Here is a 55,509-nt window from a genome sequence, read left to right on the forward strand (position 1 = left end):
CCTTCTCTTCTCATCGTTTCGATCAATACCGAAAGGTGCAATACACCACGACCAAAAACAAGAAATTTATCTGCACTGTCAGTTTCGTTTACACGAAGTGCCAGGTTTTTTTCAAGTTCTTTCATCAGGCGGTCTTTTATGTGCCTTGAAGTCACGAATTTTCCGTCTTTTCCGAAGAAAGGGGAATCGTTAATAGTGAACAACATACTCATGGTAGGTTCATCTATCGCAATAGTCTTTAATCCTTCTGGATTTTCAATATCGGCAACAGTATCTCCAATCTCAAAACCTTCCAATCCCACGATCGCACAAATATCTCCTGCCTGTACTTCTTCAATTTTTCTTCTTCCCAGACCTTCAAAAGTATGAAGTTCCTTTATTTTTGTTTTTTTGATGCTTCCGTCACGTTTTACAAGTGCAACCTGCATTCCTTCTTTCAAAATCCCTCGTTGAAGACGCCCAATAGCGATCCTTCCGGTAAAGGAAGAAAAGTCAAGGGATGTGATCAACATTTGAGGAGATCCTTCTTCGATTTTTGGCGCAGGAATATGTGCTATTACCATATCAAGCAATGGCTCAATATTTTTGGTTTCGTTTCTCCAGTCATCGCTCATCCAGTTGTTCTTTGCAGAACCATAAACGGTTGGGAAATCCAATTGCCACTCTTCAGCACCAAGTTCGAACATAAGGTCAAAGACCTTTTCGTGAACTTCTTCGGGAGTACAATTCTCCTTGTCCACTTTATTTATTACAACACAAGGCTTCAATCCAAGATCGATCGCTTTTTGCAGTACGAACCTTGTTTGAGGCATTGGGCCTTCAAAGGCATCTACCAAAAGTAAAACCCCGTCTGCCATATTCAATACCCGCTCTACTTCCCCACCAAAATCGGCGTGACCAGGAGTATCGATAATATTAATTTTTGTGTCTTTGTAAACAACCGAAACGTTTTTGGAGGTGATGGTAATTCCACGTTCCCGCTCCAGGTCGTTGTTATCAAGGATAAGATCCCCGGTATTTTCGTTTTCCCTGAAAAGTTGACAATGGTACATAATTTTATCTACCAGAGTAGTTTTTCCGTGGTCAACGTGTGCGATAATCGCAATGTTTTTAATAGATGTCATATAAACGCCTGATTTTTAAGGCTGCAAAGGTACGTTTATTTTTTTCGAAAAAAACAGCCTCATGCTGAATTCTTTTCAATTTATTATTCAACATACAATTTTGACTATCAGTTAATTATCTTGTTGCAAACCTTAACTCTTTTAAAACCAATAAACTTAGGTGGTCTCCTGCCTTATATTGTTTTTCTTAGATGTCAATAAGAATAAAGAACTGCAAAATCTGAATAGCTGTTCATTTTAAATAAAAACCCACAGAATTTAAAGCAGAGAATCGGCAGAAATTGTAAAAAAAGTATCTTTGTTCTAAATTTTGTACTATGAACTTGAAAAATATTCCACAGTTAAAACATACAGATTCCAACAACTTTTTCCTGCTAGCAGGACCCTGCGCCATTGAAGGTGAAGACATGGCCCTGCGCATTGCCGAAAGAGTGGTGGAGATTACCGACAAACTGGAAATTCCCTACATTTTCAAAGGCTCCTTTAAAAAAGCAAACAGAAGCCGCATTGACAGCTTCAGCGGGATTGGTGATGAAAAAGCCTTAAAAATCCTTCGGAAGGTTTCTGAAAATTTTCAAATTCCTACCGTAACAGACATCCATGAAGTAAGCGACGCAAAATTAGCTGCAGAATATGTGGATGTACTGCAAATTCCGGCGTTCTTAGTGCGTCAAACAGATTTGGTGGTGGCCGCTGCTGAAACCGGAAAAGTAGTGAATCTCAAAAAAGGTCAGTTTATGAGTCCGGAGAGTATGAAACATGCGGTCCGGAAGGTGGAAGAATGCAACAATGAGCAGGTGATGGTTACTGACCGCGGAACAATGTTCGGGTATCAGGATATGATCGTGGATTTCAGGGGAATTCCTACAATGAGAGAATTTGCACCGACTGTTCTGGACGTGACCCACTCACTACAGCAGCCCAATCAAAGCAGCGGAGTAACTGGAGGCCGGCCCGATATGATCGAGACCATCGCCCGCGCCGGAATTGCCACAGGAGCAGACGGAATTTTCATTGAAACCCACTTTGATCTTTCAGTAGCAAAAAGTGATGCAGCAAATATGCTGGACCTAAAATATCTTGAAAGATTACTGACGAATTTAACCGCCATCAGAAAGACGATTAACTCGTTTTAAGTATATATTGTCAAATATAAAAAGAACTCACAGGTTTTTAAAATTTGTGCGTTCTCATCAAAAAGAAACCCCGACATTCTACAATGCCGGGGTTATTTTTATTGTGAAAGTTTCTTCAGTAATTTACCCACACTTGGAGTAACCACAGCTTTTGCATTCAAGACATCCTTCAGAGAAATGGATTCCTTCAGGATCTCCACATTCCTCACATTTTTTATCGGCTGCGGGTGTTCCGTTGGGAACAAACTGCTTCAAAGCACGAACCACACCGGCCTTCCAGGTGTTGATGTTTTCATCCAGAAGGTTCAGGTTGTTGATCAAATCTACAACGTAAGGTATCGGCATTCCGTGGCGAAGCACTCCAGAAATCAGCTTAGCATAGTTCCAGTATTCTTCGTTAAAGGATCTTGAAAGTCCTTCTATCGTCACTTTATATCCGTGTTTATCACTAAACTGGAAATCGTAACGTGACCTTCCATCTTCATCCTTATTTTTAAGCACCCATCCATCGGCTACCCAGTTTGGAAGATTGAATACGTCTTCCATCTTTCCGGTAAAGATTTCGTAAGGACGGTTGTGCAATAGTCCAACAACAGCAATCCATCTTTCTTTTTCGTTATTGAAACGAACAATTTTAGCTTCCAGTTTCTTCGGACGCTTCGGAGCAAAAGTTTCAGCAAAAACAGATTCCTGAATAGCTTCTTTCTTCTCTTTTTTATCTTTTTTATCATCAGAAGAAACAAGGATTCCGCTACGTGATCCATCACGATAAACAGTAATTCCTTTTAGACCCTGTCTCCATGATTCAATGTAAATATCACTCACTTTCTCCTCACTCACATCACTCGCTAAATTGATGGTGGAACTGATGGAGTGGGTAGTATATTTCTGAACAAGGGCCTGCATTTCTACCCTTTTTTGCCAGTTAATTTCTGAAGCTGTTGCGCCTGCATACGGGCTTTCTTCAATAGCTTCTTTTCCGGCGGCTGCCATCCAGGTTTTAACTTTTGGATGGTATACTGTGAATTCTTCAAAAGCATCTCCCGTATCATCGACAAATGCCACTTTTGCATTCTTTTCTGATGGATTTACTTTTCTTCTTCTCTTGTAAGCAAGCATAAAAACCGGCTCAATTCCCGAGGAAGTTTGTGCAAGCATACTTAAACTTCCTGTTGGAGCTACTGTACTTATGGAAATGTTCCTTCTCCCGTGCTGCATCATTCTACCGTAGATCTCCGGAAATTCATTCTTCAGCATTTGCACAAAATCAGATTTTTCTTCAATGGCAGGATCAAAAACTTTAAAAGGCTCACGGGTGATCGCCATATCGATACTACTGTCAAACTCACCTTTCAGTTTAGTTTGCATGATCTTATCGATTTCGGTCAAAGCTTCATCGGTGTCAAGCTTGATTCCCAAAGCAGCAACAGCATCGGCAAGGGCTGTGAAACCTAAACCTGTACGTCTTCCGTTCTTACCATTTTCAGCAAGTAATTTCCAGGTATCAATTTCATTCTGTTTGATAAAATCGGGTTCCTTATCATTGGAGATTTTAGCAAGGATACGCTCTACTGCTTCCAGTTCGAGGTCTACTAAATCATCCATTAAACGCTGGGTTTCATAGATCACTTTATAGAATTTCTCGTGGTTGAACGTAGCATTTTCGGTAAAAGGCTCATCCACAAAACTGTAAAGGTTTACCGCAATCAATCGGCAGGAATCTCCTCCTTGCATGGCAATTTCTGAACAAGGGTTTGTTGAACTGTTTTTGAATCCCGGGTAAAAAGAAGATGTTGAATACGTATGCTGCTTATCCCAGAAGATCAAGCCAGGTTCGGCTGTATTGTGTGCACATCTAATTACCGTTTCCCATAGTTCTTTTGCACGAACGGTTTTAGTGTATTTTGGCTCCGGACTTTCAATTGGCCAGCGAAGTGTAAAGTCTGAATCCTCAACAACAGCCTTCATAAATTCATCTGAAAGTCGTACAGAAATATTAGCTCCGGTTACCTTTTTAAGATCCTGTTTTACAGTGATGAAATCCTCCACATCGGGATGAGCAATATCAATAGTAAGCATTAAGGCACCTCTTCTTCCATTCTGGGCAACTTCACGGGTGGTGTTAGAGAAGCGGTCCATAAAGGAAACGGCTCCGGTTGTAGTTCCCGCAGCATTGGAAACCAACGCATCTTTTGGACGCAACCCAGACAGGTCCACTCCTACCCCACAACGTCTTTTGAACAGCTGCACCAGTTGTTGATCTGTATAAAGGATTCCGCCGTAAGAATCGTGCACTGGTGGAACCACCACACAATTGGAAAGGGATGCAATCATTTGTTCATTCCCAAGAGCGGCCATGACACTTCCCTGCGGAATGCTGTATTTAAAGTCTTTGAAAAGTTCAAAAATGCGCTCCTCGGTTAAAGGTTCCCTGGTTCGTCCATATCCCGAAAGGTTTTCTATTCCCGAAGATCTGTCGGAGTATTTTGCTTCCACTCTGGCAAATTCTTTTGCCATTCTATGGTGCATATCGTTGGGCGTCAATTCAAGGTAATTACCTTCCCGGTCCTTGATCGCGTATTTATTGATCCAGGTGGTGGCAGCAAGTTCGTCATTATTGAAGTATTTTAAAGATTCCTTCAACACTTCATCATAGGTATACGTCTGGGTACTAAATAGTTCTTCAACCATGGCAGCTAATTATTTTATTTAAAGAAAGAAATGTAAAGTTATTTGAATAGTTGATTTTTCAACAGCCAATTGGGAAGTTGTTATCAACTACTCACTGTTGAAAAAATTATTAAAGAAAGTTGTGAAATTGGCACCTTCAGATTTTGCGGCTGCTCAAACGAATTATTCAAATTTTTCTTCGGTAAATATACGATGAAAAACTTAAAATTTTAACACTTTTTCATCTTCCGAAGGATTTTATCCTGCTACAAACTAAAATAATTTTACTGAAAAATCTATTCCTTTTTCAGCACTAGTTTTACCAGAACCGGAAAATGATCTGAAGGATATTTCTCCTCATTGGATTCTGTAAGCACTGCATAATTTAGCACTTCAACCTTTTCATTTACAAAGATATAATCGAATCTCCCTATGGGCTCCTCATCGAATTCATAGGCATTAAAAGTCTCTTCAGGACCCGGGGTCACCTTCCCGGATATCTTTCTGCTGTCGTTGAGAATTTTCGCCAGATATTGAACTGGAAGGTCTTCAGGTTCAAGGTTAAAATCCCCCATGAGGATTACAGGATCATTCCCTGTATTAACGGCAACAATTTGCTTTATGATAAGTTCGGCACTCTCTTTCACAGCCTGTTTTCCCTGATGATCAAAATGGGTATTAAAGACCCAGCATTTTTCACCGGTGATCGTATGTTTTAAAAATCCGTAAGTGCAGATACGTTTATAGGACGCATCCCATCCTATAGAAGGCTCTAAGGGCGTTTTTGACAACCAGAAGGTCGCCTGCCCCGAGACTTCAAAAAGCTCTTTTCTATAAAAAATAGCGTTAAACAGCCCTTTTTCACCTCCCTCTCTTCCTGTTCCAAAGTAGCTGAAATCTTCAAGCTGTTCCTCCAAAAACTGCAATTGTGACTGCCGTGCTTCCTGCACCCCAAGAATGTCGGGATTGTAAGACGAGATCAAATCCTTAAGGTGGTCTTTTCGTTTAGACCAGGAATTCTCTCCATCCTCTTCGGTAGCATATTTAATGTTGTAGGACATTACCTGAAGGCTATTCTCCCCGGCCATAGAACACTATCTTTAATACTATTTATTACTTCTGAGAATAATCTAAAACCTATTGTAGTTCAAGGGTTACGAACACCGGTAAATGATCTGATGGATATTTAAGATCTTTTGAATCACTTAAAACCGCGTATTTAAGCACCTTAAAGCCTTCATTTATAAAAATGTAATCAATACGGTCTGTTACCGGTTCATCAAAGTGGTATCCATTAAAAGTACCTTCCGGACCAAAAACCACTTTTTCAGCTACGTTTTTGCTGTCATTCATTTGTTCAGACAAAAACTGAATGGGTTTTGTCTCCGGCTCCAGGTTTAGATCTCCCATGAGGATCACGGGAAAATCTTTAATGTTTATCTCTTCGATTTTATCTATTATTAATTCCGCACTCTCCTCTCTGGCCTGCTCCCCAATATGATCAAAATGTGTATTAAAAACATAAAACTTTTCCCCGGAATCTTTCTTTTGAAAAAGTGCCCAGGTACAGATCCTGGGGAGGGCCGCATCCCAGCCTTTTACAGGTTTATCTGGTGTTTCAGAAAGCCAGAAGGTGTCTTCTTCCAGCACCTCATACTCCTTAGATTTATAAAAAATAGCACTGAACTCTCCTTTATCAGCTCCGTCCTCACGTCCTACGCCTACATATTTGTAATTTTCCATACTGCCCTCAAAATGTTCCAGCTGCTCCAAAACAGCCTCCTGGACTCCAAAAATTTCAGGTTCATAAAACTTCAGTTGAGCTGTTAGATGAGCCTTTCTCTTGGACCATGAATTCTCTCCATCATTTTCATTTGCATACTTAATGTTGTATGACATGACTTCCATTTGGGCAGTGGCTGCACCGGGCACACACACGAATATTAGTAAAACGACAATGCTTTTTAAAATTTTCATCCTTTTAGTATTGATTCACGTATTCCTGTAAATATTCAAAACGTTTAGTAAGTTTACCATCTTTAGTCATTCTTGCCCGCTCCAGGATGCCGTCTTTATCATTATTGAAAAAAGCCGGAATAACATTTTTCAAAAACATTTCTCCAAAACCTTCACTGGCATCTTTGGGTAATTCGCAAGGCAGGTTGTCTACTGCCATTACCATGATGGCATCTTTTTCTTTAAAATCAACTTCGGAATGGTTTGTTGGGTTGTAGCCGTAGAAAGGCTCAGCTATAGTAGATGGTCGTATGGTACTTGCAATTGGGCCATTGATGTCGCAGGAAATATCTGCCACATACTTGATCCTGAAATCGGGATCTTTCATATCTTCAGCAGAATAAAAAACCGGAGCCCCTTGTCCATAGAAATGTCCTGCGATGAAAAAATCTGTTTCCCGGGCAAAGCGCATAAAATTTCCATCATATTTTTCGGGACTGCTGAAAAATTCCTTTTTTGAAGCCTCCCTGCCGGCTTTACGCCGGTTATAATCCAGTACATCTACACAACAGTATACCGGCTCTTCAAACCCTTCCTGCAAATATTCCTTAAGACTTACTTTTCTAATGTTTAAATGATCAAGTAATTCCTTAGCGCCCCGGGCAACCTTACCGCTGCCGGTGAGCAGGATCTTTATGGGCGGCACTTCAATTCCGTCAAGTTGGTGCAGCATAGCATCAAGATCAGACAAGCTTTCTGCTTTCGGAAGGTCAAAAATTCCTTCCTTCAAACCAATGCCCCTAAAGCCGTTGTAGGTCCCTACCAAACCCGCATATCTTCCGAAGCCAATGAGTCGGGTTCCGTTTTTCTTCACAATCACTTCGTGATCGTACAGCTCAATATTCTTTTGGAGAACTTCCCTCAAAAGATCGCGGTTGTAAGGTTGTTTTTTAATGGTATGTGAAAAGAAAAAATATTTTTTATCTGGGATCAAAGCCGGAACAGGGACTTCCTTCACTCCCAGGAGCACGTTACAGTCTGACAAATCTTCAGACACTTCAAAACCAGCTTCCCGGTAGGCATCATCAGGAAAGATCCTGATCTTTGAACTTTCTACCTTAAAATGTGCTTCCGGAAATTTAGTTACAGTTTCTTTTAGTTTTTGAGGAGAAAAAACCACTCTTCTGTCTGGCGGAGTTTTTCTCTCTTTAATGATTCCGAATTTTATCATTTTTGGTACAGGTTTTGCTTTTTATTGGGTGTTCTTCAAAGATATAAATTTTAAACTGTATCTTTGTCACCTTCCTGAAGCTTCAATGCACATTTCGATGCTTTTACCTGAAGTTTTGGCGAAGATATTTCCGAAACATTTATGGCACAAATTCTGCAATAATGTTTTTTAAGTTCTTTACATAATGGGGTCGACTTGGTTTTGACAGCGAGTCTAACTGAGTTGTAAGCACGTCGAGCGCTGGGATACAGCTCGTAAATCTCATATTTCACACTTTTTTAAACGGCGAGAATAACTACGCCTTGGCTGCATAATCCGAATCATAGTAGGATTGCTTAGTCCCTGCAAGGCAGGGAGCCAAGATGTCTCGTGGAAGCCTTGATTTACGGCGTCCACAACAGAGGCACCGATAAAGTAAATATAGGAACCGCAGGGCCTTGATGCGGTTTCGAAATCTAATTGAGGATACGTGTAAAGTTGGTGGTTTTCGGCCGGCTTTGCATCGACAATCAAGTGAAAACTAAACGTGTAGAAAGCAATTGAGTTGCTTGTTTGGACGAGGGTTCGAACCCCTCCGACTCCACTTTTTGAGTATCAAACTCGATCAAAAACCCCGGAATCCTAGGATTTACGGGGTTTTTCATTTTTAACGATATCATTTAATATCATTTAATTCCATCTGAAACGAGACCAATACGGTGACCCCCTTAAGTGACCAAAAAAGGGGTCTCGCCAAGCCTTTAAATTACTGTTTTTCAATTCTTTATATAAAGTTAAAGTTTTAAATCGTATACTCTTTTTAGCTACTTTGGGTGACCTATCGAGACCTAAAATTTTTAAAGCTTATGAAAACTGATTTTCACACCCACTTTCACCTCCTCGCGAAAAAGAAAAATAAACGCGGACTTGCACCTATTTACTTGAGACTTACCGTTGACAGAAAAAGAATGGAATACAGTATTTCACGTAGAATCCAACCCGAATATTGGAACGGTAAAATGGAAAAAGTCATGGGTAACAATACAAATGAGAAAGAGATCAATACCCACATCAATAATATTCGTCATAAGCTGAATAAAATTCATCAGATATTGTCTGATAACGAAGAACCTATTACGGCTTCCAGAATGATCCAGGAATTAAAAGGTGAAAACAAACCGAAGCCCAAGATGACCCTGGAAGTATTTAAAGAACATAATGAACAGATGGATCGTCTCTCGGGTAAAAGTATTTCTAAGAGTACATCAAAGAGATACTGGACTTGCTATAATCATTTGGAACAATTCATCAACGAAGAGTATAAGGCAGATGATTACCCGATAAATGATGTCAATCACCAATTCATCTCCAAATTAGAATATTTTCTCAAGACTAAACGGGAATGCAATCACAACTCCGCATTGAAATATGTCAACAACTTTAAAAAAATTGTGCGGATAGCACTGGCCAACCAGTGGATGGACCGGGATCCTTTCTACAATTACAAAGTCCAGTTCGAAACCGTGGAACGTGAATTCTTAAATGAGGAGGAAGTTCAACAACTAATAAATAAAGACCTTCACCTGGACCGATTAAAACTGGTGAGGGACATGTTTGTTTTTAGCTGTTATACGGGTCTGGCCTATTCTGATGTAAAAAAGTTAAGTGAGGCTGATATTACTACAGGAATCGATGGCGGTAAATGGATTAGGACAAGGAGAACCAAAACAAAGACCCTTAGCAGCATTCCTATATTACCTGTTGCTGAAGAAATTCTGGATAGGTATAAAGATCATCCTGAAGTAAAAGGAGGAGATTATATTTTACCGGTTTTAAGCAATCAAAAATCAAATGCATTTTTGAAAGAGATAGCAGTTATGTGCGGGATAAGGAAACCTCTCACCACTCACCTGGCGCGGCATACCTTTGCAACTACTATTACTTTGACAAATGGCGTACCTATCGAATCTGTGAGTAAAATGCTTGGACATAAAGATTTAAGGACTACTCAGCATTATGCAAAAATCGTCGACCGAAAAATAAGTGATGATATGAAGGCTTTAAAAATAAAACTGGCAGAAAAAGAAGCGGAAACACCTACAGATGAAAAAAAAAGAAGGTTTAAAAATCAAATTTAAAATTTAGAAAATATTCTGAAAGAGCAATCAAAAAAATGGATGGGGGTCTGTAAATTCAACTCTTTCTGAATAGAATTATTTATTAATCTCATTCAGAAAGAGTTTATTTACACCCTCATGATGGTGAACCGCCGTATACGAGCCCCGTATTAACGGTGGTGTGAGAGGCGCACTCCGTCCGTTACTGGCAGAGCCGTCAACTCGATTGGATGCCCGTGCTTTTTATTCTTTTGTGCATTGGGCAGCCCTACTCTTTGGCAAGGTTCTGGCTTGTGCGGCTGCGTTGAGCTACTTGCCTATGTGTATGGATGCCCACGTCAAGTTTTCTTAGTATTAATTACTCCTTTTAATTCTTTTTTATCAAAATAATAAGCCCCACTAATTTCTAACCGTTCTGGGTAGTCCGCTCCGAATGATCGTCCGCCTATTATTTGTTTTTCTCCCAATACCGTCCAAACAATCTTTAAATTGTTCTCCTTTAAAAACTTCAAAAAAGAAGGTTTTCGAACAAGCAAGTAAGATTTTGAATTATGATAAACATTAGGAGCAAAACATTGCACCACTTTGGAGTTGTCCATAAACTCTCCTTCCCTTTCACTATATTTTAAATCCATACCCTTATGAATTACAGTACTTGGTTTTAAAAAGCTAATCGTTTCCTCTTTCGACTTGTCAAATTCTTCCTCCCATAAAAAGCCTTGTGCAGTTACATTGACTTCAGCTACATATTTCCCTGATTCTTTGTCGTGGACTTCTTTCCATTCAGACCCTCCATAATATTCAGTCATAAAATAATCCTGAGCAGGTGACCAATAATATTCTCTGCTGAACATTTCATATCTGTCACCGCTTTCAGGCATCCAACGCCCCATGAATTCCTGTTCAATAGCCCAATCTTTAAATGAATTGAATTCATCATTTTTGATTAGATAACTTCTAATATGACACCAAAGTTCTTTATGCGGTTGGTCCCATTTTTCTTCACCAATTTTTTTTGGTTCTGACCAAGAGGGGTAACCCTCCAAAACCAACCATTCTTCTCCCTTATCATCTTTTATCTGGATGATTTCTTCCATATTGGGTAAGACACTTGAATCATTTACCCATTTTTCATTTGTACAATCCCAGTTAAATATATTTTTGTTAACCCACCAAAATTCTTGTTGCAGTTCATCATCATAACTTCCTGTTTCACTAATTAGCATTGTCGGGTCAATATCTCTAACATAAGGATCCCATGGCCCCTGATATGGATTTTCTTTCTTATTTCCCCATCTTTCTTGTTTAATGAAATTATCACATAGAAGTGCCATATATTCGTAATATGCTATCCATTGATATTTCTTTCCTATTCGTTCGTTAGAAGAAGCCTTTCTTCCGTTAGAATGATTTTTTTTATCAAACGAAAGGTGCAGATCTGGATTCCATCAATTAATGACCTTTGAAAAGATTAATCTTTGTGCAATCCTTAAATCAAAATATTCCCCCGTGTTAATAATTTTGAAATTATGATCTAAAAATGGTTCTATTTCTTGCTCATATTGAAATAAAAACTCAGGTGTTAATAATTTTTTAAATTTAATTCTTATCTCGTCTAACTCTTCTTCCGTCTTTCGACCAACGGCAATTTTAATCTCAATCCCATCTCCAAACTTAAAATCGTCATCAGGTTCTTTCGTTATTATCGGATCAAGACAATTCAATAATTCCAGTTGCTCAGAGCCTAATTTATTCTTGAACTCTTCAAAAATCTGTTCTCTATCAATGGGTGTTTCACCTATTTTGCAACCGGACCAATCTGAGGCACCACTATTAGTTCCTATTGTATACCTCGCAAAGTCTTCAAATCCCATTACTGAGTGCCAAATATCCCAATATTTATCATTATCATATTTTTCCTCTAGTTCTTCACGAGAAGGAATTTCTCCTGGCCAAACACTTTGATATGGAGGTCGAACCTCTGATAACTCGAAACTTAATTCTATACCAAGGTAATTCGCATATTCAATTGCTCCTCTTGCGTAATCTCTTAATAATATGTGTGGAATTACACCTGTTGGATCGCTAAAAATTGTTTTAAAAATGTATTCACTTAGCTTAGCTATTTTCTCTTTTTGGTCAGTTCTTAAGGTACATCCGTATGCAACAGCGAATAACCGTTCATAAACATATGGGTCGTTAACTCCTTCAAATATTTTCAAGAGTTTTAGTAACACATCTATTCTATTTTGAAGTAAAGAAACCAATGCTTTTGTGGAACAATCCCTGAGCTTTCTATTTGTAGAAGTATGAAACCATGCCAACGTGATACTAGAAAGCAAAACCGATTCATCAGAAATGTGCGATTTGTCCGTCTGATTCCAAGCCCAATCTATAAGACGTTTTACTGATGATTCATCATCATATTTGAATTTGAGCAATTGAGTCCAATTTGCATCTCGGTCAGCGAGAGAGAATTTTATTAAGTGATTATGTAGAGAATGAGCATTAAAAAAATGGTTTGGTATTCCTGTAACCGCAAGAATAATTTCCCAGAAATAATCATGCGTGCCTTGGTAGGAAAACACATGTTCATTCACATATTTTTTTGACTCTTCATTAATGGTTTGGACCTTTCTCCAAAGTAAACTTTCGACAAAGGACTCGACAACAGGATATTTATCCTTAAGATCAGGAATAAGAGTATAAAACTCATTTCCATTTTTCTCAGGAACCTGAATAGAAAAAGCTTCAATTAGTCCTTTATATCTATAAATCGCATTTTCATCTTTTACATAATTACGGAGTTTCCCACCTTCTTTGAACTCATGCTCTAATTCAGAACACTGCTCGAGCAAATATTGAACAGTTAGGTGGTCTTCAAATCGCTCATACGCTAAATAAACTCCTTCTTCATAATCATTCCCTTCTTTCCAAAAACGGTTTTTTGATAGAACACCTTCTGTGATTAATGTAGGTATCATGATTTGGTTATTTAGAAAAATTTGGGTCTACTAAATTAATGCGAGTTATTGATCGCTCCTTGAGAACGATCAAGCTTCAAATCGTAAAAAATCACAGTTAATATTGCTCCCAGGATATATTAAACCCCTACATATAATACATGTTCCGGGAGCAATTATTTTAGGGACGACTATGACTATCCAGAGTTTCTTCAAAACTAAATTTTTTGTTAAACCAAACGGAACTCGCTTAGTAATCGTACGGAATCTGGAAGTAAACGTAAAACATATTCACCTAAGCAATTGATTACCAGTAAATTCATAAATATCCCACAGTCGCTATGAGTACCCATCTTTCAGGAATACCTTTAAAATAAAATATCGCCTCGCCATACTTATCTTTTTCCCTCAACACCCTACCATCAAGGAAGTACAATTTTCTGCCGAAGCGATCTTTAGTTCTTATAGTCTGGCCATCGAAGAAATATAATTTTTCTCCGTACCTGTTCTTATGCCGTACCTCGTTTCGGGAAATATGATATAATTTATCTCCATACCTGTCCTTTCGACGAATTGTGACCCCATCCCAGTGGTAGAGTTTTTCACCATATCGGTCCTCATTCTTAATGCTCCTGTCTTCTACAAAAAGCACTTTTTTGCCGTAACGGTTTTCCAGATGGATAGGTTGGCTCAGTGAAATGCCAGAGATCATAAACAGAAGCGAAAAAAGAATCGACTTTTTCATATCTTCCTTTTCCTCGATTCAAATTCTCTTCGGTAGAACCGATACCTGTCGATAAGCGGTAATTGATATACCTCAACGTTGTTCGTTCTTGTCATAAGCACCCCCTCCAGGAATTGCTTATCTTTCGGATTCAGGACGCAGAGGAAAATTTTCCTTTCCGGTTTCTCTTCTGTAAACCTCAGTACCGGAAGAAGGTTTTTCCGAATTTCCTCGCTCCGCAATGCCACTACAAACTGTTTTTCTCCTGCCGAACCTTCCGAAGTGACGGTGAGATAATCCATCCCATATGCTGTTCCAAAGTCGAGAGAGCAGCCATTGTTCAGCAATATTTCCACAACAAATTCTGTAAAAGCTACAGGCCGGTTATAAAAATCTTCGAGTGTCATACCTTTTTCTGTTTAGCCAAAACTATCGATCCAAAGCGCCAAAACTTGTCGTCAGAAGGAAATCTTTTTCTTTTTAGTTGAAAATTTTATTTTCTATTCTGCTGATTGATTTATATAAATTAAGTCGCTATCAGCTTTCTACATGTGCAAATGGAGCTGTAACCCCTGAAAAAACCTGTCGGCCCTTCTGAATCTGATACTCACACTACGTACTTTAGAAGAAAAAATCCTACTTTTAGATAATAGCTCCAGGTGCTGCCGAATAAATTTTCAGCACTAGGTCTCTATAGAATATTTATTTGCTCATCCGAAAAATACTCACCCTGCTTTTACGGCTCCATTGTGGGGCGATTTCAGGGAATTGTGCCGGTAATTGAATTTGAAAGAATGATTGTTATAGGTAAAAAATAAGAAATCAGGAGGTGCATTTGATCTATTTTAGGAACCTGGCACAACAGATCAGCAGGAAACACAGGTCTCAAATGGGGCATTGTCAGCACTGAATCGAATTACAAGGCCTCAAATCAGCCCCAGGTCACCGAAAGGAACAGTAACAAATTAATTGATGATCTTATAAGGGAAATGCATCAGGTGAATTTTTTCGTATAATGGATTGCGAAAAAAAATTGTTTCATTTCCGAAATCTACTTTCTGAACATGATAACACAAAAGACAATTAATTCAATAGCACACCCTGAATAATACCAAAATCCATTGTTGGTTACTGCGTACACAGCAATTTCAGAACTAAAAGCACTGCCTATTACCGAAATAGGAGAAATGAAACTATGCCACACCCCTGAAAAGAAACCATATTCATATTCTGTTGGACCTGCAGGAGCACAAGATGTCAGGCAAAGAACCAGAAATAGAAATAGAACTATTGTAATCAGTCTTTTAGATTTCATATTTATTTTTTTAGGGATAATATCCAGTAAAATTGTAAATTATAAGAGTTGGTTTTATTGGTTCTGATAGTTGAACTGGCTGGATAAATTAGACCGGGGCAGGCTGACTCCTTAGCACATCTGCATCATCCAGTTCTTGATACAGTTCTGGAGCAGGTATTCCAGAATTACTTTTTATTCGATTTTGCTTTTTGTGGTGAGGACCACTAAAAGGTAACAAATCGCAGGTCACCATATATATATCAGAACATTAGCTAGATATCCCGGGATCATTTAGCTCTTGAAAGTATTTTTTTTACCTTTTGTTCAATTCCCATATCTGCTTTAGCTGCAGCACTTTTAGCTAATGCTATGCTTATTCGATGGTTAGTGACATTGTCAGTATTCGACAGCCAATCTTCTATCCTCGTTTTTCCTTTAGACTGATTAATGGTTCGTAAAGTCACGGTCACATTCTCCGCGCAATTTACCACCTCTGCAATTTCAGAATTTGTTAAGCGGTCGCGATAAGCCATAAAAACCGCTTTTGAAGAACGAATGTGCTCATAATCATAGTGGTCACCACCGCGTAAGGTTTCTCCTGTGTAGCAATCGGTATAAAGTGTTTTTCCGTCACCACCTCTGGCCAGTGCTTCTTGATGCATTTGTGCCTTTACTTTAGTAAATAGTAAATTTATTTCTGTGCGGTGGTACGGGCGGTTCGGGTCTAACATGGTATAATATAATCTGGAATTTTTCTACATCCCCAGGCTTTGCTTATATCTTCTCCACTTCCAAAAACGTGGTACTCAGCAGACCTTGAGGTTTTAAATCTATTCCGTAAATTATTATTAAGGCATTATTTACATCAGTGCCTTCATCATAGTCCAACGGATTTGCAGCAAAAGACGAATCCTGCACAGTCATTCCTTTGTCAATCAAAAGATTGCCATTCACGAATTTCCTTTTGGTGGTTATTTTGTATAATGCCATAGCATTTCTTTTTTTGCAGGAATTTTCCCAATGACGCTAATCTTATTTTAAAAATTCCGGCCAACGTCCATATCCCTCACCACATTTCTCTACCCTTCATTGTTTTATAACACGGCTTTATAGCATTTCATTCGAGAGTAGCTGATAGTAAGGCCATCGCTGTACTTGATTTCCTTCAAAACTAAATTTTTTGTTAAAGAGAAGAGACCTGGTTTAGTAAACGTGTGGAAATCGGAAGTAAACGTGAAAAATTATGAATGGCAGTGATTTTTTATTCATCCTTTTTGATTAGATTTAAAACACTGTATTTCATCCGATTACATGTTCTAATTCTCCCCCATAGAACATAGTTAATTCGCTTATAGATCTTAGAACCTGCATAACCTTCTAAACCATATTATATGAAAAATTCATTTCTTACCGGCACCTTATCATTAATTCTGGCGATCATGTTATGCTCCTGTAGCAATGACAATGAAATTTTAAATGAGACAAACAATGGGAAAACTTCTATTTCCTTTGCTGCTGTACTCAATGATCTTACTTCCAGCCGTGAAGCAGTAAAACAACAACTGGGAAATATCCCGCAGTGTAGCCAGAATGCTCCGGCCTTTGTAGAAGTATTTGTAACTCATCAAGAAGTACCCGTAGCAGGGACATCCCAGCAACCATTAAGATTAGTAGTAAAACAGGATGACCAGGGAATTTATTTCACTGAAGAAACTCTGGAACTGGAACTTCTACCGGGTATTTATACCTTAGAATATTTCCGGGTTCTAAATGAGGATCTTGAGGTTGTTTGGATAGCTCCAAGGGAAGAAGGTGAAGAGGTGAATTTTTCCGGCCTCGTAGATTCTTCGTTACCCCTTGAGATTGATCTGCGAGCAGGAACAAAGAAATATGTAAATGTGGATGTACTTTGCTATGATAACCGGCTGGTTAATTACTACGGTTATCTCTTCTTTGACTTACAGACCAGCGAGGCGATAAAGTTCTGTATTTTCGGCAATTATTGTGATGAGAATGGACGGCATATAGAGGCAGTAAGCTATAGTGTAAATGTATGGAGCTTCAGTGGAGATGATGCTGCCCCTAAAGGAACTCTGCTTTACGAGAACCTTCAAAACGGAATTTGGATCTCAGATGATTTTGAAAATGGAATATCTGAAATTGGATCGGAACCCATTTGCATAGCACTACCCGATACTGCTGGACAGGATCAATATTATTTCGAGATTACCGTGTTGGACGGTGTGGGCTCGAGTGCTCCCAACTCATTAATAAGACGCGGCGTTATAACAGATGAGGACGTTAGATCCCTTTACAACGGAAATAATTATGTTGATTATTACCATTTCCGGGAAGGGAATTGTAATTTAGAAGATTCTCCAAACCTTTTTGAAGAGGTAACGGACCTGCCTTCCGTGGTAGAGCCAATCTCTTTATAAGAAGGATATGATCTTTTGAAGATCTCAAAAACAACAAAATAATAATTGCCCCGGAAAAACTTTATACCCCCCCTTATAATGTATGATCCGGAGCAATTTTTGAATAGATACAACAGTACCTTTTCTTTATCTGTCGTCAAAAATAAGGCTTAAGTAACAGGCAATAAAATTCGTTTAGTAGACGTATGAAATGTGAAAGTAACCGTTAGACCTATAGTTTTATGAGGATAGAAGTACCCTTATTTTTTGCAGAAGTTATTTTTACGGCTTTTTCAATGTTGTAACAAAGCACGGTTAAGCGCTCTTTTACCAAAGAAACTCCTTTGAATTCGCACCGATTTACAGGTTGAGCCCCTGGAAAATCCAATCCAGTTGTATTGGATTTGCATTCTAAAACACCTTTTGAAAACAAATTAATGCGTATTCGTTATTCCCCACATAAATATTAAGATTTTTTTCACATATTTGTCGAAATTATCAAGCCCCTCCCCTACAGGCTATCAACAACATACCATGTTAAAAAAATTTTGTTGCCTGGCTCTTTGCCTGGTTTTGTTTGCTTGTTCTAAAGAAGAGGAAGGAAACGCTGTACCCTCCGGGTTTGAACTGGAAGATTTAACCTTTAACGGTACAGCAGCAAGTATTAGCTGGTCAACGGCTAAGGATGCCGATGAGGATGATATTTATTACAATGTGTACCTGAATTCCGAACTCATTGAAGGACCAATAACAAAAAATCACATGTCAACCACCGTCAAGTATAACCAAGACTATGAAGGTACTATCATCGCCACAGATAAAAACGGCGGTACATCTGAGCTCAAGTTCGATTTTAGAAGTCCAACCAGTAAAATTGCATTAGTTACAGATTTCCAAAGTGCCCATGTAGTGGCCATTGACCTTCATACTCATCAAAGGCTTTGGACGGCTCGTACCGAGGAACGTGTAAACAGCATTCAAAACGGTCTCGTGTTTTTAGGCTTTGAGAATCTCATCGCACGCAACATAATAACAGGAGAGAAGGTTTGGGAAGCACAACCGGTAGTGAACGATTATTATACAGGCTATCGTGATATTCTTGCAGATGACAAATTTTTGTTTGCAAAAGCACAGGAAGGAAGTTTAATTTGTGTTGACCTTGAACGCCAGGAAAAACAGTGGGAAGTACATCTTTCTGGAAGTATTTCCAGGTTCTCTATGGATAAAGATCACCTTTACGCAACGCAACGTGGAACCGATGATCTTATTAAAATCAGCAAAGTTTCGGGAGAGACAGCATGGGGTTTTGAATTAGATCGTCCCGTTGGTAGTCTTGCACCTCAAATTGAGCATGCTCCTCTGATTTATAATGGGAACATATTTTTCCAGGACAATAACGGTCGCTTCTATTCTGTGAACAAGGATACCGGAAAAAAGAATTATAGCTTGTACAACCGAAAAAACTCCCAAACGACTCCTGTTGCTTTTAATCAAAATATAATTTTCACAGCAGGAGACGAAATTATTTCTGTAAAAGCAGATACCGGAGAAATTACCTGGAAGAATAGTGTAGATATGTACTCCCAATCCTCTCCATTTATTGAGAATGGAAGGATCTACGTAGGAGCAGGAGATAAACTTTTTTGTTTTGATGCTGCCACAGGCCTACACTTGTGGGACACCTCCCTGGGAGGGGAAATTTGGTCCTCTCCCGTTGTGTATGATGGCAAGGTTTATATAAGTTCTCACACTGCGAGATTGCACTGCATCAACGCGGCAACCGGTGAAATTGAATGGAAAGAAGGAAATGTGGAATTCTCCGTCACCTCTCCTACCCTCGTAATTGGGGAAACCGAGAAAATAATCTATTCCTCAGATCATGGCATGCACCTTTAATTTATACACTCCAGCAATGAAAAAATTATGTTTGTTTCTTCTTTCTGTCCTGGCCCTCTCCTGCAGTAAAGAAGAAAAACCCCGGGAATTAAGCAGTAAAAATCTCATTTCTTCATTTATCCTGAACATAGATGATGAACAACTTGAGGGGAAAATAGATCAACAAGAAAACACTATTAGCTTTTCGACCGAAGGGAAAGATGTTTCCTCTTTAAAACCCACTATAGAATATTCTGAAAATGCAAGAATTGCTCCATCCCCTAATCAGGCTCAGGATTTCAGGGAAAAGGTTTCCTATACAGTTTATGCAGAAGATGGTTCACCCAATGTTTACCGCGTCCTTGTGAGTAACCGGTCTATTTCTTCAGATAATGAGATCAACAGCTTAACCTTTGAAGTTGACGGTGAAACCATCCAAGCCAGTATTGACAGAAATACAGGAATAGTTCGTGCCGATGTGCCTTTTACAGAAATCAACGATCTTACGCCGACAATTTCCCTTCCCGATCATGCTTCTATTGACCCTCCTTTAGGAAAGGCATTAGATTTTACAGCACCGGTAACTTATACAGTGACCGCAGAAAATGGGGATAGCCGTACTTATGTAGTACAGGTAAATGAGCCAAAAATAGAAAGGGTTATTGGCAGGTATTTCCCAGATAACCAAAAATTTTATGTTGGTGCAGAAGCCGGAATTATGGGAAGGTTTTTAATGAATGAGGGAGTGAACCCCACTGTATATCTTTTCGACGGATCAAAGAAATATCACCTGGAAAATTTGGAGTATCATTTTTCCTATACCGATACATCTTCCGGGATAGATTATTACGCTGTTACCTTTGTAATTCCCGATGACACCCCAACAAATATGTACACAGTAATACTTGAGAAACAAGGTTATAAAGTGGAATTTGGTGGTTTTGATGTAAAGTTTGAAAATGCTCCCAATCCACAATCCCTAAGCCAGGAAATATTTGAGAGGGAGGACGTACTTAAAATCTACGGAGAGCATCTAACTGATGGGATAATTATACCATCTAACGGTAGTGATTATATACTGTATAATTATGCTAATAGTTCCAAAGTAAAAATATGGGTGAATGAAGACGGAACAGAAATGAATTTTGAAGCCGATTATAATTACCATCGCCTGTACCCTTCCTATTATGGTCGTGAGCCCCAGGAGAAGAAGATCACCTTTTTTGACCCCGAAACCTCGCGTATTGGCAGAAGCATTAAAACCATGTTTAAATGATGAGATTGAACTGACAGCGATTTCACAATATCTATCCTCTTTCTTTCCTAATATCAAAACGACAAAAAAAAGCACCTGTTGGGAAGAAGTAAAAATTTATTATTGAAAAAAATTTCTTCGGAACCGACCCCACCTTTATAATAAACTTATGGCAAGAATTCTACCTATAATTTTTATCTTTCTCATCACTTTTACCTCATATGCACAAAATAATTGGGAACTTCTAAACCCCACCCCTTCCCCCGAAACAGGTAAGGATGTTCTTTTTGTTTCCACCAGTAAAGGTTTTATAATAACGGCAAAAGAGCTTTTAATTACTGAGGATGCCGGCGTGACCTGGACCAAAAAAATGGAACTACAGGGGGCAGCAGACATTGATTTCCTTGAGAATACTGGTTTCATAGTAGGAACTGGAGGATATGTGGTTACTTCAAAAAATGGTGGGGAGACCTGGACAAGAGTTTCTACAGGTTCTTCAGATAATTTTAATTCCGTACAGATCATTGAAAATAAGACCATCATTCTTTCTGGTACGAAAACTATTGTAAGATCTGATGATGGTGGAGCCACATGGAAATCTCATAACATAGGAGGTAATTATGCCATTACTAAAACCTTCTTTACAGGAGCTCTAACAGGACACGCGGTATGTAAGGGTGGTTTTATTCTTAAAACAGTTGATGGAGGGCAAAATTGGAAGATTACGGAGAAGACTAGCATCTACCCCAATGATTTCTTTACCGTTTATTTTGTCAATGAAAAAGTTGGCTTTGCCACCAAACAACACAGTACAATATTAAAGACTATAGATGGAGGGGAAACCTGGAAGGAAACTAGGAATACTACAGATGCCTTTTATTCTCTTTTCTTTTTGGATGAAAAAACAGGTTTTGCTACCGGAGATAACGGGGTAATCTTCAAAACCAGTGACGGAGGCGACACCTGGGAATGGATCAGCTTTCAGAATGGGCGCTATGATCAAACCAGTATGTTTGGAATCTATTTCCATAATAGCACAGAGGGTTACGTAGTAGGGCAACGGGGAAGGATCCTCAAGACTAAAGATGGTGGCAGCTCGTGGGATCAATATTCACCTTTTTATGATGATGTATCTGAATTTCAGCTTATAACAAGTGATATTGCCTATGCTTCAATCTGGTCTAAACTCTTTAAAACAAGGGACGGCGGAAAAACCTGGCAGGATATGGGAAGTCCCGTAGAAGGAGTCGGATTAAGTAAATTCGAATTTCTTAATGAAAACATAGGTTATGCTATAGTGGGAAATTCCAATTATTATTATGCTGTTTATAAAACTACGAACGGGGGTCAATCCTGGGTACAAACCAACAGTGGAGAAGATATTATGAGGGACAACCTGTACTCCATGGATTTTATTGATGAAAAAACGGGCTTCGTCAGTGGCGGGTACAATCAAAAAGGTGTATTCAAAACCACGAATGGAGGAAACAGCTGGATTATTGTGGAAGGCAATAGTTTTGGCGAAATGCAGTTTATAGATGAAAAAACAGGCTATGCCAGAGAAGTAGGTTACTACGGAAAAAGGATCTATAAAACCACAGATGCAGGGGAAAACTGGGAGGAGATATTCGAAACTGAAGAATCGCTTACGAGTATGTATTTTGTAGATAAGAAAATAGGTTACCTGGCAGGGGAACGCGGGGTAATTTACAAAACCACAGACGGTGGGTTATCCTGGAGAAAATTAGAGGTGCCTTACCAGGACTACATGCAGATAAAGTTTTATTCGGCTAATGTAGGTTACACAGTGGACGATGATGGAGGTTTATGGAAGACCATTAATGGAGGATCCAGCTGGCAAAAAAATGCTGCTTTTTACAAGATGAATTCCATAGACATATCAGATGATAAACAAATATACCTTTCTGGAACTCACGGGAAAATTTTAAAAAGTAAAGTATCTTTTGATCCCTTTAGCTTATTAGCCGGCCCTGCAGAAGAAATTTCGAACAACAGCGCATGGTTAATAGGCAATGCCAGTGCCAACGTAGGAAATATAAAAAATATCCAGTTTGAATACGGCACCAATAATAATTTTGATAAAATAATTTCAACTTCTGTTCTTGTTGCAGAAAATGAATCTGCCACTCTGGCTGTGGAAGCCAATGATCTGCTTCCAGCTACTAAATATCAATACAGGATTAGAGGGACCGTTGGGAACAGCAATGTATATAGCCAGATCATGGAGTTCACTACAAAGGCTGACTATGAGTTGAATTTATATTCTCCCTATGTTGAGGTTATGAATTCTGTGACATTTAGTGCGGATATCATAGCGAATAAAGCAGAAATTTCTAAAATAGAATTCCAGTATGGTACCGAAGACAATCCATTTGCAGAAAGTATTTCTGCGTCACCAGTATCCGTAAGTCCCAATAATCCAAGAAATGTACAGGCGAAAGTTAACGAACTGGAAGCGGACACAAAATACCAGGTAAGGATCAAGGCGATACACGAAGGAAAAGTGATTTATAGTCATGTAAGGGAATTTAAAACACAGGCAGAATATAGGATAAACCTTCATGCTCCACATATTACAGATAACAATGTTTCCTTATCGGCTAACGTTACTGCCTATCTTGAAGACCTTGAAAATCTTGCTTTTGAATATGGAACACGCGAATTTGAAAATGAAATAGCCGCAACACCTGATGTGGTTTCAATATGGTATTCGGAATTTGTTTCTTCAACGCTCACCGATCTCAACCCTGAACAAACCTATTATTTCAGGTTACGTGGTACCATGGGCAAAAAAATTGTTTACAGTTCCATTGGAGTTTTTAATACCTCAAAAGAATCTATTGTGGTGCCTGATGGAGCACAAATGAAAGAAGACCATACTGTCATTGCTAAAGGACTAATAAATCCTGGTGGAAAATACCTTACCAATATCCGGTTTGAATATGGAGAAAACGACAAGTTTAATATGTCCGTCAGTTCAAATCCTTCAGAAATAAGTGGAAATACCACAACTTCGGTTAAAGCTACATTGCTAAACCTCGCTCCCGGCAGTTCTTATTCTTACCGGATAAAAGCTGTAGAAGGTCAAAAAGAAATAATTTCTGAAGAATTTAAGTTCGTTACAGAAGAAGGAGTTCAACTAAGTCAGGATATTTTGAGTATGCAGGTGACTGACGAAACCTGTACCGGAAAAAACAACGGTGCTCTCATAATTACAGCTGAAGAAGAACATAATTTCACAGCAACTATCAATGGCGAAGAATATAATTTCACATCTCAATTAAAGCTGGAAAATCTCAGTCCCGGACAATATACGGCCTGTATAACAGCCGCCGCTGCTCCGGAATTCTATCAGTGCTTCGAATTCACAATTTCAGGAGGAATTTCTCTCATCGGTAATGCACAGGTTAAACGAAATGCCGTTGGCCATTCCACCCATATTCATATGGAAGAGGGCACAGCTCCTTTTTTTGTAAGCATTAATGGATCTGTCGTCGGGGAATATGATTCTCCGGATTTCTCTGTAAATGTTCGGCAGGGGGATAAATTGGAAATTGCCTCACAAGCTGCTTGTGAAGGAAAATTAATCTTAGAGGTTGATCTGGACGAAAGCCTTACCGCTTACCCAAATCCCGCATCCTCATTCCTTCATATTCTTATTCCATATTCTGAGGAAAAAACAACACAAGTAGATATCTATAATAATTCGGGAAGTTTAATGTCTTCCAAAGAATACAGCATTTCCAATAATGTGGTTTCCCTCCCACTAGAGGATCTGGTTAGCGGGATCTACTTTGCAGTAGTTAGATTACATTCTCCAAAAACAATCAAATTTTCCAAAAAATGAAAAAAATAAATCTGCTCTGTCTTTGTGCTATCCTGTTTCTGTCCTGTAGTACAGAAGACCAGCCTTCATCTGAAAACAGTAACAAAGCGCCCTCCCAACCTCAGCTTCAAGCTCCGGAAAATGATCTTTTTTGTACAACGGATGTACAAATCTTTGAATGGAAAGAAGTAAATGATCCGGAAGAAGATGAAGTTATTTACATCCTGGAAATTTCTACAACTGAGGATTTCAAGCAACTATTCTTTTCAGACGAAACCGGGGACATTTCCACTACGGTTTCGCTGGAAAAAGGAAAAAGTTATTATTGGAGGGTAACAGCAAAAGATATTAATGGGAACAAGAGTCCTTTTTCTGGTATAAGAAGACTTTATACGGAAGGGGAAGCATCTTCAAATTACTTGCCTGGAGCTCCCTCCCTTATTGCTCCGGAAGAAGCAGCTACTGTTACGGGGATTTCTGTAAAACTTGAATGGGAAGCAGAAGACCTGGATGGGGATGAACTAACCTACGATCTATATTTCGGAAAAACCACCGATCTAGAATTGATTGCCGAAAATGTTCATACCTCCTTTTATGAAGTAGAAATTGAGGCAAACAATAGCTACTACTGGAAAGTAGTTGTGAAAGATGAACATAATGCGAAAACCACAGGAAAAACCTGGTCCTTCCATTTGAAATAAGTTTTTTTAAGGTTACAATTAAAAACCTGCTCATTTGAAATCATTTCATACCAGAATATACTTTAAAGTACCTCAAGAGTTAAAATTTGTTAAAGCGAGACCAATCCGGTGACCAATTTTTTTCAACCTCTGGAAAGACTTGAAAACACTGGAAATCTGAAAAAACGGTCGTTCCCTCCGACTCCACTTTATAGCCCCGAAACACCAGTGTTTATGGGGCTTTTTTGTATTAAGGTGATAAACAGGATTACAATTCCTTATACTTGAAACGGTTGATTATCCAAAAAATAATACGCCATTAGATTTGAGTGAAGAGACTATCATCTTATTGAAAAAAGTTTAGATGGAATCCATTAATTATATAAAGGAAAATTGTATGGAATATATAAATCTCTTCCTTACTTACAGATTCAATATAAGTATAGAAGTCATGTAACTTCTCACGTTATTAAAGTTAAGCCACCTCAATGTTTTGAGCGAGTTTCAGATAAATTAAAACTTGAAGAAAATCCTGACTTTTTTCACCTCAATTCAATTGCAATTCTTTTCCTTTATTTGCGAACTATTATAAGCAAGTTAACATTACAGTCAAACACTGGAGTTATTATGCTCGATAAAATGAATCTCTCGAGTTTAAAAGAGATTTTAATAGAAAATAATATTTGGGAATAAATAGGAATAAATACCTAAAGCAAAAGGAAGAAAACAAAATATCTATTGTGGATCTTAATTCTAGCTTACTTAAAAATTTAGAGAACTATCTCAACCCTGACCCGAAAGCTTCTCCCCGAATGGTGGTTATTTATCTTATCCTCGTACAAACTATTTAAAATCTTAAAATTTCAGAATCTATAGTTATTAGGGTTTTTGCAAGACTAGAATCACTCTGGAAGTGTCTGATTCTAGTGGGTTCTCAAGTAGGAATTTTCACACTCCCGATTTCGGTATCTATAGAAAAATTTAATTTTCCATTTTCTTTAGGATCAATTAAATTTAAGCAGTGTTAGTTGATATATCGACTACTATTTTAATGTAAACAAAATCAAACGATAGTAGATCAGGTATAAATATCAGACCATTTGATCTATTTCATAAAAAATCCAGGCGCATAAATAAACTTCCGAACTTCGATAGGTTCCAAATCTGGATTGGCGCCTTTTTCTCCGGCAACCAACGCTCCTACTGCACAGGCATAATCTAGAGCCGTTTGAGGTTTTTCTCCTTGCAGAAGATTGGCTAAAAGAGCTGCCATAAAAGAATCTCCAGCCCCTACAGTGTCCTTAACTTTGACTTTAAAGCCACTATTGTAAAATAATTGTCTATCTCGCCACAAAACTGCTCCATGCCTTCCTTTAGTGATGCAGATTGTTTTTGCAGAAGTACGTGTCGCAATAAAATGGAGGTTCTGTTCAAGAGAATTGTATGGCGAATCTAACATTTCTGCTATCTCGAACAATTCATCATCATTAAATTTTATAAAATCAGCATTTTGAAGCAGGTCCAGTAGTAATTCTTTTTTGTAATGTGGAGGCCGGAGATTGAAATCCAAGACTCTGTATTTAGCTTTCTTCAGAAGTTCAAATAAAGTGTTCCGACTAACTTCATCCCGGCAAACAAGACTTCCGAAAATAAAAATATCCGCATTTTCCACAACCTTAAATTGTTCCTCTTGTAGTTCAATTTTATCCCACGCAGAAGGATAAGCAATTTCATAACTTGCAGAACCACTTTGAGATAAAGTTACCTTTACCACACCTGTTGGATACCTGCTGTCCCTATTTACATTTGAGGTGTCGACTTTATTACGCTCCAAGTAGGAAATAATCTCCTCACCCTTGGGATCAGCTCCAGTTTTACTTATCATACTCGTCTGCACACCCAGGCTGCTAAGCCGGGAAGCAACGTTCAAAGGTGCTCCGCCTATTCTTTCCTCATCCGGAAATACATCGTAAAGTATTTCTCCAAAACAAACTGCTTTTAAATTTGCCATTCTTTTATACTGATTTTTTCTTCTGATAGAACTTTAAAGTCCTGACTTAATCTTTTGAGACTGGTAGAATACTTAAAGAACGAACAAACTCTTCTCCAGAATTTGATCGAATCTTAAAATCATCAAATGGAGTATTAGGAAATATAAGGAATGTAATCACCCTCTCTCCTCCATTTACAAAAACCTCCACTGAAGATTTATCTACCCAAATTTCCAATTCTAACTCATTGCTTTCCGGTAAAATGTATGGAACGACTAGATCGTTATTATTCATATTTTTAAAATTATAACCAGCATCACTTCTGTCTATAAGAATTTCTGAAGTAGTCTTATCAAAATGAATTGACACTCCGCTCGTCCCATTTCCCCAGAAAAGCTCTACTGACTTTTCTTCAGACAAATCTAATGTAGTGCGTATTTGAAAAGTCCCGCTTTTTAGAACCGGATTATCCTGTATTTCTACTTCAGAAGCATTAAATTCGACATTATGAGAAGCCAAAACGGAACTAATCTCTTCAGCAGGCTTACTTAGAAGCAGATCACCGGAATCGGATAATTCAAGGGTTCGTGGCAAAGTCATTGCACTTCTCCACGCTGTTGTAGGAACATCCTGCGCATACTCCCAATTGCTCATCCATCCAATAAATAAATTTCTGTCATTCGGTTCATTACTCCAGGTTACGCCAGCATAATTGTCGGTGCCATAATCGAGCCATTTAGTTTCTGTCTGACTTGTTTGAAAAGTTTCGCCATCAAAAGCACCAAGGAAATACTGAGTCCCGGAACCTCCATTAGGTGCTCCCGGATTAATACTTACCAGTAGTGCCCATTGCTCTTGTCCATTTTCATTTCGCACAGTAAAAAGGTCCGGACATTCCCAAACCCCTCCATGGGCTCCCATGCCATGACCAAAACTCTGGAGATACTTCCACTCCTTAAGATCAGGTGAGGAATAAAACAGAATTTCCTGCCCTGCAGCGACAACCATTACCCATTGTTGCGTTTCCTCGTGCCAGATCACTTTCGGATCCCTGAAATCATCTTTATCTTCGTTGATCAAAACTGGATTCTCTCCATACTTTTCCCAGCTACGTCCCATATCATTGCTATATGCAAGGCTCTGGTATTGTTCTTTCGTCTCTGGATTCTGATGTGTAAATATTGCTACCAGCACATCTTCATTTCCCGTTTTGAACCCGGCAGTATTATGCTCATCTACAACTGCACTGCCGGAAAATATGTTTCCAAGATCATCAGGATACAACGCCACCGGAAGTTCCTCCCAGTTTACAAGGTCTTCACTAACGGCATGCCCCCAGTGCATAGGCCCCCAAACATTGTCGTCTGGATTGTACTGAAAGAATAAATGATATTCACCTTTGTAATACACCATTCCGTTGGGATCATTCATCCAATTCTTTTCCGGCGTGAAGTGGTAGGTAGGCCTATAATTACTATCTCCCACTATAATCACTGAAGGCTCATTTTCTTCATATTCCTTAGTACAGCCCAAAAGGATTAATGAAAGCACAATAAGTAAATATTTATTTTTCCTGATCATATCCTGATTTTTAAAATTATTGCACTTTTAAGTAATCCAATGCATTTTTTGTAATAGCTTCAATGTTTTCCTGAAACGTGTTTTCTCCATTGTTTTGGTTCCATTCAAAAGATCCAAGACCAATTCCAACTGCGGTACCTTTATACTCTTCATTTGGCAAGGTTTCAAAAATTCCCATCATAAAATAATCTGCAATGCCGTCCCAGGTGCCCAGCATATTTATTTGACTTTCTTCACTTATAGCCGTATAGGCAGCTTCATCTGCATTTCCATAACCATAGTAAGCCGGAAGATCAACAAATACATAATTATGATCTTCTTTCCATCCGGGGCCAAGAAGTGGGATTACTTTCCGACCATCAACATTGGTAGAATTTAGTCCTTCATAAATAGGATGGGAACTTTTATCGTGAGCCCGGCCAATGTTAATATTAACGCCCCATGTGTCTGGGTTGTCAAATCCTCCTCCGGCACCTATAGCTGTCCCGAAATTAGGGTCCATACGGCCAATGGTCCAGAGATACTGCACTGCATGAGTATTCAAAAGTAGACCACCTCCATTTCTATGGAATTCAGCAATAGCAGATACTACCTTTTCGGCTGTAGCCTCAGCAGGAAGGGTTGCGTTATCCGTGTCATTATCATAATGCCACCAAAGCACTCTAAACTCACTTAAGTCAAGCCCTTCTTCAATATCTGAAAACTGGATATATTCAGCATCAGGATAGTTCTCAAAAAGCCAGTTTGCGGAAGCGATTTCATCATCATCACTGATAGAGGCAACATTTGGTGCAATCCCCAGGTAGCCTATTTTGGTTGCGCCCACAGTGAAGTTTAGATATTTGGAAGGCGATGAATTTCCATCTGCATCCATAGCGTTGAGTTGAAAGCGATAAGTACTGTAGGTATCATTTTCAAAAGTATAGGAAGTGGCATCTGCCGGGAGGGTTATCTCCTGCGAATCAATTTTTAGACGAATACCGGAAATGTTTTCTTGCGGCAAGGTCCAGCTTAAGTTTACATTTGTCCCATCCTGCACCCCTCGAAAGTTGGTTACGGCCTGAGGTCCTTCCCGGTACATGTTTACTGTCTCTCCTAAAGAATAATTTCCTTCATCATCCTGAAGCTTCACGGTGAAGAAGTAATCTGTATTTACATCTATAATTCCGTATTCAAAAGAGTTGACAGGAGCATTTATATTTTCGACCCCATTGTTGTAATTGATCCTGGTGCTAAGGTTTCCTTCGTAGGTTGGATTGCTCCAGGTAACAACAGCAGTATCCCCAACCAATTCTACCTGTAGATTATCGACTGAAGGTATTACCGGTGCTGCCGCAGATTCAATTTCCCGATCATAGGAACATGAAATAAAAGCTCCAAAAAATACCGCTAATAATGCAAAGCCTTTTAATTTATTAAAGTTGATCATAATTTGGTGTTTTAGTAGCCTGTATTTTGTAAATATACATCCTGACTGAAGTTTATCTGAGCCTGTGGGATGGGTAAATATTCTTCCCGGCCTTCATCAAAAGAAGCTCCCTCATAATAGGATATTTCCTCCGCCTCTTCATCGTAATATCTGTTAAGAGTTTCTCCTGCGATTCCCCATCTTACAAGGTCAAAGAAGCGATTTCCTTCCATTGCAAGTTCTAACCTCCGTTCCCAACGCAATGCCTCGCGGGCTACATCCTGCGTCCAGTTGACATTTTGACCGTTTATGTAAGGACTTACTCCTGTATTAGTAGCGTAAGAGGAAATTAAGGAAGTACTCTGATCTGCTCTTTCCCGCACTTCGTTTATCAAAGGAAGAGCTTCATTGTGACGTCCCAGTTCAATTAAAGCTTCCGCCCTCATCAACAGCACATCAGCATAGCGGATCTCGATTCTATTTTTAGAATTTCCATAAAAAGGATCGATATTGACAAGGAATTCTGAATCTGCAGTTACATTTTCCTTTAAAGAAGCAGTATATCCATAGGTACTTGGAGACCTAACCCAATCTTCCTGATAAATATCCTCTTCATCATATTTCCAGGGTAGACCCGGAATTGCTACAGTATGATATAATCGAGGATCTACGTCATAAGCTTTTAAATTATTGAAATCTATGTTTGAATCATTATAATCGGAAAACAGAGGTAATCCTTCTTCATTAACTTTATAGGCATTTACTAAATTTTGACTGGGTTTATGGAAATCGCAACATCCAATTCCTTGTGGAGTTGCCAATACATCTGAATAATTTAATCTTCCATGAAGTGTACCGTCGTTGTTCGAGAATTGAATTGAGAATACTGCTTCCGGTCCATTTTCAAAACTCCCCGGCAAAAAATTATAAGCAAAATCCACTTCAAGTTGATGTTGTCCAATAACATGATCTGTTGCATCTAAAACCTGCTGTAATCTTTGTTGATTTACACTTACAACATTATGGTCTTCGTCCTGTTCAAAAGCCTGGTACAGCCGTGTTTTCGCCAGGTATGCATACGCTGCTGTTTCATCTGCCCTTCCAACTTCAGGTTGAGAAAGGGGAAGACCCTGCGCTGCTGCTTCGAAATCACCGGCAATGGCATTCCATAAATCATCATTACTTAAAGCACGATTTGAATAATTCCCGTATTCTTCCACAGGAATGTCTTCTGTGATATAAGGAACGTATTTATACATGATTTTAAGCATAAAATAAAAGTGTCCTCTTAAAAATCTCATTTCTGATATCCTTGTTTGCTTTTCTGGAAATTCAGCCTCATCTATCTGATTAAGGGCAGCCAATGCTTTGTTTACTCGTGAAATAGCAATAAAGCTGTTGTACCAGAAAGCATCCAGTTCGCCAAAATCCGTTCTTATGTTCTCAGAAACTTCAAAGAAGTGAAAAACCTGGATATCATTTGTTCCACTTCCACCTTTGTAGGCATCATCAGATCGTACATTTCCATAGGGCCAAAGACTAAAAGGTATATCATAATGATCATTACCCAATGCTGCATAAGCTGCTGTAACAAAACCATCTACATTCTCAGGAGTTGTCAATTGTTCTTCAGAAAGAACCGCATATGGATCTTCTTCCAGAAAATCTGAACATGCAGCGAGTAAAGTTAGAAGAACTATACCTAGTATATATTTTATTTTCTTCATAATAAAGCGTTTATTGTTATTAGAGTGATAGGTTTAATCCCAGAGTTACTGTAAGTGGCTGAGGATAACCCCATCCCGCATTTTCAGGATCTACTCCCGTAAAATCAGAAGAAGTTATCATTAGTAGATTTTGACCGCTGACATAAAATCTTGCATTTGTAAAATTCATCCTTTCCAGAAGTTCTTCTGAAAGGCTATATCCAACCTGAAGATTTCTCAATTTCAGATATCGGCCATTCTCCACGTAGTAAGTTGAAAAGCGGGATTCGGCATTACTGTCGATTGTGGTTAGAGCCGGAACAGATGTATTCACGTTTTCTGGAGACCAAGCATCGAGAAGACGGGTTCCTTTGTTGGATCCCACATCATCCACACTCCAGAAATCTGTCTGGAATTTTCGGTCATTGATCACATCTACATTTCCAACTCCCTGCCAGAAAGAGGTGAAGTCAAAATTTTTATAGCCAAGGGTAATATTAAAACCATAGCTAAAATTGGGATGTGGTATTCCAATCCATGTGCGATCATCATCAGTAATTACACCATCGCCATCCAAATCTCTGTAACGCATCCGACCTAAACCTTTCCCCTCTTGTTCTGCAGAATTCATTACCTCCTCCTCACTGGTGAATAAACCATCGGTAACATAACCATACATTGAGTTTATAGGTCTTCCAAGGATATTATCTTCACCTCCATCTCCACCATAGTTGTTCTGCACTTCCTGTGGCAGATAAGTTATTTCGTTTCTGTTAGTAGAAATATTAGCTGAGAGCTCATAGCTGAACTCCCCTTCGGTTTCATCCCGATAAGTCAATGCGAATTCCCAGCCTTCATTTTCCATGGAAGCTCCGTTCACCCATCTGTTGCCTCCTTCACCTATTGTTCCCAAGTATGGAGGTAGTACCAGGATATCTTCTGTCTCCTTGAAATAATACTCGATATTTCCAAATAATTTATATCCAAAAAATCCGAAATCAAGCCCTACATTAGTTTGAGTAGTAGTTTCCCATTTTAGGTCATCGTTCCCTATTTGAATTCCTCTGAACCCTGAAGGCAACAAACCTGAACCGCCTCCAGAAAGATCGTAGGCAGTTCCATATGAAGTTCCCCAGGTAGGATCACCCCCGGCGTAATCTGATACATATAATGAATAAATAGCATTATTATCTATCTCCTGATTTCCGGTTTGTCCCCATCCCAGCCGAAGTTTCAGATCTGATAAAAATGAGTAATTATCCTGAATGAAATCTTCCTCGCTTATACGCCAACCTGCAGAAAAGGCGGGAAAAGTTCCGAAGCGGTTATTTTCTCCAAATCTTGAAGAGCCATCACGACGTATGGTAGCCGAGAAAAGATATTTTCTATCAAAAGTATAATCTATTTTTCCAAAGAAAGATAACAAGCTGTAGGAGGTGGCAGACCCACCGTTATAAGCTTCCCCACTTCCAGCATCCGGATACATATATTCCGGAGTTTCAAGGATAAAACCCTCCCTTCTTAAATTGATATTTTTATAGTCATCTCTGAACATCTCTGTACCAGCCAACAAACTGAAGTCATGATTTTCGACATTAAATTCGTAAGTAGCTGTATTGGACCAGGTCCACTTCAAACTTCTCCAATCTTCAATATTTACTGCAGTTTCATTATTTTGCAAATAACCCGACCTGTAACTTCTTTGCAGAGAACGGCGATAAAAATTGCTGTAATCAATACCGAAGTTCGTTCGTATATGGAGATTTTTAACAAGCTCAAGGTCACCGTAGGCATTCCCGAAAATTCGGTGATATTGATATCCATTATCTTTATTGTATTCCAGTAAACGTACAGGATTCTGCCTATCGTTCATCCCTCCAACTGGTCCACCCCAACCTTCTCCATCTGCGGTTCTAACAGGAATAATAGGAGATGCTTTTAAGGCAAGGTCCAAAACTCCTGGATTTTCTATCTCGTGAGTTTTATTAAAGGTGAAGTTTTCACCTATTTCCAGTCGATCATTAAATAATTTATAGCTACTATTCATTCTCGCGGAAATTCTATTAAATTCTGTTGTCTTTACGATTCCTTTATTGTCATAATATCCAAGAGAGAAGAGGTAGTTTCCTTTTTCGGTGCCATTAGAAACAGATAAATCATACGATTGCGCAAAGCCTGTTTGGGAGATCTCATCAAACCAGTCTGTATCTGCGGATAACAAAGTTTGTTCCTCATCCAGGTATTCCGGTACAATGATATTGGTTAGAACAGCCTCGCCATTATTATTATAATCCCAGTCGAACTGGTATCTTAAATTATTGGAATTGGGATCGATACCATCGTTTACCTGTGCCTGCCACAGAACGCGACCATATTGTTCTGCATTGAGCACTTCTTGTCTATTAACATAAGTTGAGGCAGACACATATGTATTAAGGTTAACCTGCATCCTTCCTTCCTTTCCTTTTTTGGTAGTAACTATAATAACTCCGTTAGAAGCCCTTGATCCATATATACTTGCAGAAGAAGCATCTTTCAGTACTTGAATTGACTCGATGTCATTCGGATTCAATTCATGCATTCCAGCCTTGGTTGGAACTCCATCAATTACATATAAAGGATCTGTATTGTTAAGAGTACCGACTCCACGAATCACTACCTGAGTATTAGATCCACTTGGTGAACCGTCTGAAGTAATTTGCACACCGGGAAGCCGTCCCTGTAGAGCCCTTACTGGATTTGGTTCCGGTTGCTTGTTTACCTCATCCATGTCTACCACCGAAACTGCACCTGTAATATCGGTTCTCCTTTGAGAGGTATACCCCGTTACAACAACATCATCCAATTGTTGAGCATCCATTGTGAGGGAGACATTGATAGTAGTTTGATTATTTACAGCTATTCTTTCAGTCTGAAAACCTAAATAACTAAATACCAATATGGCCTCGGGCTCAATATTTTCAATTGTATAGTTTCCATCAAAATCTGTCACCACACCTTCATTTGTCCCTTCTACCTGGATAGAAACTCCTGGTAGAGGCATTTGATCATCTTCGGAAATTACAGTTCCCGATACGTCTATTCCCTGAGCCCAAATAGAAAAGGGTAGGAGAAATAATATAAATAACTTATTATTCATAGGTTATGGGTTAGTTTATTTTTAATTGATTGATCTGAAGATTTTCTATAATAAAATCTTGCTCTCCATCCGCCGTTATCGTCTGGTAGGGTTCATTGGGAAAGAAAATTTCTGTCATTACTGTTTCTCCCCTATCGTAGAAGATTTCTATTGAGGTTTTGTCAAGGACTATTTTTACTTTTAGAGTTTCCGCATCGGATGTTCTTGGTGCGGTCGAGACGTTCTTACCGAAAACATCTTTAAATTCTGTAAGGCCTGAATTCCCTCTGTTTAGAAAAAACTCCTTGTCTTTACCGGAATAGCCAAATAATAATTCTTCTCCTTCAGTATTCCCGAGTTTGAATTCATACCGTTGTTCCTGAAGATTTGGAATTTCAAAACTTATAGCAGCTTTCGAAAAATTTATATCTTCACTAGCAATCTGAGTACTCTGCTCAACTATTATTTCTTTTTGCTCAACTCCTGCAGAATAATATTGTTCCAGTTCCTCTACCGGAGAAGAAAAAATCCTATAGGTATCTCCTTCTTTTTTTAATTTAAGGGTCCTGGGTACGGTCATAGCGCTACGCCACTGTTCGGTAGGAACTTCATTTGCATATTCCCAGTTAGACATCCAACCAATAAATATATCACGTCCATCAGATTCCGGGATGTTAGACCAGGTAACACCGGCATAATTATCTTTCCCAAAATCTATCCAGTAGTCATGTTCTTCCCCAATCTCTGCAATAGATTCATGCGGAGTGAAGGTTGTTCCATCAAAATCGCCAATAAAGTATTGGGTTGCCGAGCCTCCATTAGGCCCGCCTGGATTTATGCTAACAAGTAGCACCCATTTCTCTTCACCTGTCTCTTCCACAGTCATTTTAAAAAGATCAGGACACTCCCAAACACCTCCGTGACCTCCAAGGTTCTGTCCGAAATCACTTTCGTGTTCCCACTCAAGAAGATTGGGTGAGGAATAGAAACTTATATGATCCTGAACTGCTAATGACATAATCCATTTTTGCTCTTCTTCATACCATTCTACCTTGGGATCTCTGAAATCCCTGATGCCAGGATTTTCAAGCACTGGATTCTGATCATATTTGGTCCAGGTTATCCCCTTGTCAAGACTGTATGCAATTCCTTGAGTCTGGAAATCATCCCTTCCTGCAGCCTCGGCTTCAGCATCGTGATAAGTAAAAATGGCTATTACTGGCGGAATATCCCCTTCCCCAAGACCCGAAGTGTTGTTATGATCAACAACTGCACTTCCTGAGAAAATTGTCCCATGTTCATCTGGTTCGAGGGCAATGGGTTGTTCCTCCCATGTAATAAGGTCGGTACTGGTGGCATGGCCCCAGTGCATAGGCCCCCATACATTATCATCGGGATTATGCTGAAAAAATAAATGATATGTTCCATCTAGATAGAACATTCCGTTGGGGTCATTCATCCAGCCCGAATCCGGTGTGAAATGGAAATTTGGCCTGTATGCAAATTCTTCTTCACTTTGTGCCGGTGACACTTCTTTTTGTGGAGCTGCTCCTTTTTTATCTTTATCCTGGCAAGAAGACAAACCTACACTCGTGAGAAGAGAAATCTGTAATAATAAGATATACTTTTTCATATTGTTAGATAGTTTGTTGTTTTTTATTTCGTGTTTTATTGATAGATAATTCCTCACTTAATTCCTCGAGAGACTTTCCTTTAGTTTCCGGCATCATGAATATGACAAACAGTAGTTGAAGCACCATCATAAATGCAAAAAATGCAAATACGTAAGCTGGACCTATAGTTGAAAACAAAAATGGTATCAGTGATGGAATGATTGCTGCTAACAACCAGTGAGTGGAAGATCCAAAAGCCTGCCCTGAAGCACGTAGATGATTCGGGAAGATTTCAGAAATGAAAACCCAAATTACCGCTCCTTGTCCAATTGCATGCGCCGCAATAAAAAGGAACAGGAAGATTGGCACAGATAACCCTCCCCAATTCAGGAAAAAAGATGCAGCCACCAGGGAAAGGGAAATAATATAACCTATAGAGCCAATATACATTAACAGTTTTCGACCCAGCTTATCAATAAGTACCACCCCAAGGATCGTAAAAAGCAGGTTCACTACTCCAATTCCGATACTGCTCAGCAATGCAGTACTTTCACCTAAACCGGCTGCTTCAAAAATACGGGGAGCATAATATAAAAAGGCATTTATGCCAGAAAGTTGATTGAAGAAAGCGACAAGGAAAGCTAGGATCAACGGAAATCTGTACTTTTTCATAAAAATATGTTCCCCTGTTAAGTTTGACTCAGATTGCTTTCTAATTTCAATCATCTTGTTTTCTACTTCGTCATCTGGATGTATTGAACCCAATATCTTACGGGCCTCCCCTTCTCTTGCCTTGGATATGAGCCATCTGGGGCTACGGGGAACCAAAAATACAAATGCAGTATAAATGAATGCGGGAATGGCTTCCACGCCCATCATCCACCTCCAGGGTTCCTCTCCCGTATTTCTCAACAAATAATTAGATAAAAAAGCAACCAGTATGCCCAGAACAATATTGAATTGATAAAGAGACACAAGACGCCCTCGATATTTTTGTGGAGCGATCTCGGATACATAGGTAGGCGCTGCAATAGTGGAAGCTCCCACTCCAAGTCCTCCAATGAATCTGAAAATGGCAAAAGTAATTGGATCATTTGCAAGTGCTGAACCAAGAGCGGAGATGATATATAACACTCCTATAAATAATAAAGTATTTTTTCTCCCAAACATATTTGTTGGAATACCTCCAAAAATGGCACCTATGACTGTTCCCCAGAGTGCCATTGCCATTACGACCGAACCATGAAATGCATCTGTGGTACCCCAGGCAGCCTGAAGAGATTTGTCGGCTCCTGATATAACAACAGTATCAAATCCGAATAAAAACCCTGCCAATCCCGCAGTTATTGACCACGCTAATATTTTGTTCATTTTTCCATTTTTGAATCGGTAACTAAGATAAATGGAAATAAATCTGAAGTAATTTAGGAATAACTGAAATGGTTATAATTTTGTTAAGTCGGGAAGTGAGTTACTACTAAAGCACTAAACAATAGTGATTTACATATTTTAATAATTTTATACTATATCGATGTAGTTTTAAATATGATACACAAAGTATAATAATGTTACATTCAATTGGTTTCAAAGGGAGTCTTTTAATGATTCTTTAGAGTCTCTGAATTTTTTAGGTGTTACACCATATTTATTTTTAAAGGAAGTGGAAAAATACCCCGGGGAAGAATAACCAACACTATAAGCAATTTCAGAAACATTTAAATCTGTTTCCTCCAGTAAACCCCTTCCTTTCGCCAGTCGCTGGGAATTAATGTATTCATTCACCGTTAAACCTAACATTGCTTTAACTTTCCTGTACAAATGTACTCTTGAGATATTGAACATGCTGGAAAGTTCCTCTACAGAAAATTTCTGATCGTGTAAATTTTTATCAATGGCCTCATTTAATTGGTTCAGAAATTCCTGGTCAGATGTATTGAGCTTATCATCTTCAATTTCATTAATCTTATTGGTATAATAGTATCTCAGTTTCTCGCGGTTGTACATTACAGAAACCACCGATTGCTTAAGAACTTCAAAATTAAATGGTTTGGTAATATAGAAATCGGCACCACTTTGCAACGCCTTTATCCTTGATTCCTGATCGTTAAGGGCGGTTAAAATAATAACAGGAATGTGAGAGGTTCGAAGATCATTCTTTAATTCTTTACATATTTCAAACCCGCTTTTGTCCGGGAGGTTTAAGTCACAAATTATTGCGTCCGGTATTATATCAAAAGCTTTCTTCATGGCGTAGGTCCCGTCAGAATGAAGAAGGTTATAATCTTTTTGAAAATTCCTCTGAAGTAAATTTGCCAAATCAAGATTATCTTCAATTAAAAGTATATTCAGTTCATTGTCCGAAATAGCAGGATGATCTTTACTCACTGCCTCTCCAATAACTGTTTCTGTAGAATGAGTCTCTAATCGTTCATATCTTAAAGGTGTATTCTGAGCAAGGGGAATATCTTTTAGATGTTCTGTCCCTTTAGATAAGGAAATGCAGAATTCTGTACCTCGTTTTGACCTCAAAGAAACCGTGCCTTGATGAAGTTTCACAAATTGCCTGGTAAGGTACAATCCCATTCCTGAACCAGGTTTTAAATTATTTGTTGCTTGAAAGAAGGGATCAAAAATATGTTCTTGTTCCCCTGAAGGAATTCCTATACCTGAGTCCCTCACGTAAATATTGACTTTTTTAAGATCTGAACTCTCTTCAATACGTACTGTAATTTTTCCGTTTTTCGGTGTGAATTTTAAAGCGTTTGATAGCAAATTGAAAAAGACCTTGTCCATCATATTTCTGTCAATATAAAGTTCAATTTCCTTATTTTTACACTTTAACTCCATATCAATGGAATGTATGGCAGCTTCTGTTTTAAAGTCAAAAAAAATAGTTTGTAAAAACTCATAAATATTTGTTCGACTTGGTTTTATTACAAAAGATCCTGTTTCCAGTTTCCGGAAATCCAGCAATTCATTAATAAGGCGCAATAACCTCCTGGAGTTATTCATTATAAGCCTTGTCTCATATTTAAAATTATCAAGGTTTCGGTCTTTTGCTTTCGTCAAAGACTCTACAGAGCTCGTAATAAGGGTAAGAGGAGTCTTGAATTCATGGGACAACGCCGTAAAAAAATTAATTTTTGTCTCATTGGTTTCCTTCAATTGTTGAGCGAAATTCTCAATCTGATTTCTTTGAACCACAATTTTTTTATTAATAAGCTCTAGTTTTCTCTTTCCCCGCTTAACCTTTATTAAGAGATATATACTATAGATTGCCAGGACCAACAGGAGGAATAACAAAAAAGCCATCAGCTGAATCAAACTATTTTGAGTATTGTAGGAGGTGATCTGTTGCCGAATGATCGCCTGCTGTTCTTCAATATCTGTCTGCTGCTGGTTTAATTTATTAAACTGGTTCTGCATAATATCTACATTAACAGAATCTATAACCACTGTTTTAAGGATATTATTTTTTTCTACTACTTCATTTTGAAGAAGATTCTGTGCAAGCCGTATAGCTTCGCTTCCTCCTGTTGGATAAAGAATGGTAGCTGAAAGTATTCCTTCCCTTACCAGTTGAATTCCCCCGCTTGGACCATATAAGCCATCCACTCCCACAAAAATGATGTCATCATCAAGCCCTCTTTCCCTGGCTACTTCAAGAGCTTCCTGGGCCATTCTATCATTATGAGCAAATATATAACCTACATTAGAGGTGGAATCAAGAATTTTTTTAAGCCCTTCTTTTACTGAAGGTTTCTCCCAGTCGCCCTGAACTGTGCCTATGATCCTTAAGTTCGTTTGGCTGTCAATAATATTTCTGAATCCGAGAGATCGTTCATATGCCGGAGAAGATCCCGCCAGCCCTTTAATTTCAATAATATTACCCTTTTTATGGTCCGCATGAGATATAATATACTTTGCAGCATTTCCTCCTACCTCAACATTGTTTGCCCCCACATACGCTGTGTAATTACTCCCTTCTATTTTTCGGTCGATCACAATGGTTGGTATACCAGCATGCATAGCCTTTTCTATTACAGGAGTTATAGGTGCGGACTGAATGGGAGAGACTATCAGTACATCTACCTTTTGATTAATTAATAGGTTTATGTCCTCTATTTGTTTATCAATATCTCCAGCTGCGTCTAAAACCTTGAGATCAAGTTCAGGATGCAAAGAAGTTTCGATCATCATAGATCGATTCATTTCTTTTCTCCAGTTATCTGTTGTCATTGCCTGGGAAAAACCAATGAGGTTTCCTTCACGATCTTTATTTGTGTCACAGGCAAAAAGAAAACATAGGACGAGGATGCAAATAAGGTTACAAAAGTATTTCACTATCGCATTTATTATAATAAAAGAAAATCACCTTTTCCCAGGATCGTATTACCGGTACCAATTCTGAATTTTCATTATTCGCACAAATAATAAATAACTCCTGTTCACTGTAAAATAAACTAATACCGAATAACAAAAGTAAGAATAAGCTCCTCAAAAGCCCGAGAGATCCTGATATTAAATTTAATATTAAAGGATTGAAAGGTAAGAAAAATGCTATCGGCTGGTACATCTATTCTCACCCTACAGAAAATACAGATAAAGGCCACAAAATATAATATTTTACATTACTCGAAGCTAATAGCTAGTACGTTTTCAGATATCTGCTTATTAAACTTTACAAGACCTCCGCTCCTCTTTTTAAAATTGTATTTCTTATTTATTCCATATTGGAATAAATAAATGTTGAATGATTGGTTTTAATGGCATTTTTGTATATTCAAATTTAGATATATGAATAGTAATCTGGATGGTTTTTGAAGCGGATTTTAATCCGGGTCCTAAAGGTAATGTCGGATTTCCAGAGGACTGAAAACGAATTTAGCACTTAGTTTAAATCCTGATCCTTAAAAGTCAGGCAAAAGGTGGTACCTGAATTTACCTCACTTGATACATTAATAGTGCCTCCTACACTATTCATATAGTTTTTTACCAGGTAAAGACCAACACCATTACTGTTGCTTTGATCGGTAAAGACCTGGTTCAGAGTAAATATTTTACTCCCGTTCTTCCCCATGTCAAAACCTATTCCGTTATCCGTAAAAAGCAGTCTGGAGGTATCCTTATCTTTTTGAGAAATAATTCTAATTATGGGAGGAATACCCGGCCTTGCATATTTTATGGAGTTCGTTATAAGGTTCAAAAAGATACTGTGTAGATAAAAGCTATTCCCTAACAAAAATTCCACTTGCGAAAAATCGATCACGAATTTGGTCCCTGAACCATCGATCAAACTGCGAATCGAATCTGTGGTGGCCTGAAACACCTCTTTCAGAGGAATCAGCTCCATGGTGGATTTAAGTAAAAGGGTCGCTTTCAAATGTTGCATCTGGTCATCAAGGGTATCCCTCAACTCGTGTACAGATTTCTCCAGCAGGTTAAGGTATTGTAAGCTGTCTTTATCTTGTATTTGTGAAAGATCAAGTAAACTGAAAATCGACATCATATTGCTTACAGGTGATCTTAGATCGTGAGAAATAGTATAAGTGAGCTGTTTAAGTCCCGTATTTATGGCTGTGAGATCCTTTATTAGCAACTGTCTATCCTCTTCCAGTTTTTTCTTATGGGTAATATTTTTAGAGACGGCATATATAAGTTCTTTAGAATGATCTGGTATGGAAGTCCAGGAAAGCCATACAATTTCACCGGCTTTTGTGATGTAGCGGTTTTCAAAGTTCAGCAGGGGTTTATCATTGAGAATTAAGGAGCGGGTCTCAGCTGTTATTTCTTTGTCTTCTGGGTGTACAAAAGAACTTATGGGGACGGCAAACAATTCTTCCTCACTATAGCCCAGAAGCTTTACAAAGGCAGGATTTACCTTTCTAAAGTAGCCATCGTACCCGGCAATACAGAGATTATCGTAGGATAAACGAAAAAATGCTTCCAGGTCTGGCTGGTTTTCGGGAGTAGGGCTGGTCATAATGGATACCGATTTAGGAATCGTGCGAAATTTAAGAAATAGATTCAAGCCAATCATTTAAACCAAAAAAGATTTTACAGAACCCGGAGAGAAAACGTCCCCAACTCACAACGAAATTTAAAAGAGATCATGCACCCATAAGAATTTTTGTTCATATTTTAACGAGGGTAGAAATCAAAAGAAAAAGCCATTTATTAGTTTTACTTTTTAAAAAATAGGTGCACAAAATTAGTCGATTCTGAAGTAGAAGTGAATGAAGCGCAGCGTAGTGCTGCAAGCCCCATATCTACCGAACAAATACTATGCTGTAAGGCCTGGAGTAGTTATTTTCACCAACACTTTCAATAAACACTCCAGTAACAGCAGTACTTTTCAGAGCGTTTTGCATCGGATAAGTAATCTTGTGAGAAACTAAATTTTAGAAACCTTGTAAATAAAGGGGAGATCCTATATCATCGCGCCGCGAGAAGTCCTCTTGCTTTCTCCCCCCTTTGTTTTATTCACCGCCTGCGGAAGCTCTAATGCCCACTACCAAAAATTTATTTTCAGATTTTGTGAGCGCTTCATAGGGTGTCTTATGTTCAGCTCCTTCATGTGTCTATGGGGGCAAAAAACTTAAAGGTAAGTTATATAAAAGGTTCCATAGATTTACTTAGCTTTTAAAGTACTTCTCTTTCAATCTACCTGTAATCCTAGCGTTTACGGGATGTTTCATTTTTAATCTTATCATTTATATCCAAATAATTGCTCGCTAATCGACCTTGGATTACTCCTTTTTAAGTTTTAATCATCTACTTCAAACAATTTCTTCGGAATAGCATATTTTTGCGGCATGGCAGCAAGAGGTGGATTTTCAAGCAGAATTGGATTTATAGCAGCCGCGGCAGGATCGGCGGTTGGATTAGGAAACATTTGGCAATTCCCGTATGTGGCGGGACAAAATGGGGGTGCAGCCTTTCTGTTGATCTACGTCTTCTGGATCTTTCTTATTGGCTTTCCAATTATGTTGGGAGAAATCACCCTTGGGAGAAGTGCACAGGCAAACCCATATGGTGCCTATAAAAAATACGGTGGAAAAGTCTGGGGTCTTGTGGGACTTTTTGGAATTCTATGCGGGATAATGATCCTCTCTTTTTATAATGTCGTCTCAGGATGGGCCTTTGGTTATTTCCTTGAAACTTCCTTTGGAAATCTTCTGGAAAATGAAAACCATTCTTCATTTTTTGGAGAATATGTTTCCGATTTTACCGACAACCTATGGTTTAGTCTTGGCTTTATGGCTATCACGGCAGTCATTGTTCTCCAGGGGGTTAAGAAAGGCATTGAAGGTTCAGCTAAAATCCTTATGCCTGCACTTTTTGCGCTTTTAATTGGAATTATTATATACGGGCTCACCCTTCCCGGTGCTATGGAAGGTCTTAAATTCTATCTGCTGCCCGACTTTAGCCTTATTACTGGTGCTACCATCTATTCTGCTCTGGGCCAGGCTTTCTTTTCACTTAGTCTGGGAATGGGTGGTTTAATTACCTATGGCTCTTATCTAAGCAAAAAAGAAAATATTGTAAGTTCTGCAACCATGGTGGCTATTGCCGACACCATGGTGGCTTTTCTGGCAGGTTTAATGATCTTCCCATTAGTTTTTTCCCAGGGGCAGTCTCCTTCCGAAGGACCAGGATTGGTTTTCGTCGCTTTGCCGGGGATCTTTCAGGCCATGGGACCCATATTAGGTAAAGTCGTAGGCAGCAGCTTCTTCCTGCTGCTGTGTTTTGCAGCACTCACTTCTACCATTTCCTTATTAGAAGTTGCAGTAGCATATTTCATTGATGAAAGAAAATGGTCCCGAAAAAAGGCCGTAATTGTCATGGCGATTTTGATCTTTCTCATTGGTATTCCAAGTATGCTTGGCTATGGGGCCATTCAGGGCTTAACTGAATTTATCTTTTACGAAGGTAACTCGAAGAGCTTCATGGATCTGATACAGGATCTTTTCTCGGTGATTGCTTTACCCCTTGGAGGCTTCCTTTTGAGCATTTTTATTGCCACTCGCTGGACTACCGCAAAATTTTCTGAAGAGATCAGTCTGGGTGCCGAAAATTATAAAGGTTCCTTCCTGGAAGGGTTTCTTAATATCATGATCAAATTTGTATGTCCAGTGGTGCTGGGCTTCATGTTTGTTCTTACGGTGCTTCAAAAGTTCTTTAACGTAGAGCTATTTTAAAAGTACTTCGGAAGCAAAAACAATGACCTCATTTCTTCCGAAGTAATTAAAACCTGATGATTTAAAATGTCATTTTTAAATATTTAGCTTCCTGAAGCTTTAACAAAAAGGATGTATTCCCTACTTTAAAAGATACAGTAGAATCTGCATACAAGAAGTTCAGGGTCATGTTTTTGGGCTCATTAAACAATTCGCTACCTTAGATTTTCAAAAGCTACTTTCTAAACCCTGAAAGTAAGCTGGCATGATGTCGGCTTCATTGGCAGGGATTTAAAAATCTCCGAGCAATGAAAACAATTTTTGATCGAAATATCAGGGAGGAACTGATTGATAGAATTAACCAGCTTAATAAGACCAGTAAACCTGATTGGGGGAAAATGGACGTTTCCCAAATGCTTAAACACAATACATACTGGAATGCATGGGTTCTTGGAAAAGGAAGCCATACTTATCAACAAACTTTTTTGGGGAAAATATTTGGAAAAATAGCATTAAGGAAGATGATAAAAGATGAAAAGCCTTTTGATAAAAATATACCAACTTCAAATCAGTTTAGAATTAAGGATACGGTTTCTGATTTGGAATCTGAAAAATCTGAATGGATATCGTTGATCAAAGAGTATGATGATTATTACAATCCTAACTTCGTCCACGATTTCTTTGGTAAAATGACTAAAAAAGAAATAGGAATTTTAGTTTACAAACATACCGACCACCATTTAAGGCAATTCGGAATATATTAAAGTTGACTGCCCAATCTCCATAAAATTAATATTAAGCGGGTTATAAACGAGAATCTTTTAGGTAAAAAGAGTCTTCAAATAAAAAAATATGTAGTAATTGCAAATCCTCTATAGCAGAAGAAACAAATGAAAATTTTAGAAATCCTGAATCAAAGAATATTAATAATCTCGGTATTGGTATGTTTTCCGCTGATTATTCAAGCTCAGGAAGATAAAAAATTGTACACTTCTACAAATATTCTTGAAATATATATAAACACAGAGGAAAGTTTGATTCACGACGAAAATCAAATTAATACCGGCTGGGGTTTCGAACTAAATTCTCTTCACGGAATATTCATTTTTAAAAAATTCGTTTTATCCGCAGGAATTGGAGTGAATTTCAATATTGATGAAGAGTATAAATCACTTCCAGCTATATTGGAGATTAGATATAGTTTATACGATTACGGAGTTAACAGCCCTTTCGTTCTTCTGAATACTGGAAAAAATATAAAAATTGGCAGCTTTTTGCCGGGCCAAACAGCCAAATTAGGATTAGGGTATAATTTTGAGAGTGATTATAATTTCCAATATACCATCGAGTTCTTTAAAATATCAAAAACTTATTACACCAGTGAAGTTCAGGATGTCGATTACAACTATCCCGCCGATGGCTATGGGATTTCTGTGGGAATCACATTTTAATTGTGTGTTAAATAAAGACATGTGAAAACGTAGGACTCCCGGCTGTTCACAAGAACTGCATAAAAGGCTTAAAATCAAATGATTTAAGAAATTTAAAATAACTAAATTGAGAATGAAGAATATAATCTATGGCCTCCTTCCAATTATAATGATTGGTTGCAACTCGGGAAACAAAGAGGCCAGCGAGAAAAATTCGGGAACTTATCCCGACATTAAAACCCTTGGAGCCATGAAAAATGTGATGTGGAATGGAGAATTAGGAAGCAGTATTGATCTGGATACCATTTCGGATAAGAACGGACTTTATGCACTTGGACCACTTAGTTACTTAAAAGGAGAATTGCTCATTATCAACGGAAAAAGCTATGTATCAAAAGTGACCTCCGATTCGACAATGAGTGTTGAAAAACGATTTGATGTTTCTGCACCTTTTCTTGTATATACGAACGTAACTGAATGGACCAAAACTCCACTACCTTCTCAAGTAAAAACTATTCAAAACCTGGAAAGATTTATTGACGGAAAGACCTCCAATTTCAAAAGACCTTTTGCTTTTAAACTAACCGGAAAAGTTTCCAGTGCAGTGATCCATATTCAGAATTTGCCTGAAGGAACAAAAGTATCTTCACCTGAAGAAGCCCATCAGGGACAAACAAATTTTAATATCAATAATGAAAACGTCAAAATAATTGGATTTTTCTCAACTGAGCACCAGGGAGTTTTCACTCATCACGATTCCTTTTTACACATGCATTTAGTAACAAAGGATGAAAATAAAATGGGACATGTAGATGAATTGGAAATTGGAGAAATGCAATTGCACCTGCCGAAAAAATAAAAAAGTACTCCTTAAAAGGAAATGCTCTTAACATGGGCAAAATCAAAAAAAAGCTGATTCTTATTTCAGTTTTCAGGGTTAGACCTGTTGTCACACCAAAACCATTTGGAAATCCTATTCCGTCTCCTGCTATTGGATTTTTTTTGAAAACACAACTATTTTATCTTCTTCGATTTTACGAGGTAGCGACATGACCCACCCAACAAACCCTTAGGAAACTTTAAATTAAACCTAATTCCCCCTATCTTTGCCGCTTATCTACATGTAAAGATTATGAAAGAGAAAAAAGTCCTGAATTATATCAAAAATGTTTTAGAAAATTTACCGGCAGATTGGTTAAAATTAACCACTCATCGACTGGATATTTATAATGAAGAACTGGCAAAAACCCATTTCTTACAACAGTTTAATAATTTATATAACGACAATAACTTTGAAACCTCAGCACTCAAAGATTTACCCACGGCGTTCGATTATATCCGGTTGGGACATCCATTGTCTTCTGTACTGGAATGGACCATTGCTAATCTCAATGATCTAAAACCGGAAAATGTAATTAGCTTTTCATCCCGTACGATTCCCGTATTAGCCATTCTAAGAAAAAATCTATTCGAGAATAAGTTTACTCAAATTGTATATACCGGAGAGCTACCTCAATATTTTGATGCTGAAGCAATAAAAACTGTCTATGGCTATCATTTTGAACTAAAGAAAATTAATAGTAAAAAAAATATTTCAGAGTTTGATGGCAGTACTGTTTTTATTTCTGAACAAGACGAATCTGATAGCGCCGACCTCAATCCGAAAATTGACTTCTTTGTCAGCATTCAAAAGCACCTTGGAAGCGTCTTATTGGTGAATGGCGAACGAAATGAAGATTACATTTCAGAAATACAACATGTTAGAAGAAGAGAAACCATTGCGATGACACCGGCCGACTGTTTTTCTGCCTTGCAGCAGCTCGCAGGAAATTCTACTTCTCATCATGATAATAGTAATGTGGAGGTTAATAAAACAAATGTATTAGATTCTATTAAAACCATTACTAGTACAAAAGCAGAAGCGTTATTGGCCTCTTCGGGCTTATCTATGCAATATGCCATTATGATGGGGCTCATTGACGAGGCACTGGAAAATCACAAAGGAAAAAATATAAAACTTGTTGTTCCCCCGAATTGTTACGGTGGGACAAATGACCAGGCAAGACGGGTTGCTGACTGTATTGATAATGTTGAAATCGTAGATTTACTTGTGGATGGTGATAATGATATGGTTCAAAGTATTGATACTGTTTTAGGACAAATTGCTGCTGAAGATGCTGTCCCTTACATCATTGCAGAAATCCCAACAAATCCCAGAGTTGAAGTTCCAGATCTGGAAAATTTAAGAGATGCTCTAAGCAAAGAACGTAAAACAGCTACTGGCGAAGTTGCCATAGATCCTGTTTTTATTTTAGACCAGACCTTCTGTCCCAATGTACAATTCCTGGGTGATCATGGAATACTTTCAACGATCAGGACCATTTCATACGTGAGTGGATCGAAATTTCCAAGTGGAGGAAAATGTACAGCCGGTTATTGTGTAGCCAATGAAAAGGCTGAAGCTTTGCTGGATAAAATTGAGAAGCATTTAAAACTTTGTGATAACCAGGCTACAGATCTTCAGGTTGAAATATTAGCTAAGCAGTTGCCTTCCATGAACCAGAGGATTAAAGATGCCTATATAAACACCCGGGAATTTGTAAATTTTATCAGGCAGACATTACCAGAGGCTAAGATTAACTTTGTTTCTGAAGAATTGGCTCAGCAAGGATTTACCCCATCGGTTTTTTCATTAGATCTTCCCACAAAAGGTACTACAGCCGAAGAAAGAGAAGCTTACAAACGAGCGTTAAATCTTCAGCTTATTGATATGATGATTGGTGAAATCCCCAATGAGAGCAAGTACTGCGTGAGCTATGGGCAGTTAAAAGGATGCTACTGGACGATTCCTGCAACATCCACTCAGGGCACCACCAAAGAAGCCGACAAGGATTACATTGCCCGGGTTTCTCTTTCTCCCGATTTAGATCTTGAACGTCACAAAAAAGTATTTTTGGATTTTGTTGAGCAAATTTAGCCCTGGTAGAGATCGTTACGGAAATAGATCTTTAATTCTTAATTTTTAAGCATATTTATTTATAGATAATAGAAAAGCAAAAACAGGTGATTGTCTTCCAATCACTTGTTTTTGCTTTTTTATTCCCATTTGTATCATATTTTTCGATTTTCAGAAAAGTCTGAGTACCTTCCAATTATTTCCTATTAATATAATTCGGCTTCCCCTTTTCAAACCTGCTAACACATGTAGTAAACTAACACAATTCTAAAACTACTTCATCATGAAAAAAATTAAACATAATGAAAGCTGGCCTGCCAGCTGGAAATACTGTTATCCCTATGATGAAATAAAAGTATATAATAACAACAAAAGAAGTTTAGGCTACTGGTATGCCTATAAGAACAGGCAAGAAGCAACATTTCTCTTTATTACTAGCTGAAGAAGGTTAGACAGTGACCTGGAATGATTTACGGGAGGATTTGGCAGACTATGTTAAGCTTAAATATGCAATTGGAGAGTTAAATTTTGCTCCGGGCAATGTTTTTGATCTGGGGTATGAAAATCATTTCGATGGAGTAATAATAACCGAAGTTATTGAACATGTAGCCCATCCAGATGATTTTTTAAAACAAACTGCAAAACTCGTAAAACCAGGTGGTTATATTATTACGACTACCCCTTTGGGTAACTATTTTTTAAATAAGCTTCCAAAGTTTACAGAATTCAATAATCCTGAAATCTTCGAAAACATACAATTTGGTCCTAATTCTGATGATCATATATTTTTATTACATGCTAATGAAACAAAATTATTAGCAGAAATGGCTAACCTTGAACTCATTTCACAGGAAATTTATATTAACTTTCTCACTAATGGACATATTAAAACCCACCATTTATTAAATGTCTTACCAAAATCATTTGTTAATCTCTTCGAAAAACTCACCTTTAAACTGCCTGAAACCATTATGTTGAAGTTACATAATAACATAGCTGTACTCTATAGGAAATCGTAACTTTCACTCCACTCCCGCGAGGAATGTCCTGAATTCTTCTGAATCGAATTTCCCCATTCCATCATGTTTCAGGACTAGATATCCTTCAGAATTAATCACGAATGTGGTAGGGATCAATTTTGTATAATACATGGCAGGAATTGCACTTATAGGACGATAGATCTCGAAGTTGTAGCCGTATTTATCTCTGTACGCAATGGCTTTCTCAAATTCCTGATCCATTGAGAGCATCAGGAAAGCAACCTCTTTATCTCCCACGTCCTCGTAGAGGTTATGAATAGTAGGCATTTCTTCTATACAAGGTGGACACCAGGTGGCCCATACATTAAAAAATATTATTTTGCCTTTAAATTCTTCCATGCTAAGCCGCTCGCCCTTCGAATTTTCAAGTTCCATATCAAAATTAGCCTTCTTTAGCTCCTTCTTTTCTTCGTTAGAGCCACACGCCTGCGTGAGAAGCCCTAGTCCTGTGATTAAAAGGAAAGACAGGAAGAATCTATTTATTGCTGATGCTTTGATATACATAATTGCAAATTATTGGATCATCTTAAATTTTCTTCCAGAAAAAAAGATTTTATCCGGATTTATTTCCTGCAAATATACAGTGCAAAAGCCGTTTTCTAATGGATTCACACCCGAATTTCCGGTGCAGAAAACCAATTTAAAATTCTCCTCTTCCCACTCCATTTTCCGTTATAAACATCTATGATTAGATCCGGAATAAAGGAGTACATTTAAAAGATTAATCTGGAGGCTAATGTCGAAAATTTTACAACGTGTACTTCTTGTATGCTTTACTGGTGGTTTGTTAACCCTGGCCGGCTGGAGCAGCTTTCAGGTCTACAATTATTCTTCGGAAGCAGCTGAAATCAAAAAAGATTACAGCGAACTAAACAGCATTACCCACGGAATTCTGTCGGTAAATATCTGGAGAGATCATTTAACCAATATGGTCCTGAACCGTATTGACGAATTTGAATTCACTCCCGAACAGGAAGACACCCTGGTTCTTCAGGTAGAAAATATTCTTACCGCTGGTATTGATAAAGGGGACAGTCTAATGAACCTAAAGCAAAAGAGCTTAAAAGGAAAGCTCAGGAAATTTGCGGTAAGAACACTGGTACCCGAGGAAAAAATAAGAGCACTGGTACCTATGTTTGCCCAAACCATTGTTGATGAAATACAGAAACCGGAGAATAAGGAGGCGCTAAAGTTTGTCATTAAAAGCAAACTCAAGGAGTATAGTGATCTTACTCATGACAATTCACAAGCTGCCGTTCTACGATTAGAAGCACTTTTTGAAAAATATGAGGTAGTAGACCTAAAAGGTTTTAATAAAAAAACTTCAGAAAACTTAATGGAACTGGAAGAGCAAACCTATTTTCATACCTATATCCTGCTCGGAATAATTTTGACATTCCTCCTGCTCTGGTGGTTGCTCAGAAATCAAAAACTACTACATACCCCACTGTTCATAATTTCTGTACTGGTATCTCTGGCGGTACTTTTTGCTGGAATCACAGCACCTATGATAGAGATAGACGCACGTTTTCAGCAAGTGAATTTTCAGCTGATCGGTGAGCAAATCGTTTTTAATGATCAGGTGATTTTCTTCCAAAGTAAAAGCATCCTGCAGGTCATCGAAATTTTGTTTGCTACCGGAAAGATCGATTCATTTTTGGTAGGAATCCTTATTCTTGTTTTCAGCATTGTATTTCCTGTGGCCAAACTAATTTCTACTCAAATCTACTTGGCCGGAAACGAAATCTTAAGAAAGAATAAAATTTTAAAATTCTTTGCTTTCAAATCGGGTAAATGGAGCATGGCAGATGTCTATGTGATCGCGATCTTCATGGCTTATATAGGTTTCCAGGGAATCCTGGATCATCAGCTTTCAAATCTGAACATGGAAACCGAATCGCTCGTGAGCATTTCTACCAATAAAACTTCCCTCCAACCGGGGTTCATTATATTCATTGCCTTCGTCCTGTTCAGTTTAATCCTCTCCACCATTTTAAAAAAGATAACTGCCTTACATAAGAAGAAAAGCCTCCGGGATGAATAACTGAGAAAAGATTGATTAATTTCGGTATTCTCCTCATTACCTGATCCTGTTGAATCCTGTTTTATAAATTTATTATTTTTAAATCACGCAACCTTTTCCAAATTCCGGGTCATTAAAGTATAACTCACAACTACTTAAAAATTCCTGATGATGAAAAAATTCTTATTTCTTGCAATATCCATTTTTATTATTACCTCCTGTAATACTGATGATGATACCCCAACTGAAACTAATTTTACAGGAGAATGGGAACTGGTAAAAACCACAAGCTCCATTGGCGACGAAACTAAAACAGGTGCCGAAATGGAGTGGCAGGAATCTTATGTATTAAAAGCGGATAGTACTTTTACAAAAACAAGAGTGCGGGACAACAAAACCTCTGTTGCTCAGGGAACTTTTACCATAAATGATAATACAGAATTTTACGGCCTACCGGCAATTGCAAGTATCACCATGATTTATGAATCTGAAAATGATATTATCGCCACGTGTTATTCAGATAAATTACACGAGGAACTATATTTTGATGCAAAGGACGTGATGATTAGCACTTATGAACAATGTGATGGCTTGGGACTGGAATATGCTAGAATTCTGGACTAAATAATAGTTCTACAGGAAGTATAATACTCCTCTGAGCGCTTAGACTGAAAAATATTTTCCCGTAAACTATAACAGACTTTTCACCCCTTTTCGGAAAGGCGCTCCAGCGCAATCCTATTCCAGAAGGGGATTTCTCTTTTGAATGTTTCATCTGCTGCTCTACTTTAGGTGCGTTCGGAATTTCTACAAAAAGTATTAATAAAATTTCTTCCGTTTCTTATTTTGTACATCAGAAATTGAATGCAGCATCCCATCATCCGCCAAATATTGTGACATAGATCACATTTCTTTCTTATCATAGATCATTGTCCACGCATTGTTATGCGTTTAAATTTGCTTCAGAATTACTAAACAATTTGAAAAGTTCCTTAAGGGAGAAATTTTCATGAAAAGATTAATTGGTAATTTTTAAAAGGCAAATGACATGAAAATAGCAATTATAGGTGCCACAGGATTTGTAGGATCTGAAGTTTTGAAGGAAGCTCTGGATCGCGGACATGAGATTACCGCCATAGCACGGAATACAGAAAAATTTTCAGAAGAAAATAAGCTGCTGAATACTGCCAATGTAGACGTGAGAGATGTGAGAAAATTAGCTGATATCCTGGAAGGGAACGAGGTGGTAATAAGCACTTTTAATCCCGGCTGGACCAACCCAAATATTTATGATGATTATTTGGAAGGTTCCAAAGCAATTCAGAAGGCGGTAAAAGATTCGGGAGTAAAAAGATTAATAGTGGTTGGCGGTGCTGGAAGCCTCTATTTAGACGAGAGAACACAAGTATTAGATGACAAAAATTTTCCGGAGGAAATAAAACCGGGAGCCACTGCTGCCAGTGAATACCTTGAGATCATAAAACATGAAAAAGATCTGGAATGGACCTTTTTTAGTCCGGCGATTGGAATGGCTCCGGGAAAGCCAGAAGAACGACGGAATACCTACAGAAAAGGGTTTGAAAATCCTGTGTTTGACGAAAATGGAAATTCCGAACTCTCTGTTCAGGATACTGCAGTAGTTCTGGTGGATGAGGCTGAAAATGCAGCACATATAAGACAACGTTTTACCGCAGCATATTAATAATTCAATTTATAAACTTTAATAACCAATTTAAAAATGATACTTATGAAACATTTATTTTCTTTTCTGTTTATTGCTTTTTTAAGCACCAGCATGTTCGCACAAACCACATGGAAAGCCGATCCTGCACATACCCAGGTATCCTTCGGAATTACTCACATGGGAATTGCTGAAGTTGAAGGTACCTTCAGTGAATTTGAAGGAACTATTGTGGCTACAGAAGATGATTTCAGTGATGCAGAATATGATATCGTGATTGAAGTACCTTCCATTGACACCGGAGTGGAAATGAGGGACAACCACCTGAAAAATGAGGATTTCTTTGATGCGAAAAATCATCCAAAAATGACCTTTAAGAGCAATTCTTCCGAGAAAGTAAGCGAAGGCAAATACAAGGTAACCGGTGATCTTAGTTTCCACGGAATCACTAAACCGGTTACGCTGGATGTGTGGTACCGCGGAACTGTTGAAAATCCACAGAACGGTGATGTAATCTCCGGATTTGCAATTTCGGGTGACGTAAAAAGATCTGATTATAATTTAGGATCCGATTTTCCTGAAGCTGTCCTTAGCGACAAAGTCGTTATTGATGTGGACGGGGAATTCAAAAAGCAATAAAGCCCATTATAACATGAGGAAGCCGATGATCTTTTCTGGTTTTAGATCCCCCCTACCGGCTTCCTCTTTTTCAATTAAAAATTAACAATGTCAACATTTTCAGCTTTCAGAAATTTTACGGCAACCCTGGTACGACAGGAAACGACGATGCCGGTGTTATTAGTAGGTCACGGTTCGCCCATGAACGGGATTCAGGATAATGAATTAAGTTCCCGATGGAGAAAAATAGCCGAAGACATCGTTTTCTTTTTTTAACGATAAAGCTGTTGCGGGATCTTTGACAATGACATCCCTAAAAACTGGATAAACTAACGAACATGAGTAAATTCTTCAAAACAACTTTTGCAACAACACAAGTAGATGTTGTTCTATTGATCATACGAATTGGAGTGGCAACATTAATGCTCACTCACGGAATTCCGAAGCTGCAAATGCTTTTCTCAGGCGGGGAAATTCAGTTTCCCGGAGTAATGGGCCTGAGTTCCACCATCTCCCTTGCCCTGGCAGTTTTCGCAGAAGTGATATGTTCGGTGCTACTTCTTATTGGATTAGCCACCCGTTTAAGTTCTATTCCGCTTATCATCACGATGTTGATGGCAGTATTTGTAATCCATGGGAATGATCCCTTCGCGAATCAGGAACTAGGATTACTTTATCTGTTCCTCTATGCGCCATTACTGATCCTTGGTGGAGGAAAATTTTCAGTAGATAAAATTATAAATTCAGCACAACGGCCAGTCCCAGCGAGAGGATAAGCCGGGCATTTAATGTCTAGTCCTGAATAATCGATACAGATTATTTAATTAAATTTTTTATAAAGGTAGTGATTTCGGTCACTACCTTTCCTTTTTATACCTCACTGGTTGTAGTTG

At 38.4% G+C, this 55,509-nt stretch carries 41 protein-coding genes and 1 other RNA gene (1 of these 42 cut by a window edge); 20 read left to right on the forward strand and 22 right to left on the reverse strand.

The window, feature by feature from the left end; genetic code table 11:
• On the reverse strand, positions 1–1,124 hold the 5' portion of the coding sequence (gene typA / locus IE056_RS11200; RefSeq protein ID WP_189604801.1) for a translational GTPase TypA. The gene continues 676 nt to the left of window position 1, outside the view; the window shows 1,124 of its 1,800 coding nt (coding positions 1–1,124); it begins with the start codon at positions 1,122–1,124; its stop codon lies beyond the left edge, outside the window.
• A gap of 317 nt (positions 1,125–1,441) precedes the next feature.
• Between typA and kdsA the strand changes: the two genes are divergently transcribed.
• Positions 1,442–2,260: a 3-deoxy-8-phosphooctulonate synthase gene (gene kdsA, locus IE056_RS11205; protein WP_189604802.1), complete on the forward strand. Its 819-nt coding sequence runs from the start codon at positions 1,442–1,444 to the stop codon at positions 2,258–2,260.
• A 123-nt stretch (positions 2,261–2,383) separates the two neighbouring features.
• Here kdsA and IE056_RS11210 read toward each other — a convergent pair whose 3' ends face one another.
• From IE056_RS11210 to IE056_RS11225, 4 genes are all read right to left on the reverse strand, one after another.
• Positions 2,384–4,951, reverse strand: coding sequence for an adenosylcobalamin-dependent ribonucleoside-diphosphate reductase (locus tag IE056_RS11210; protein WP_189604803.1), 2,568 nt, complete (start codon positions 4,949–4,951; stop codon positions 2,384–2,386).
• A gap of 275 nt (positions 4,952–5,226) precedes the next feature.
• Positions 5,227–6,018 (reverse strand): endonuclease/exonuclease/phosphatase family protein, encoded by a 792-nt coding sequence (locus IE056_RS11215; protein WP_189604804.1) that lies wholly within the window; start codon positions 6,016–6,018, stop codon positions 5,227–5,229.
• A 49-nt stretch (positions 6,019–6,067) separates the two neighbouring features.
• Positions 6,068–6,907: an endonuclease/exonuclease/phosphatase family protein gene (locus IE056_RS11220; protein ID WP_189604805.1), complete on the reverse strand. Its 840-nt coding sequence runs from the start codon at positions 6,905–6,907 to the stop codon at positions 6,068–6,070.
• A 4-nt stretch (positions 6,908–6,911) separates the two neighbouring features.
• Positions 6,912–8,117, reverse strand: a complete 1,206-nt coding sequence (locus tag IE056_RS11225) for an NAD(P)-dependent oxidoreductase (protein ID WP_189604806.1) — start codon at positions 8,115–8,117, stop codon at positions 6,912–6,914.
• Between the two features lie 186 nt (positions 8,118–8,303).
• Here IE056_RS11225 and ssrA point away from each other — a divergent pair.
• Together ssrA and IE056_RS11235 are read left to right on the forward strand one after the other, a co-directional pair.
• Positions 8,304–8,703, forward strand: a transfer-messenger RNA (tmRNA) gene (gene ssrA, locus IE056_RS11230).
• 259 nt (positions 8,704–8,962) lie between these two features.
• Positions 8,963–10,234, forward strand: coding sequence for a site-specific integrase (locus IE056_RS11235; protein WP_189604807.1), 1,272 nt, complete (start codon positions 8,963–8,965; stop codon positions 10,232–10,234).
• Between the two features lie 317 nt (positions 10,235–10,551).
• Here IE056_RS11235 and IE056_RS11240 read toward each other — a convergent pair whose 3' ends face one another.
• From IE056_RS11240 to IE056_RS11270, 7 genes are all read right to left on the reverse strand, one after another.
• Positions 10,552–11,547 carry a hypothetical protein gene (locus tag IE056_RS11240; protein WP_189604808.1) on the reverse strand — a complete coding sequence of 332 codons (996 nt, stop codon included), beginning with the start codon at positions 11,545–11,547 and terminating at the stop codon, positions 10,552–10,554.
• 114 nt (positions 11,548–11,661) lie between these two features.
• Positions 11,662–13,197 carry a hypothetical protein gene (locus IE056_RS11245; RefSeq protein WP_189604809.1) on the reverse strand — a complete coding sequence of 512 codons (1,536 nt, stop codon included), beginning with the start codon at positions 13,195–13,197 and terminating at the stop codon, positions 11,662–11,664.
• Positions 13,198–13,495: 298 nt separating this feature from the next.
• Positions 13,496–13,921: a hypothetical protein gene (locus IE056_RS11250; RefSeq protein ID WP_189604810.1), complete on the reverse strand. Its 426-nt coding sequence runs from the start codon at positions 13,919–13,921 to the stop codon at positions 13,496–13,498.
• Complete coding sequence (locus IE056_RS11255; RefSeq protein ID WP_189604811.1) at positions 13,918–14,307, reverse strand: hypothetical protein; 390 nt, start codon at positions 14,305–14,307, stop codon at positions 13,918–13,920. The genes IE056_RS11250 and IE056_RS11255 overlap by 4 nt, the downstream gene beginning before the upstream one ends.
• A gap of 644 nt (positions 14,308–14,951) precedes the next feature.
• Entirely contained in the window at positions 14,952–15,215 is a 264-nt protein-coding gene (locus tag IE056_RS11260; protein WP_189604812.1) for a hypothetical protein, read from the reverse strand.
• A 269-nt stretch (positions 15,216–15,484) separates the two neighbouring features.
• Positions 15,485–15,859, reverse strand: coding sequence for a hypothetical protein (locus tag IE056_RS11265; protein WP_229793737.1), 375 nt, complete (start codon positions 15,857–15,859; stop codon positions 15,485–15,487).
• 112 nt (positions 15,860–15,971) lie between these two features.
• Positions 15,972–16,187, reverse strand: coding sequence for a DUF6140 family protein (locus tag IE056_RS11270; RefSeq protein WP_189604814.1), 216 nt, complete (start codon positions 16,185–16,187; stop codon positions 15,972–15,974).
• 401 nt (positions 16,188–16,588) lie between these two features.
• Here IE056_RS11270 and IE056_RS11275 point away from each other — a divergent pair, with 401 nt between their 5' ends.
• The 5 genes from IE056_RS11275 (at position 16,589) to IE056_RS11295 (ending at position 25,292) form a co-directional block, all read left to right on the forward strand.
• Positions 16,589–17,635 (forward strand): hypothetical protein, encoded by a 1,047-nt coding sequence (locus IE056_RS11275; protein WP_189604815.1) that lies wholly within the window; start codon positions 16,589–16,591, stop codon positions 17,633–17,635.
• 513 nt (positions 17,636–18,148) lie between these two features.
• Positions 18,149–19,510: a PQQ-binding-like beta-propeller repeat protein gene (locus tag IE056_RS11280; RefSeq protein ID WP_189604816.1), complete on the forward strand. Its 1,362-nt coding sequence runs from the start codon at positions 18,149–18,151 to the stop codon at positions 19,508–19,510.
• A gap of 16 nt (positions 19,511–19,526) precedes the next feature.
• A complete protein-coding gene (locus tag IE056_RS11285) occupies positions 19,527–20,765 on the forward strand; it encodes an SGBP N-terminal domain-containing protein (RefSeq protein WP_189604817.1) in 1,239 nt (412 codons plus the stop codon).
• Between the two features lie 148 nt (positions 20,766–20,913).
• On the forward strand, positions 20,914–24,612 hold the full coding sequence (locus IE056_RS11290; protein WP_189604818.1) for a T9SS type A sorting domain-containing protein: 3,699 nt from the start codon (positions 20,914–20,916) through the stop codon (positions 24,610–24,612).
• A complete protein-coding gene (locus IE056_RS11295) occupies positions 24,609–25,292 on the forward strand; it encodes a fibronectin type III domain-containing protein (protein ID WP_189604819.1) in 684 nt (227 codons plus the stop codon). The genes IE056_RS11290 and IE056_RS11295 overlap by 4 nt, the downstream gene beginning before the upstream one ends.
• A 1,084-nt stretch (positions 25,293–26,376) precedes the next feature.
• On the opposite strand, the gene IE056_RS11300 is transcribed toward IE056_RS11295, so the two are convergent.
• The 9 genes from IE056_RS11300 to IE056_RS11340 form a co-directional block, all read right to left on the reverse strand.
• Positions 26,377–27,282: a carbohydrate kinase family protein gene (locus IE056_RS11300; RefSeq protein WP_189604820.1), complete on the reverse strand. Its 906-nt coding sequence runs from the start codon at positions 27,280–27,282 to the stop codon at positions 26,377–26,379.
• Between the two features lie 46 nt (positions 27,283–27,328).
• Complete coding sequence (locus IE056_RS11305) at positions 27,329–28,843, reverse strand: glycoside hydrolase family 32 protein (RefSeq protein WP_189604821.1); 1,515 nt, start codon at positions 28,841–28,843, stop codon at positions 27,329–27,331.
• Between the two features lie 16 nt (positions 28,844–28,859).
• Complete coding sequence (locus IE056_RS11310; protein ID WP_189604822.1) at positions 28,860–30,272, reverse strand: DUF4960 domain-containing protein; 1,413 nt, start codon at positions 30,270–30,272, stop codon at positions 28,860–28,862.
• A gap of 11 nt (positions 30,273–30,283) precedes the next feature.
• Positions 30,284–31,978: a RagB/SusD family nutrient uptake outer membrane protein gene (locus tag IE056_RS11315; RefSeq protein ID WP_189604823.1), complete on the reverse strand. Its 1,695-nt coding sequence runs from the start codon at positions 31,976–31,978 to the stop codon at positions 30,284–30,286.
• 19 nt (positions 31,979–31,997) lie between these two features.
• Positions 31,998–35,096 (reverse strand): SusC/RagA family TonB-linked outer membrane protein, encoded by a 3,099-nt coding sequence (locus IE056_RS11320; RefSeq protein ID WP_189604824.1) that lies wholly within the window; start codon positions 35,094–35,096, stop codon positions 31,998–32,000.
• Between the two features lie 10 nt (positions 35,097–35,106).
• On the reverse strand, positions 35,107–36,708 hold the full coding sequence (locus IE056_RS11325) for a glycoside hydrolase family 32 protein (RefSeq protein WP_189604825.1): 1,602 nt from the start codon (positions 36,706–36,708) through the stop codon (positions 35,107–35,109).
• 4 nt (positions 36,709–36,712) lie between these two features.
• Complete coding sequence (locus tag IE056_RS11330; RefSeq protein ID WP_189604826.1) at positions 36,713–38,059, reverse strand: sugar porter family MFS transporter; 1,347 nt, start codon at positions 38,057–38,059, stop codon at positions 36,713–36,715.
• A gap of 213 nt (positions 38,060–38,272) precedes the next feature.
• Positions 38,273–41,032, reverse strand: coding sequence for a substrate-binding domain-containing protein (locus tag IE056_RS11335; protein WP_229793738.1), 2,760 nt, complete (start codon positions 41,030–41,032; stop codon positions 38,273–38,275).
• A 547-nt stretch (positions 41,033–41,579) separates the two neighbouring features.
• Complete coding sequence (locus IE056_RS11340) at positions 41,580–42,671, reverse strand: PAS domain-containing sensor histidine kinase (RefSeq protein ID WP_189604827.1); 1,092 nt, start codon at positions 42,669–42,671, stop codon at positions 41,580–41,582.
• Positions 42,672–43,503: 832 nt separating this feature from the next.
• Between IE056_RS11340 and IE056_RS11345 the strand changes: the two genes are divergently transcribed.
• The 6 genes from IE056_RS11345 (at position 43,504) to IE056_RS11370 (ending at position 50,273) form a co-directional block, all read left to right on the forward strand.
• Positions 43,504–44,889: a sodium-dependent transporter gene (locus IE056_RS11345; RefSeq protein ID WP_189604828.1), complete on the forward strand. Its 1,386-nt coding sequence runs from the start codon at positions 43,504–43,506 to the stop codon at positions 44,887–44,889.
• A gap of 287 nt (positions 44,890–45,176) precedes the next feature.
• Entirely contained in the window at positions 45,177–45,632 is a 456-nt protein-coding gene (locus IE056_RS11350; RefSeq protein ID WP_189604829.1) for a DUF1569 domain-containing protein, read from the forward strand.
• A 126-nt stretch (positions 45,633–45,758) separates the two neighbouring features.
• On the forward strand, positions 45,759–46,319 hold the full coding sequence (locus tag IE056_RS11355; protein WP_189604830.1) for a hypothetical protein: 561 nt from the start codon (positions 45,759–45,761) through the stop codon (positions 46,317–46,319).
• Positions 46,320–46,431: 112 nt separating this feature from the next.
• Positions 46,432–47,157, forward strand: a complete 726-nt coding sequence (locus IE056_RS11360; protein ID WP_189604831.1) for an acetolactate decarboxylase — start codon at positions 46,432–46,434, stop codon at positions 47,155–47,157.
• Between the two features lie 273 nt (positions 47,158–47,430).
• Positions 47,431–49,275, forward strand: a complete 1,845-nt coding sequence (locus tag IE056_RS11365) for a PLP-dependent aminotransferase family protein (protein WP_189604832.1) — start codon at positions 47,431–47,433, stop codon at positions 49,273–49,275.
• Between the two features lie 434 nt (positions 49,276–49,709).
• Entirely contained in the window at positions 49,710–50,273 is a 564-nt protein-coding gene (locus IE056_RS11370) for a class I SAM-dependent methyltransferase (RefSeq protein WP_229793739.1), read from the forward strand.
• A gap of 3 nt (positions 50,274–50,276) precedes the next feature.
• Here IE056_RS11370 and IE056_RS11375 read toward each other — a convergent pair whose 3' ends face one another.
• Positions 50,277–50,798: a TlpA family protein disulfide reductase gene (locus IE056_RS11375; RefSeq protein ID WP_189604833.1), complete on the reverse strand. Its 522-nt coding sequence runs from the start codon at positions 50,796–50,798 to the stop codon at positions 50,277–50,279.
• Positions 50,799–51,030: 232 nt separating this feature from the next.
• Here IE056_RS11375 and IE056_RS11380 point away from each other — a divergent pair, with 232 nt between their 5' ends.
• The 6 genes from IE056_RS11380 (at position 51,031) to IE056_RS11405 (ending at position 55,392) form a co-directional block, all read left to right on the forward strand.
• Positions 51,031–52,338, forward strand: coding sequence for a paraquat-inducible protein A (locus IE056_RS11380; protein ID WP_189604834.1), 1,308 nt, complete (start codon positions 51,031–51,033; stop codon positions 52,336–52,338).
• Positions 52,339–52,488: 150 nt separating this feature from the next.
• Positions 52,489–52,941 (forward strand): hypothetical protein, encoded by a 453-nt coding sequence (locus tag IE056_RS11385; RefSeq protein ID WP_189604835.1) that lies wholly within the window; start codon positions 52,489–52,491, stop codon positions 52,939–52,941.
• Between the two features lie 424 nt (positions 52,942–53,365).
• Complete coding sequence (locus tag IE056_RS11390; protein ID WP_189604836.1) at positions 53,366–54,019, forward strand: NAD(P)-dependent oxidoreductase; 654 nt, start codon at positions 53,366–53,368, stop codon at positions 54,017–54,019.
• A 45-nt stretch (positions 54,020–54,064) separates the two neighbouring features.
• Complete coding sequence (locus IE056_RS11395) at positions 54,065–54,637, forward strand: YceI family protein (RefSeq protein WP_189604837.1); 573 nt, start codon at positions 54,065–54,067, stop codon at positions 54,635–54,637.
• Positions 54,638–54,724: 87 nt separating this feature from the next.
• Entirely contained in the window at positions 54,725–54,892 is a 168-nt protein-coding gene (locus IE056_RS11400; protein WP_189604838.1) for a hypothetical protein, read from the forward strand.
• 62 nt (positions 54,893–54,954) lie between these two features.
• Positions 54,955–55,392: a DoxX family protein gene (locus IE056_RS11405; protein WP_189604839.1), complete on the forward strand. Its 438-nt coding sequence runs from the start codon at positions 54,955–54,957 to the stop codon at positions 55,390–55,392.
• The last annotated feature ends 117 nt before the right edge of the window (positions 55,393–55,509 follow it).

Origin of the sequence: Salinimicrobium marinum (assembly GCF_014651535.1) — a bacterium.
Classification (GTDB): Bacteria; Bacteroidota; Bacteroidia; order Flavobacteriales; family Flavobacteriaceae; genus Salinimicrobium; species Salinimicrobium marinum.

Coding starts and splice junctions, on each gene's coding strand:
- IE056_RS11390 (WP_189604836.1), top strand. CDS start 53,366: ATGAAAATAGCAATTATAGGTGCCACAGGATTTGTAGGATCTGAAGTT.
- IE056_RS11215 (WP_189604804.1), bottom strand. CDS start 6,018: ATGGCCGGGGAGAATAGCCTTCAGGTAATGTCCTACAACATTAAATAT.
- IE056_RS11315 (WP_189604823.1), bottom strand. CDS start 31,978: ATGAAGAAAATAAAATATATACTAGGTATAGTTCTTCTAACTTTACTC.
- IE056_RS11285 (WP_189604817.1), top strand. CDS start 19,527: ATGAAAAAATTATGTTTGTTTCTTCTTTCTGTCCTGGCCCTCTCCTGC.
- IE056_RS11350 (WP_189604829.1), top strand. CDS start 45,177: ATGAAAACAATTTTTGATCGAAATATCAGGGAGGAACTGATTGATAGA.
- IE056_RS11360 (WP_189604831.1), top strand. CDS start 46,432: ATGAAGAATATAATCTATGGCCTCCTTCCAATTATAATGATTGGTTGC.
- IE056_RS11240 (WP_189604808.1), bottom strand. CDS start 11,547: ATGGCACTTCTATGTGATAATTTCATTAAACAAGAAAGATGGGGAAAT.
- IE056_RS11235 (WP_189604807.1), top strand. CDS start 8,963: ATGAAAACTGATTTTCACACCCACTTTCACCTCCTCGCGAAAAAGAAA.
- IE056_RS11400 (WP_189604838.1), top strand. CDS start 54,725: ATGTCAACATTTTCAGCTTTCAGAAATTTTACGGCAACCCTGGTACGA.
- IE056_RS11210 (WP_189604803.1), bottom strand. CDS start 4,951: ATGGTTGAAGAACTATTTAGTACCCAGACGTATACCTATGATGAAGTG.
- IE056_RS11290 (WP_189604818.1), top strand. CDS start 20,914: ATGGCAAGAATTCTACCTATAATTTTTATCTTTCTCATCACTTTTACC.
- IE056_RS11265 (WP_229793737.1), bottom strand. CDS start 15,859: ATGCATCAAGAAGCACTGGCCAGAGGTGGTGACGGAAAAACACTTTAT.
- IE056_RS11295 (WP_189604819.1), top strand. CDS start 24,609: ATGAAAAAAATAAATCTGCTCTGTCTTTGTGCTATCCTGTTTCTGTCC.
- IE056_RS11330 (WP_189604826.1), bottom strand. CDS start 38,059: ATGAACAAAATATTAGCGTGGTCAATAACTGCGGGATTGGCAGGGTTT.
- IE056_RS11275 (WP_189604815.1), top strand. CDS start 16,589: ATGAAAAATTCATTTCTTACCGGCACCTTATCATTAATTCTGGCGATC.
- IE056_RS11365 (WP_189604832.1), top strand. CDS start 47,431: ATGAAAGAGAAAAAAGTCCTGAATTATATCAAAAATGTTTTAGAAAAT.
- IE056_RS11225 (WP_189604806.1), bottom strand. CDS start 8,117: ATGATAAAATTCGGAATCATTAAAGAGAGAAAAACTCCGCCAGACAGA.
- IE056_RS11320 (WP_189604824.1), bottom strand. CDS start 35,096: ATGAATAATAAGTTATTTATATTATTTCTCCTACCCTTTTCTATTTGG.
- IE056_RS11280 (WP_189604816.1), top strand. CDS start 18,149: ATGTTAAAAAAATTTTGTTGCCTGGCTCTTTGCCTGGTTTTGTTTGCT.
- IE056_RS11355 (WP_189604830.1), top strand. CDS start 45,759: ATGAAAATTTTAGAAATCCTGAATCAAAGAATATTAATAATCTCGGTA.
- IE056_RS11255 (WP_189604811.1), bottom strand. CDS start 14,307: ATGACACTCGAAGATTTTTATAACCGGCCTGTAGCTTTTACAGAATTT.
- kdsA (WP_189604802.1), top strand. CDS start 1,442: ATGAACTTGAAAAATATTCCACAGTTAAAACATACAGATTCCAACAAC.
- IE056_RS11380 (WP_189604834.1), top strand. CDS start 51,031: ATGTCGAAAATTTTACAACGTGTACTTCTTGTATGCTTTACTGGTGGT.
- IE056_RS11305 (WP_189604821.1), bottom strand. CDS start 28,843: ATGATCAGGAAAAATAAATATTTACTTATTGTGCTTTCATTAATCCTT.
- IE056_RS11325 (WP_189604825.1), bottom strand. CDS start 36,708: ATGAAAAAGTATATCTTATTATTACAGATTTCTCTTCTCACGAGTGTA.
- IE056_RS11375 (WP_189604833.1), bottom strand. CDS start 50,798: ATGTATATCAAAGCATCAGCAATAAATAGATTCTTCCTGTCTTTCCTT.
- IE056_RS11260 (WP_189604812.1), bottom strand. CDS start 15,215: ATGAAATCTAAAAGACTGATTACAATAGTTCTATTTCTATTTCTGGTT.
- IE056_RS11250 (WP_189604810.1), bottom strand. CDS start 13,921: ATGAAAAAGTCGATTCTTTTTTCGCTTCTGTTTATGATCTCTGGCATT.
- IE056_RS11245 (WP_189604809.1), bottom strand. CDS start 13,197: ATGATACCTACATTAATCACAGAAGGTGTTCTATCAAAAAACCGTTTT.
- IE056_RS11340 (WP_189604827.1), bottom strand. CDS start 42,671: ATGACCAGCCCTACTCCCGAAAACCAGCCAGACCTGGAAGCATTTTTT.
- IE056_RS11395 (WP_189604837.1), top strand. CDS start 54,065: ATGAAACATTTATTTTCTTTTCTGTTTATTGCTTTTTTAAGCACCAGC.
- IE056_RS11220 (WP_189604805.1), bottom strand. CDS start 6,907: ATGAAAATTTTAAAAAGCATTGTCGTTTTACTAATATTCGTGTGTGTG.
- IE056_RS11310 (WP_189604822.1), bottom strand. CDS start 30,272: ATGATCAACTTTAATAAATTAAAAGGCTTTGCATTATTAGCGGTATTT.
- IE056_RS11270 (WP_189604814.1), bottom strand. CDS start 16,187: ATGGCATTATACAAAATAACCACCAAAAGGAAATTCGTGAATGGCAAT.
- IE056_RS11300 (WP_189604820.1), bottom strand. CDS start 27,282: ATGGCAAATTTAAAAGCAGTTTGTTTTGGAGAAATACTTTACGATGTA.
- IE056_RS11405 (WP_189604839.1), top strand. CDS start 54,955: ATGAGTAAATTCTTCAAAACAACTTTTGCAACAACACAAGTAGATGTT.
- IE056_RS11385 (WP_189604835.1), top strand. CDS start 52,489: ATGAAAAAATTCTTATTTCTTGCAATATCCATTTTTATTATTACCTCC.
- IE056_RS11345 (WP_189604828.1), top strand. CDS start 43,504: ATGGCAGCAAGAGGTGGATTTTCAAGCAGAATTGGATTTATAGCAGCC.